The sequence below is a fragment of the Burkholderia sp. Bp8963 genome (assembly GCF_003854275.1).
Classification (GTDB): Bacteria; Pseudomonadota; Gammaproteobacteria; order Burkholderiales; family Burkholderiaceae; genus Burkholderia.
On the sequence record NZ_QTQP01000051.1, the window covers coordinates 1 to 51,803 of the forward strand.

40 protein-coding genes, 1 rRNA gene and 2 pseudogenes are annotated in these 51,803 nt (G+C 64.0%); 29 read left to right on the forward strand and 14 right to left on the reverse strand.

The genetic code is table 11. The features are described from left to right. From DID96_RS30100 to DID96_RS30110, 3 genes are all read right to left on the reverse strand, one after another. Nucleotides 1-261: helix-turn-helix domain-containing protein (locus DID96_RS30100; RefSeq protein WP_260464046.1), on the reverse strand; the 261-nt coding region annotated here is incomplete at its 3' end. 86 nt (nucleotides 262-347) lie between these two features. After that, nucleotides 348-500 carry a CHAT domain-containing protein gene (locus DID96_RS39625; RefSeq protein WP_124602875.1) on the reverse strand — a complete coding sequence of 51 codons (153 nt, stop codon included), beginning with the start codon at nucleotides 498-500 and terminating at the stop codon, nucleotides 348-350. Beyond that, nucleotides 454-1,326 (reverse strand): CHAT domain-containing protein, encoded by an 873-nt coding sequence (locus DID96_RS30110; protein WP_185732409.1) that lies wholly within the window; start codon nucleotides 1,324-1,326, stop codon nucleotides 454-456. Before DID96_RS30110 ends, DID96_RS39625 begins: the two co-directional genes overlap by 47 nt. A 332-nt stretch (nucleotides 1,327-1,658) precedes the next feature. Here DID96_RS30110 and DID96_RS30115 point away from each other — a divergent pair, with 332 nt between their 5' ends. The 3 genes from DID96_RS30115 to DID96_RS30125 all read left to right on the forward strand — a co-directional run bounded on the left by DID96_RS30115 (nucleotide 1,659) and on the right by DID96_RS30125 (nucleotide 4,225). After that, nucleotides 1,659-2,396 carry a hypothetical protein gene (locus DID96_RS30115; protein WP_124602877.1) on the forward strand — a complete coding sequence of 246 codons (738 nt, stop codon included), beginning with the start codon at nucleotides 1,659-1,661 and terminating at the stop codon, nucleotides 2,394-2,396. Nucleotides 2,397-2,806: 410 nt separating this feature from the next. Next, on the forward strand, nucleotides 2,807-3,136 hold the full coding sequence (locus tag DID96_RS30120) for a DUF4148 domain-containing protein (RefSeq protein WP_124602910.1): 330 nt from the start codon (nucleotides 2,807-2,809) through the stop codon (nucleotides 3,134-3,136). Between the two features lie 375 nt (nucleotides 3,137-3,511). Next, the gene (locus DID96_RS30125) at nucleotides 3,512-4,225 is read left to right on the forward strand and encodes a nitroreductase (protein ID WP_124602878.1); all 714 of its coding nucleotides are present in this window, start codon (nucleotides 3,512-3,514) and stop codon (nucleotides 4,223-4,225) included. Nucleotides 4,226-4,457: 232 nt separating this feature from the next. Here DID96_RS30125 and gcvA read toward each other — a convergent pair whose 3' ends face one another. Next, nucleotides 4,458-5,360: a transcriptional regulator GcvA gene (gcvA, locus tag DID96_RS30130; RefSeq protein WP_124602879.1), complete on the reverse strand. Its 903-nt coding sequence runs from the start codon at nucleotides 5,358-5,360 to the stop codon at nucleotides 4,458-4,460. Nucleotides 5,361-5,504: 144 nt separating this feature from the next. Between gcvA and DID96_RS30135 the strand changes: the two genes are divergently transcribed. Then, nucleotides 5,505-6,803 carry an adenylosuccinate synthase gene (locus tag DID96_RS30135; RefSeq protein WP_124602880.1) on the forward strand — a complete coding sequence of 433 codons (1,299 nt, stop codon included), beginning with the start codon at nucleotides 5,505-5,507 and terminating at the stop codon, nucleotides 6,801-6,803. A 434-nt stretch (nucleotides 6,804-7,237) separates the two neighbouring features. Further along, the gene (locus DID96_RS30140) at nucleotides 7,238-8,179 is read left to right on the forward strand and encodes a LysR family transcriptional regulator (protein WP_124602881.1); all 942 of its coding nucleotides are present in this window, start codon (nucleotides 7,238-7,240) and stop codon (nucleotides 8,177-8,179) included. 176 nt (nucleotides 8,180-8,355) lie between these two features. On the opposite strand, the gene DID96_RS30145 is transcribed toward DID96_RS30140, so the two are convergent. Then, nucleotides 8,356-9,072, reverse strand: a complete 717-nt coding sequence (locus DID96_RS30145) for a dienelactone hydrolase family protein (RefSeq protein WP_124602882.1) — start codon at nucleotides 9,070-9,072, stop codon at nucleotides 8,356-8,358. A 396-nt stretch (nucleotides 9,073-9,468) separates the two neighbouring features. Here DID96_RS30145 and DID96_RS30150 point away from each other — a divergent pair. Then, nucleotides 9,469-11,955: pseudogene (locus DID96_RS30150) on the forward strand (TonB-dependent siderophore receptor). Nucleotides 11,956-12,170: 215 nt separating this feature from the next. Here the strand turns inward: DID96_RS30150 and DID96_RS30155 are convergent. Further along, a complete protein-coding gene (locus tag DID96_RS30155; RefSeq protein ID WP_124602883.1) occupies nucleotides 12,171-12,479 on the reverse strand; it encodes a DUF4148 domain-containing protein in 309 nt (102 codons plus the stop codon). Nucleotides 12,480-13,039: 560 nt separating this feature from the next. Between DID96_RS30155 and DID96_RS30160 the strand changes: the two genes are divergently transcribed. The 6 genes from DID96_RS30160 (at nucleotide 13,040) to DID96_RS30185 (ending at nucleotide 20,803) form a co-directional block, all read left to right on the forward strand. Further along, nucleotides 13,040-13,495: an antitoxin Xre/MbcA/ParS toxin-binding domain-containing protein gene (locus tag DID96_RS30160; RefSeq protein ID WP_124602884.1), complete on the forward strand. Its 456-nt coding sequence runs from the start codon at nucleotides 13,040-13,042 to the stop codon at nucleotides 13,493-13,495. Further along, complete coding sequence (locus DID96_RS30165) at nucleotides 13,492-13,971, forward strand: RES family NAD+ phosphorylase (RefSeq protein WP_124602885.1); 480 nt, start codon at nucleotides 13,492-13,494, stop codon at nucleotides 13,969-13,971. Before DID96_RS30160 ends, DID96_RS30165 begins: the two co-directional genes overlap by 4 nt. 186 nt (nucleotides 13,972-14,157) lie before the next feature. Further along, complete coding sequence (locus DID96_RS30170; protein ID WP_124602886.1) at nucleotides 14,158-17,634, forward strand: adenylate/guanylate cyclase domain-containing protein; 3,477 nt, start codon at nucleotides 14,158-14,160, stop codon at nucleotides 17,632-17,634. 142 nt (nucleotides 17,635-17,776) lie between these two features. Next, nucleotides 17,777-18,826 carry a patatin-like phospholipase family protein gene (locus DID96_RS30175; protein ID WP_124602887.1) on the forward strand — a complete coding sequence of 350 codons (1,050 nt, stop codon included), beginning with the start codon at nucleotides 17,777-17,779 and terminating at the stop codon, nucleotides 18,824-18,826. Between the two features lie 106 nt (nucleotides 18,827-18,932). Next, complete coding sequence (locus DID96_RS30180; RefSeq protein WP_124602888.1) at nucleotides 18,933-19,544, forward strand: hypothetical protein; 612 nt, start codon at nucleotides 18,933-18,935, stop codon at nucleotides 19,542-19,544. 167 nt (nucleotides 19,545-19,711) lie between these two features. Further along, nucleotides 19,712-20,803 (forward strand): methyl-accepting chemotaxis protein, encoded by a 1,092-nt coding sequence (locus DID96_RS30185; RefSeq protein WP_311767772.1) that lies wholly within the window; start codon nucleotides 19,712-19,714, stop codon nucleotides 20,801-20,803. A gap of 48 nt (nucleotides 20,804-20,851) precedes the next feature. Here the strand turns inward: DID96_RS30185 and DID96_RS30190 are convergent, their stop codons facing one another. Next, nucleotides 20,852-21,790 (reverse strand): tyrosine-type recombinase/integrase, encoded by a 939-nt coding sequence (locus tag DID96_RS30190; RefSeq protein WP_124602890.1) that lies wholly within the window; start codon nucleotides 21,788-21,790, stop codon nucleotides 20,852-20,854. Nucleotides 21,791-22,309: 519 nt separating this feature from the next. On the opposite strand from DID96_RS30190, the gene DID96_RS30195 reads away from it, so the two are divergent. The 7 genes from DID96_RS30195 to DID96_RS30225 all read left to right on the forward strand — a co-directional run bounded on the left by DID96_RS30195 (nucleotide 22,310) and on the right by DID96_RS30225 (nucleotide 31,706). Further along, a complete protein-coding gene (locus DID96_RS30195) occupies nucleotides 22,310-23,359 on the forward strand; it encodes an ABC transporter substrate-binding protein (protein ID WP_260464050.1) in 1,050 nt (349 codons plus the stop codon). A 42-nt stretch (nucleotides 23,360-23,401) separates the two neighbouring features. Then, a complete protein-coding gene (locus DID96_RS30200) occupies nucleotides 23,402-24,295 on the forward strand; it encodes a branched-chain amino acid ABC transporter permease (protein ID WP_124602892.1) in 894 nt (297 codons plus the stop codon). Further along, a complete protein-coding gene (locus tag DID96_RS30205; RefSeq protein WP_185732410.1) occupies nucleotides 24,288-25,175 on the forward strand; it encodes a branched-chain amino acid ABC transporter permease in 888 nt (295 codons plus the stop codon). The genes DID96_RS30200 and DID96_RS30205 overlap by 8 nt, the downstream gene beginning before the upstream one ends. Then, entirely contained in the window at nucleotides 25,172-25,963 is a 792-nt protein-coding gene (locus DID96_RS30210; RefSeq protein ID WP_124602894.1) for an ABC transporter ATP-binding protein, read from the forward strand. Before DID96_RS30205 ends, DID96_RS30210 begins: the two co-directional genes overlap by 4 nt. Continuing rightward, complete coding sequence (locus DID96_RS30215) at nucleotides 25,960-26,679, forward strand: ABC transporter ATP-binding protein (RefSeq protein WP_124602895.1); 720 nt, start codon at nucleotides 25,960-25,962, stop codon at nucleotides 26,677-26,679. Before DID96_RS30210 ends, DID96_RS30215 begins: the two co-directional genes overlap by 4 nt. A 74-nt stretch (nucleotides 26,680-26,753) precedes the next feature. Next, nucleotides 26,754-28,073, forward strand: a complete 1,320-nt coding sequence (locus DID96_RS30220) for an FAD-binding oxidoreductase (RefSeq protein WP_124602896.1) — start codon at nucleotides 26,754-26,756, stop codon at nucleotides 28,071-28,073. 165 nt (nucleotides 28,074-28,238) lie between these two features. Next, nucleotides 28,239-31,706 (forward strand): indolepyruvate ferredoxin oxidoreductase family protein, encoded by a 3,468-nt coding sequence (locus DID96_RS30225; RefSeq protein ID WP_260464047.1) that lies wholly within the window; start codon nucleotides 28,239-28,241, stop codon nucleotides 31,704-31,706. 16 nt (nucleotides 31,707-31,722) lie between these two features. On the opposite strand, the pseudogene DID96_RS30230 reads toward DID96_RS30225, so the two are convergent. The 4 genes and pseudogenes from DID96_RS30230 to DID96_RS30245 all read right to left on the reverse strand — a co-directional run. Next, nucleotides 31,723-32,032, reverse strand: a pseudogene (locus DID96_RS30230) (ABC transporter permease subunit); the annotation flags it as partial. 91 nt (nucleotides 32,033-32,123) lie between these two features. After that, nucleotides 32,124-32,882: an ABC transporter substrate-binding protein gene (locus DID96_RS30235; RefSeq protein ID WP_124602897.1), complete on the reverse strand. Its 759-nt coding sequence runs from the start codon at nucleotides 32,880-32,882 to the stop codon at nucleotides 32,124-32,126. A gap of 123 nt (nucleotides 32,883-33,005) precedes the next feature. Beyond that, the gene (locus DID96_RS30240; protein ID WP_124602898.1) at nucleotides 33,006-33,779 is read right to left on the reverse strand and encodes an Asp/Glu racemase; all 774 of its coding nucleotides are present in this window, start codon (nucleotides 33,777-33,779) and stop codon (nucleotides 33,006-33,008) included. Nucleotides 33,780-33,916: 137 nt separating this feature from the next. Then, a complete protein-coding gene (locus DID96_RS30245) occupies nucleotides 33,917-34,264 on the reverse strand; it encodes a RidA family protein (protein ID WP_124602899.1) in 348 nt (115 codons plus the stop codon). 376 nt (nucleotides 34,265-34,640) lie between these two features. On the opposite strand from DID96_RS30245, the gene DID96_RS30250 reads away from it, so the two are divergent. Both DID96_RS30250 and DID96_RS30255 read left to right on the forward strand, forming a co-directional pair. Then, a complete protein-coding gene (locus tag DID96_RS30250) occupies nucleotides 34,641-35,882 on the forward strand; it encodes a D-amino acid dehydrogenase (RefSeq protein ID WP_124602900.1) in 1,242 nt (413 codons plus the stop codon). Between the two features lie 120 nt (nucleotides 35,883-36,002). Then, a complete protein-coding gene (locus tag DID96_RS30255) occupies nucleotides 36,003-37,385 on the forward strand; it encodes an aspartate aminotransferase family protein (RefSeq protein WP_124602901.1) in 1,383 nt (460 codons plus the stop codon). Nucleotides 37,386-37,439: 54 nt separating this feature from the next. Here DID96_RS30255 and DID96_RS30260 read toward each other — a convergent pair whose 3' ends face one another. Beyond that, a complete protein-coding gene (locus DID96_RS30260) occupies nucleotides 37,440-38,162 on the reverse strand; it encodes a GntR family transcriptional regulator (RefSeq protein WP_124602902.1) in 723 nt (240 codons plus the stop codon). Nucleotides 38,163-38,579: 417 nt separating this feature from the next. On the opposite strand from DID96_RS30260, the gene DID96_RS30265 reads away from it, so the two are divergent. Beyond that, nucleotides 38,580-40,565 carry a gamma-glutamyltransferase family protein gene (locus DID96_RS30265; RefSeq protein WP_124602903.1) on the forward strand — a complete coding sequence of 662 codons (1,986 nt, stop codon included), beginning with the start codon at nucleotides 38,580-38,582 and terminating at the stop codon, nucleotides 40,563-40,565. A gap of 1 nt (nucleotide 40,566) precedes the next feature. On the opposite strand, the gene DID96_RS30270 is transcribed toward DID96_RS30265, so the two are convergent. Then, on the reverse strand, nucleotides 40,567-41,223 hold the full coding sequence (locus DID96_RS30270; protein ID WP_124602912.1) for a glutathione S-transferase family protein: 657 nt from the start codon (nucleotides 41,221-41,223) through the stop codon (nucleotides 40,567-40,569). A 120-nt stretch (nucleotides 41,224-41,343) separates the two neighbouring features. Between DID96_RS30270 and DID96_RS30275 the strand changes: the two genes are divergently transcribed. From DID96_RS30275 to DID96_RS30295, 5 genes are all read left to right on the forward strand, one after another. Next, complete coding sequence (locus tag DID96_RS30275) at nucleotides 41,344-42,159, forward strand: helix-turn-helix domain-containing protein (protein ID WP_124602913.1); 816 nt, start codon at nucleotides 41,344-41,346, stop codon at nucleotides 42,157-42,159. A gap of 219 nt (nucleotides 42,160-42,378) precedes the next feature. Further along, nucleotides 42,379-43,638, forward strand: a complete 1,260-nt coding sequence (locus DID96_RS30280; RefSeq protein ID WP_124602904.1) for a DNA repair exonuclease — start codon at nucleotides 42,379-42,381, stop codon at nucleotides 43,636-43,638. A 3-nt stretch (nucleotides 43,639-43,641) separates the two neighbouring features. Then, complete coding sequence (locus DID96_RS30285) at nucleotides 43,642-47,112, forward strand: YhaN family protein (protein WP_124602905.1); 3,471 nt, start codon at nucleotides 43,642-43,644, stop codon at nucleotides 47,110-47,112. A 165-nt stretch (nucleotides 47,113-47,277) separates the two neighbouring features. After that, complete coding sequence (locus tag DID96_RS30290; RefSeq protein ID WP_124602906.1) at nucleotides 47,278-47,802, forward strand: HD domain-containing protein; 525 nt, start codon at nucleotides 47,278-47,280, stop codon at nucleotides 47,800-47,802. Nucleotides 47,803-47,861: 59 nt separating this feature from the next. Next, nucleotides 47,862-48,509, forward strand: coding sequence for a DUF429 domain-containing protein (locus DID96_RS30295; RefSeq protein WP_260464048.1), 648 nt, complete (start codon nucleotides 47,862-47,864; stop codon nucleotides 48,507-48,509). Nucleotides 48,510-48,884: 375 nt separating this feature from the next. On the opposite strand, the gene DID96_RS30300 is transcribed toward DID96_RS30295, so the two are convergent. Further along, complete coding sequence (locus DID96_RS30300) at nucleotides 48,885-49,322, reverse strand: ATPase (protein ID WP_124602908.1); 438 nt, start codon at nucleotides 49,320-49,322, stop codon at nucleotides 48,885-48,887. A gap of 318 nt (nucleotides 49,323-49,640) precedes the next feature. Here DID96_RS30300 and DID96_RS30305 point away from each other — a divergent pair, with 318 nt between their 5' ends. Then, nucleotides 49,641-50,792, forward strand: coding sequence for an IS110 family transposase (locus tag DID96_RS30305; protein ID WP_124602909.1), 1,152 nt, complete (start codon nucleotides 49,641-49,643; stop codon nucleotides 50,790-50,792). A gap of 942 nt (nucleotides 50,793-51,734) precedes the next feature. Next, nucleotides 51,735-51,803, forward strand: a 16S ribosomal RNA gene (locus DID96_RS30315); the annotation flags it as partial.

Below are 51,803 nucleotides of genomic sequence, written 5' to 3' on the forward strand. Positions count from 1 at the left end.
CAGTCGCGCTTCGTGTGTGATGCGTGGTGGACGGCCACTGCGCTCGCCTTCGCGAATACCTTGGGCACCTTGCCGGGCAATGCGCTTGCGCCACAGGCAGACCGTTTGCACCGAGACACCCAGCTCCTGCGCAATCACCGTATTGGAGTGGCCCTCGTGGGCCCACAACGCGATCCGCGCCCGCATCACGTCTCGCTGCGTGGCCGTCTTCCGCTCGATCAGCGATCGCAGTTCCTGTCGTTCTTTATTCGCCAGCTTCACTGGCGTTGCATGGCGGCCTCGGCTCATCCAGAGATGATGACCGAGCCCATTAATTATTCAATCTATTTACAGGATGTTGTACTAGATCAAGCGGAATGCAGGGGCGTGTCATCGCCCGCCAGAAGGAATCCGGCCCAGCCAGACGGCGGGATACCTGCGTCACGAAGCGCGATCTTCGCCTGTCGAAGCGCCTCACCTTTGGGCTCTCCCTTCGCCAGGACGCGATAGAATGCCGCCATCAGCGCGGTGGTGGCCTGACTCGGGACGGGCCACAGCCGATGTGACGGTACTTGCCGCGCCGGCCTCTTCCAGGGAGCGCCGCAGGCTGGAGACACCCTCGCCCAGGTCAATGTCGCCGTTGCCGGTATTGCAGCCTGAGAAGACCGCAAGCTGCGTCGCGCCAAGAGGAAGCGGTGCGATATCAGAGGCGAACATGAGGGAGGGGCGGGAAGTGCCCGACAGGACCAGGCCGGCTCTGCGTCCTGGCACGATGATGCCACTCATGTTGTCGAAGGCGGGGGTGGTGTGATCGGTCGCCCGGTCGAACTGCGTGTCGAAAAGTGCGGCATGGCTGGCGACATGCAGGATCGCCGGGGATGCACGCAGATCCAGCAACGCAGCTGGCGTGGCAGCGGCACCTTCAAACATGCCGACCCTGATATGCATTCCCTCGAGACTGGCTCGCACGGCGTCCGCTTCAAGCGCAGTATCGGCCAACTCCGGCACGGTTACGCTTCCTCTGGTCAGGCTTCCGCTCGAAAGCCGCCAGCCGGCTCCGTTGGGTTCCTGTCCCGCGGCCCCAACGGGAGACGTGTAGGCGAGGTTGGCGACTACGCAGGCGGGACTGGCGTTGCGCGGGTCGGCCTTGTCCTTCACGAGCTGGGTGAGTGTGGTCACGTAGCGCATGCTGCGGCGCTCGACGAGCGGGTGCCCGTCCGCGCCTGGCAACGCCTCAAAGGGCACCAGCGTCAGTGCGCCATCAGGATCGATGATCCAGCTGTGCATCAAGGCAACGTCAGGCGGAAGGTCGGCCAGCAGGCGATCTCTCAGGGCTTCGCCGTGCACGCGCCGCATCCGTGGCCGCAAGCAAAGCCCGGCGGAAACCGTAGGCCGCGCGGTCGATCTCGTCGAGCCTGCCGACGTCGCACAGATCCGTTCCGCTTTCGGTGATGCAATATCGGGCGTAGCGCTTTTCGATGACGCTCCCGTCGCCGGTTGTCCGCTGTAACACAGCCTGAAAGTATCAGGAAATCGTTCCTGACTTGCGCATATGCCTTGGAACATGCCCACGACGGCGCGCTAATTCTTACGTGAGGCAATACCGTGCCAACAGACACTGCCGTCGTGCAACTACAATAGCCGCGAACCCAGTTGACTCGCCCGTTCGGACAACAGTCATGACATATGCCAATCGCTGGATCAAGCGCGCAGTCATCGGAATCATCCTGTCCGCGGTGATGACTTCCGGTCTCGTCGCTTACGGCTATCTTGGCGTCACCGCCACTATTTGTACCGCATGCTTCGGAATGGAGCGCGCGGGACCCGGGCTCATCGTTGATCGGGAAATGCCCGCCAAGATACGAGACGCGTTATCAACAAATGCGATGGAGGCTGAAACTCGGGTCCGAGGGTTTTACGGCACGTTCGACCGCGCGCCGACTATCGTTGCCTGTTCTACGGATGAATGCGACAGACGCATGGGGGGACGTGGTGCTCTTGCGTCTACGTCCATAACACCGCTTGGGACGATTACTCGAGTTTCGCCTCGCGGCCAGACGCCTACAATTCTGGCGCACGAGTTCTCGCATGTAGAGTTACATCGGCGGATTGGCTGGTGGAAATTGGCCAATGGAGTCATGCCCGCCTGGTTCGACGAAGGCGTCGCCGTCATTGTCTCGGACGACAACCGGTACCTGAACGCTGGAACGACACCGGCCGAGCGTTGTGTGCGAGATAGCGAGAGTTCGCTCCCATCGAGTCCAGCCGAATGGGGGCCGCGCGCTGGCAAAGACCGGATGATCTACGCTGACGCTGCCTGTCGCGTTCTGCGATGGATGGAGACGCATGGTGGCCGGGACGGATTGCTGAAGGCAATCGATGCCGCATCGGACGGGGATACACTGGATCTGCAATGAAACGTCGCGCGTCGCGAGCACGTACCGTGCATTGAAACACTATCTTCAAGCGATGCCGAACGCATGCGCTCGGCCATCCTCGATCTTCAAGCAGCTTCGCGCACCGCGCGCCACGCGGTCGAACGTACGACACGTCATGCAACACGCGAGCAATGTCTCGCGCATATGGCACATGAGCCACTGTGTGTGAATACATGTGATGGATGGGCGCATTGGGACCGGGCGCATCGCGCACGCGCATGCATCGCGGACGACATCCGTAAATGCCCCGACGACCGATCTCGATGTCGCCACTCGCGCTGCAACACGGTTATGATTCAGAAGCCCCGATTGAGCCATGCTCGCATCGGGGGCAGGGGCGGTATCTCTACGTACGTCAAACCGTAACAAACAGAATAGAGAGTTCAGCGATGCGAATCCAATTCAGAAGGTTCACGCTTGTTGCTGCTGCCGCAGCTTTCCTGATCGGCGGGACGGCCTCGTCGTTCGCGCAGACGACGGCAAGCGAGCCTGCCACGCAGGACGCGAAGGCGGCTGCGAAGGCGGCGAAGAGTCAGGCGCGCAAGGAGGCACGCGCGCAGCACAAGGCCGAACGCAAGGCGGCGCGGGCAAAGAATACCGCCGAGCTGAAGAAACTCGAAGACGCCGGATACAAGCCGGCGGTCAATGACCCGAACTATCCACAGAATCTTCAGGATGCTGAGAAGAAGGCAGGCGCTGCGGCCGGCGCGAGCCAGTAAGTCATGCCAGGGCGATACGCGATTCGCATCGCGTATCGCCCGCTCCAATTCGTGATGTCCTGCACATCGCATCTCACCAGGACAGGTTGCCGAGCCGGCAGCCGCACGTCCTGACAAAACCTTCGTTATCCTTTGGATGTCTACAGCCTGTGTCGTTCCGGCATGATTTTCCCGGAACCCGCTGGCTGGGGTGCGCGAACGCCGTCCAGGTCTCCGCGTTTCACTGACGCGGGCCGAAGCATTCGCGGCATGTGTCGCGCGATTCATGCCGATTGGCACCCGCGTCTCGACATTGTCCCGCTCTCAATCTAACTTACGACTGTATGGTATATGTCGTTCTTCGCGTCATGCCGATCATGTCGAAAGGAGGAGACGATGCAACATCACATCGATCGCACGTATTCAGGTACGGAATCCGCATCCGATGCCGCGACACTCAATCGCCTGCTGTCCGCACGCCACACGTGTCGTGCGTACCGTCCGGATCCCGTGCCGGACGACGTGATCGCCGGCATCGTCGACATCGCGAAGCGCACGGCATCGTGGTGCAACGTGCAGCCGTGGCATCTGGTCGTCACGTCGGCCGACGCGACCGAGCGATTCCGCCGCGCGCTCGTCGAGCACGCGGAGACGCATCCGGAAATCGATTCCGATTTTCCGTTTCCCGACGAATATCGCGGTCCGTACGCCGAGCGCCGGCGCGAAGTGGGCTATGCGCTCTACAACGCGCTCGGTATCGAACGAAGCGACAAGGAAGGGCGCGCGCGGCAGAGCTTCGAGAACTTCAGGATGTTCGGCGCACCGCACGTGGCGATCCTGACGACGCCCGCGGAGCTCGGCACCTACGGCGCGATCGATTGTGGCGCGTTTGTCGGCGCGTTCTTGCTGGCGGCGCAGGCATACGGCGTTGCGACGGCGCCGCAAGGCGCGCTCGCGCAGCACGCGCGATTCATCCGGGCCTACTTCGGGATCGGAGACGAACGGCATCTGGTATGCGGGATCTCGTTCGGCTACTCGGATACCGGTCATCCGGCCAACGGTTTCAGGGCCACCCGCGTGACGAACGACGAAGTGATGCGGATCGTGTGAAGGTGACCGCAGCTTGCCGGTTCGCAATATCCGGCAAGCCGAAAGGGCGCTGTGCACACGCACGTGGGCTCCCCGTTGACGATCGCGCGCGATTCGGCCGTGCGCTTCAACACGAAGCGGGGCGAGATGTTCTGGCGGCCGGCGACATGGGCTGGATCTCCAGCTCGCTCGTGATGTCGCGCGCGCTGCACGTGGCCGCGCCGCTATCGACGACACGCAGCTCGAGCGTGCGTCATTCGTCGCGCGGCGCCGCCGCGTTCCCCGCCCGTTCCAGCCAGTCCTTGAATGCACGCACGGCACCGTCCTCCGCGCGCGCAGCGGCGACATAGGTGAAGTATCGCCACGGCGGCAACGCCGGTTCCTTGAACGGCTGCACGAGCCGGCCTTCGGCGACATCGTCGGCAACGAGCGCGATCGGCCCCATCGCAATGCCAAGCCCGTCGAGCGCCCCCTGCAGCGTCAGGTAGAAATGCTCGAGCGTCAGCGAATGCCGCGGCGTGAGCTGTGCCTGCCCGACCGCCGCCAGCCATTCCGGCCACATTCCGGGGTAGGTCGCCGCGTGCAGCAGCGTGAAATCGGCGAGGTCCGCCGGTTTGCGCAGCGTCTTCCCTTCGAGCAGCTTCGGCGAACACACCGGCAGGCGGACTTCGGAAAGAAATTCGTCGGCAACGTACCCATCTATGGTTTGCGGACCGCCGCGAATGATCAGGTCGACCTTGTCGCGCAGTTTTTCGATCGGTTCGTTCGACGTGGACAGCCGCACCTCGATGTTCGGATGGGCGACCTGGAACGACGACAGCCGCGGCACGAGCCAGCGCAGCGAAAACGTGGCCGGCGCGCTGACGCGCAGCACCTGCAGCGGACCGCGCTGAAGCTGCTGTGCGGTGGCGAGCGCGATGCGGTCGAACGCGGCGCCGATTTCGGCGAGATACGCGCGCCCGGCGTCGGTCAGCTCAACACGCCGGTTGTGGCGCTCGAACAGCGGCCGTCCGAGCCAGGCCTCGAGCTGCTGGACATGCCGGCTGACGGCACCGTGCGTCACGCACAGCTCGTCGGCGGCCAGCGTGAAGCTGCCGAGCCGCGCAGCAGCCTCGAACGCGCGCAGGGAATTCAACGGTGGAAGTTTCCGGCTCATCGCATGGTGTCCATTCGCGTCAAATAAACTCACGCGATGCCTCAGGTTTAATCGTTTGATCGCCGCGAGCGGCTCCGCCAATATGGCACACAAACGGCCAGACGGGCCGGAATGTGTCGAAATTTCTCACATGGAGAGCGGAGCATGCCGAATGTCGTGGTGGTGGGCGCCCAATGGGGCGACGAGGGCAAGGGGCGTCTGGTGGACTGGCTCGCCGGGCAGGCCGACATCGTCGCGCGTTACAACGGCGGCCACAATGCGGGCCACACGCTGGTCGTCGACGGGAAGACCTACAAGCTCGCGCTGCTGCCGAGCGGCCTCGTGCGCGGCAAGCGCGGCGTGATCGGCAATGGCGTCGCGCTCGATCCGGAGGCGCTGCTCGCCGAGATCGACCGCGTTGCGCAGCTCGGGCTGGCCGTGACGCCGGATAACCTGTCGATCGCCGAGAACGCGACGCTCGTGCTGCCGGTCCATCGGGCCATCGATGCGGCGCAGGAGAAGCTGCGTCGCGAGCCGATCGGCACCACGCTGCGCGGGATCGGCCCGGCCTACGAAGACAAGGTCGGCCGCCGCGGGCTGCGCGTCGGCGATCTGGCCGAGCCCGAGACGCTCGCGAACAAGCTCGATGCGCTGCTCGATCATCACAACGCGTGGTTCCGGGGCGTGGGGCTCGACGAATATTCCCGCGATGCGATGCTGTCGACGCTCGTCGAGCTCGCGCCACAGGTGCTGCCGTTCGTCCGTCCGGTGTGGGCCGACCTGAATGACGCGCATGACGCGGGCAGGAAGATCCTGTTCGAAGGGTCGCAGGCCGTGATGCTGGACATCGACTGGGGCACGTATCCGTACGTGACGTCGTCGGGCACCGTCGCATCGGCGGCCGCGGCTGGCACGGGGCTCGGCGCGTCGAAGCTCGGGCACGTGCTGGGCGTGACCAAGGCGTATGCGACGCGCGTCGGCGGCGGGCCGTTCCTGACCGAGCTCGACGACGCGATCGGCCTCCGGCTGCGGGAATGCGGCCGCGAGTTTGGCGTCAATACCGGCCGGCCGCGCCGCTGCGGGTGGCTCGACGGCGCGCAGCTTCGGCAGGCCGTGAAGGTGTCCGGGATCGATTCGCTGGCACTGACCAAGCTGGATGTGCTGGACGGATTCGACACGATCCGCCTCTGCGTCGGATACGAACTCGACGGGTTGCGCGTCGAGCATCTGCCCGCGAGCCTCGCTGCGCAATCCCGCGCGAAACCGGTTTACGAGCAGTTCGACGGCTGGACGGAAGCGGTCAAGGGCAAGCGGCAGCTCGGCGATCTGCCGGCGGCGGCGCGCCGCTTCGTCGAACGCGTCGAAGCGGTCGCGGGCGTGCCGGTCGCGCTGATCACGACCGGGCCGGAGCGCGACGACACGATCGTGCTGCGGGATCCGTTCGATGTGCCGGTGCGCGCGTAACGAGCGATTCTGTTTCCGGACTGGGCACGCGTTGCGTTCGCGAAGCGGGTGGAGGTGCGTGATGTGCGGCGCTGGCCAATCCTTAAGGACTCCGGTCGAGCAATGCCTGTGTTGCCCCGATGTGCGCTTCCGGATCGGCACGTCGCAGTGACGACGCGATGTGCCGCCGCCACGGCTGGCGGTTGGGCGCGCGTCGGGCATGCGGAACTGGACATGCCCTGGACGGTGCTGTACTGTTCCGCACCATTCGTACTGGAGCGGATGTCACCGGCGTGATCGGCGCGCATGCGGATTCGGCGGGCGCCGCAGCGGCGGTGACGGCATCTTGCGTTGCATCGCTCGCGCTGCGACGATACAGGAACGACCGGGGCTCGCGTGTCGCGATGCGCCGGGTCCGCACATTGCGAGGCGATCTCATTCCCGGGGACATGTCGATGGATACGCTACAGATGATGCGCATATTTGTCCGCGTCGCGGAGGAAGGCAGCTTCACGAGTGCCGCCCAGCGCCTGGACATCACGACAGCGTATGCGTCGCGCTCGGTCGCCCAGCTCGAGACGCACCTGCGTACGCGCCTGCTCAATCGCAGCACGCGCCGCATCGCGCTGACCGACGCGGGGCAGCGCTATCTCGACCGGTGCCAGCGGGTGCTCGCGTATATCGACGAGGCCGAAGCGGAAGCGGCGGACGCGCAGGCCAAGCCGTCGGGCCGGCTGCACGTGCACGCGACGACGAGCTTCGGGCAGGCCTACGTGGTGCCGGCGGTCGTGCGCTATCGGCAGCGCTATCCGGCGGTGGCGGTCGAACTGACGCTATCGCAGCACATTCCCGACATCATCGACGAAGGCTACGACGTGTCGCTGCAACTGAGCACGACCGAGCTGCCCGATTCGGGTCTCGTATCGCAGCGGCTCGGCGCCGTGCATAGCGTGCTGTGCGCGTCGCCCGCGTATCTGCGCGAACGCGGTACGCCGACGACGGTCAAGGAGCTCGAAGGGCACGCGTGCCTGCAGATCGTCACGCCCGTGTTCTCGCGCGAGCGATGGCATCTCGACGGGCCCAATGGCCGCGAGACGTTCGAGCTGCCGCAGCCCGATTTCCAGGTCAATATTGCAGATGCGCTCGGCGCCGCGCTGCGCGCGGGGCTCGGGATCGGCTCGCTGCCGATGTCGACCGCGTTGCCCGCGCTGAGCAGCGGTGCGCTGGTTCGCGTGCTGCCCGAGTACCGCTTGCAGCAGCTGACCGTCTACACGCTGTATGCGTCACGCCAGTACCTCGACGCAAAGATCCGGACGTTCGTGGATTTCCTGCGCGAATGCGTGCCGGAGATGCTGGCCGCCGACGAGGCAGCGCTGTGCGCGAAGCACCACGCATGAGTGGTCGTGCTGCGGAAGTCGATGTCATTCCGTTGTCCTGACGAAATTCTCCTTCGCTCCCGCCGCGGCTGATGATGCGGATTGGCCGGATCGCGCTCCGCCGGTCGCTTCCACAGCGCCGGCAGAGTGCGATCATGCGCGCGTTGGCGCGCTTATTTGCTCGCTCATTTGCTAGCTTACTTGCCCGTTTCGGTCCGCAGCGTGCGGCCCAGGAACGTGAGCGTGCGGTCCCACGCCCACTGCGACCACACCGGATCGAACTGCGTTGCCGCAATACGCGCGGGGCCGACAGCCGTTTCGTTCGCAAAGGCGTGATGCGCGAGGTAGCGGTGGAACTCGAAGCCGACGCTCGCATCGCCGAGCTTCTTCTCCAGCGCGTCGACCTGGTCGATCGTGAAGAACGCATCCTGCGTCGCCCAGTGGCCCATCAGCGGGGCCTTGATTTTCGACGGATCGATGTAGTCGAGCGGCGGGAGGCCGTACCACGTGACGCCGGCGTCCACGTCCGCGAACTGCAGCGACAGCAGCGTGAGCGCGCCACCCATGCAGAATCCCGTTACGGCGACGCGCGCGGCGCGCGTCTTCAGGTATTGCACTGCGCCGGGAATGTCCTGCGACGCAGCGTCGCCGAAGTCGAGCCCGGTCATCAGGTGATGCGCCTCGGCTTCCTCGACCGTCGATTTCCCGCGAAACAGGTCGGGTACGAGCGCGAAATACCCGCACCGCGCGAGGCGATCCGCGACGCCGCGGATCTGGTCATTCAGGCCCCACCATTCCTGGATGACGACGACCGCGGGTGCGCCCTCGGTCTTTTCCGGCGTGGCCAGGTAGCCCTGCAGTTCCTGGCCATCCGGGCGGCGAAACGTGATCATGGATCCGGGTGTTTGAGACATGAAACCGCTCCTTGTTGAGAATGCGCATGAATACAGCATCGAGTCGGGCCAGCGCGTGCGACGGCGATCGGGGCTTGCGCGGAGACCTCGATGATCCGCTCGCATCCGCTTCCGCAACCGCTTCGCCCGGGGCCCACCACGCCGGAATTCTATGCGCAAACGCGCTCGATCTGCGCGGGGGAGGCGTCGTGCTGCGAATCATTATCATTTTGGGCGTGATGCTCACTCATCTCGTAACAATGTGACAGGCTCGCACCGCGACTCCGCCCATTCCCCGTTGATCGCCGCATTCGTCAGGCAAATAGTTTTCGTCCGGACGTCAACAAAGCGGCGGGCTCATCCGGCAATCCTCGTAAGAGTCATCGATTCATTCCGATTCAAGCGAGGAGCGGGGGTATGGGGGTTACTGGGCGCCATCCGGGTGCCGGGCGCATCGTGTGCGTCGAGGTTGCATGCGGCTGTCTGTCGGGTCACGCATCGGGGCAGGGTGCGGAAGTGTTGTCGTTCGACATTCCGGCACAGCGTCTGGACCGCGCGTTGACTACTTTTGCGCGTCAGTCGAACGCGCAGTTGCTGTTTTCCACGTCGAGCGCCGAGCCGCGAACAAGCCATGCGGTAAAAGGCAAGATGTCCGCGTCGGCGGCGCTCGATCAATTGTTGAAGGGGTCGGGGCTGCATGCGCGGCCAACCGGCAAAAATATCTTCACGGTCGAGGGCGCCGCGCCCGCCTCGCCGGCATCGGCTGCCGCATCGCCGCGAGCCGATGCTGGCGCGAGTCGTGCCGCGGAACCCGTGGAACTGGCCGCAATCCAGGTATCGGGCGACCGAACTCACAGCGATCTCGTTCGGCCGACTCGGCAGATCACCGTGATCGGTCGCGAGGCGTTGCGTGACCTCGAAGCCGGGTCGAACAACCTCGCGACAGTGTTGAGCAAGGCCGTGCCCGGCATGGCCGATTCGAGCCATACGATCACCGACTATGGCCAGACCCTTCGTGGCCGGAACATTCTCGTATTGGTCGACGGCGTGCCGCTGAATACGAATCGCGATTCGGCGCGCAACCTGGCGAACGTCGATCCGAACAACATCGAGAAAGTCGAAGTTCTGCGCGGCAGCAGCGCGGTTTACGGTGCCGGCGCGACGGGCGGCATCGTGTCGATCACGACCCGGTAGCCCGGGGGCGAGCCGCGTGCAGAGACGACATTTTCGATGACGTCACCGCTGTCGCATCTGGGTAGCGGCGGTCTCGGCGGCACCATGCAGCAGTACTTCGCGGGCAGTCACGGGCCCGTCGAGTATGAGTTCAATGCAAGCGGACAACATATCGGCAGTTCGTACGACGCGCGCGGCCACCGCATTGCGCCGGAACCGAGCCAGGGCGACTTGTTCGATTCGAATGTGTATAACGTCGAAGGCTAGCTTGGATTCCGGATCGATGCGAATCAGCGCATCGTATTCTCTGCGAGCCACTATGACGCCAGGCAGGACACGCATTACGCGAGCGATCCGGCGGTCGCGAAACTGCCGGCGGGCACGGCGGTCGCGCGTGCAAAAGACGGGCTCGAGCTCGACGACCAGAATCGCATCCGCAACACGATGCTCAACCTGCGGTATGACAACAAGGATGTGTTCGGTAGCGAGGTCGCCGCTCAGTTCTACTACCGAAACTACTACACGCGTTTTGCACCGTTCGATGCGCGTGCAGTTGCGACACGCGGCAATAACATTGATCAGGTCATGCAGGACTCGACGGTGTTTGGCAGCCGCCTGACGATCACGACGCCGCTCGACCGAGCCGGACGCACGAAGCTTCAGTGGGGTGCCGACTTCAACCAGGAACGCAGCGATATGCCGGACGACGTCTTCTCCCCGGCAGCCTATGATGCGAGCGGCGGTCTCGTCTATCGCAAGATCGGCACGCTGACCTATCTTCCGCCGCTGACGACGCGCAGCATCGGCGGATTTGCACAGCTGCAGCACAAATTCGACGACAAGTGGTCGGCGGAAGCGGGGGTGCGCTACGAGCACGCGAGTGCAAGCTTCGACGATTTCGTGCCGCTGTCGCAGCTGCGGCTCGCGAAAAAATACACGGTGCCGGGCGGCTCGACCGGATACGGTGCGTGGCTGTTTAATGCCGGCGTTGCGTACGCGCCGGTGCGTGGCCAGGAATTCTATGCATCGTTCAGCCAGGGATTCCAGTTGCCGGATGTGGGTTTGCAACTGCGGAATGCCGCCGCTGGCTTCGACATCCATTCGTCGAGCCTCGAGCCGGTCAAGACCAACAACTATGAAATCGGCTGGCGCGGCAGCCTTGGCAACCACACCGACGGAACGCTCGCGCTCTTCTATACGACTTCCGAACTCGGTGACGTGCAGAGCTTCAACAACGGACTGATCCTGACGCGCACGGCCGAACGCATCGCCGGCATCGAGGCGACCGTTGACTACGTATCCGATGACGACAAGTGGGGCGCGGGTGGCACGATCACCTACCTGCAAGGCCGCGAGCGGCCACAGAACAGCGCGAACTTCCAGGACATGACCGGCTACCGCATCCCGCCGCTCAAGCTCACCGGCTACGTCGAGTACCGGCTGAACTCGCGCTGGAGCAATCGCCTGCAGGCAACGTTCTATGCGGCGCGCGACTACCGGCTGAACGACAAGATCAGTTTCGGGCGCATGGACGTCGGCAGCTACACGACGGTCGACCTGATCTCGCGGTACCAGATCACCAAAAAGGATCGCGTGACCGTCGGCGTCGAGAACCTGTTCAATCGATACTACCTGCCGCTCTATAGCCAGCTCATGCGCAACAGCAACAACACGAGCCGCCTGCCTGCCGCAGGCGCCGTGCTGACCGCCAGCTATACGCACCGTTGGTAAGCGCGGGCTTATTTGCGTGCGAATCGATGTACTGCACCGGGATCGGGTTGCCGCATATGAGCGGACGGGACCCCCAGTGATATGACCTGGATTGCGCGACTTTCGTGGCAATCAAGGGGAACGTGCGCTGCGGGCCTTTGCCGGCGAGCCCGGATTGGCCCGACAGCCTTTCCGGGCTTTGCTACAGGGAAGATCCTGCATCGATCGACGTCGATTTAGTGACCGAAGTAAACCGAATCGCGAGCGTCCTGCTTGACCGCAATGACGCGGCCCGCGCGAACGCCTGCAGCGGATTGCGCGCCGTAGCCGGTTTCGTCGGCATTCGACACGTGCGCCTGCGCAGCCTGGAGCGCGTGCGGGTAATAGGGGTCCGCTACTTCGGGCTTGTACCCGGCCTGCTCGAGCTGGACGAGTTCCGCACGCACCTGGGCTCGAGTCAGCTGCCCCTGATTCGATTGAGCGAACGCGCCATACGAGGCAGACAGTGCGGTGGCGGCGACGACAGCGTAGATGAACGATTTCATGATGACCTCCAGTTCTGTTGAATGAGCGCTTCACTCTTGATGTTCAGCGATTGATTGCATCGTAGCGATCGCGTTATCAGGCGGAAATACGCAATTCAGCGAAAAATTATTGCAACTGGGTAAACGATTCGGGGCGATCCGCGGAGATCATCGTGTTTTGTCTGATTATTTATGCGTCGGGACGCAATGACAAACGGCGTCCGGTCGAGAAGAATCCGAGGGTGGGTGCCACCGACGCGAGAAGAGGCGGCAGGCCGTCCGCCAAACTCTTCATGAGTTGACGAGTTGTTACGTGACAATCTGGTGACAGGGCGGAGCGACTTTATATACTGAAAGATCGCCTCCCCACCGCGACGGCGAATCTCCGATTCGCCAACCCCCATAACCGGCTGCCAGACGCCGGTTCGCACCGATCCTGCGACGCCTCGACAGCGTTGACGGCGAGCGACGACGCGATGCATCGGTACGAAATCCGCAGGAATCCGCACGAGACCAGAGCCAGACCCGCGCGGAGTTGGCAAAACGCCTATAATGACTGGGCAAATTGCCGAGGAAGAGTCATGAGCACCATTGCTTTTCGTCCGACGGGCATCGCGCACCCGCGTCAGGCCGAATTCACGATTCTCGAAGAGCTGCTGGCAGTCCGCGTCCGCTCGGGCGCCGATCTCGCCGAGCTGGCGAGCGCGCGCGTCGACGTCGACGTGATCGACCGGTTGTCCGAGCACGGTCTGAAGTCGGACGAACTGGCCTTCATCATCCCGCGGCGAACGCTGAGCCACCGCCGTCAGGCGCATGAGCGCCTGTCTCCCGAAGAGTCCGACAAGGCCATCCGTCTCGCGCGGATCGTCGCGCAGGCGTCGGCCACCTTCGGCGACCAGGACAAGGCCATGTCATGGCTGCGCAGCGCGCTCCAGCGCTTCGGCGGCCGTACCGCGCTCGACATGGCAAGCACCGAGCACGGCGCGCGGCTAGTCGAAGAGGCCCTCACGCAGATCGACGAGGGGTACTTCGCTTGACGACATTGTGGCGGATCAGCAATTACGCCGACCTGAAGGGCATCGGCGGATTGCGTGCCGGCGGACGCTGGCATTTCGCCGGGCAGCCCGTCGTCTATCTCGCCGAGCATCCGGCGCTCGCGCTGCTCGAGACGCTCGTCCACCTGGAAATCGGTTCGGTCACGCAGTTGCCTGACGGGTATCAACTGCTGCGTGTGGAGGTACCCGATTCGGTGGCCGTTGCCGAGATTGCCGAGTCCGACGCGCCCGCCGATTGGCGCTCGAATCCCGACTGGACGAAGGGCGCCGGCACCGAGTGGCTGCAGACGAAACCGAGCGCGTTGCTGCGGGTGCCGAGCGCGGTCGTGCCTTATGCGTACAACTACCTGCTGAATCCTCTCCATCCTGCCGCAGCCGACATTCGCATTGCGGAGGTCGTGCAGTCGCCGTACGACAACCGGATATTGCGGCTGATCCAGCCTGCGCCGCGCGAGTAGGTCCACGACGCGCGCGCCCAGGTTTCCGTCAGCATTCCGCCACCTCGAGGCGGCGCCGCGCGCGTAAGAAGCGGGCGCGAGTGCGACTTCTCGCACCGATGCGCGTTGTGTTCGACCCGCGCCTTGCCGCAAGCAGGTACAGCACTAGAATGATTAAAAGCTGGCACCGGGCAAGGGAAGGAGCGTATGCGCTGCGCACATTGCGGATTCGACAATCCCGCCGGGGCTCGCTTCTGCGAGGCGTGCGGCACGATGCTGACGCGCGTCTGTCCGCGCTGCGGCCATGAGTCGGGCCCGACCGCGAAATTCTGCAGCGAATGCGGCGCGCAACTGGGCGAATCGCGCGACGTGCCGCACCCGCACACACACCAGCATTCACGGCCAGTGTCCGGGCCGCCGCCGGCGCCCATCCATTACACGCCGCAGCATCTCGCCGAGCGCATCCTCGCCGAGCATGCGGCGATGGAAGCGCGGGGCGAAACCGCCGGCGAGCGCAAGACCGTCACCGCTTTGTTCGCGGACATGGCCGGCTCCACCGCGCTGATCCACGATCTGGACCCGGAAGAGGCGCACCGCCTGATCGAGCCCGTGGTCGCGCTGATGATGGAGGCTGTCCACTACTACGAGGGCTACGTGGCGAAGTCGCTCGGCGACGGCATCCTCGCGCTGTTCGGCGCGCCGATCGCCCACGAGGACCACCCGCAGCGTGCGCTGTTCGCGGCACTGCGGATGCAGGACGCGATGCGTCGCCACGGCGACCGGATTCGTCTGGAAAAAGGCATCCCGCTGCAGATCCGCGTTGGCGTGCACACCGGCGAAGTCGTCGTGCGCTCGATCCGCACGGACGACCTGCACACCGACTACGATCCGGTCGGTCATACGATCCACATCGCGTCGCGGATGGAAGGGATCGCGACGCCGTCATCGATCCTCGTCAGCGAGTCGACGCACAAGCTGGCGGAAGGCTACTTCGAGTTCAAGGCGCTCGGGGCGACGCAGGTCAAGGGCATTCCCGAGCCGCTGTCGGTGTACGAGGTGCTGGGCCTCGGCGCGTTGCGCACGCGGCTGCAACTGTCCGCGCATCGCGGCCTCGCGCGGTTCGTCGGCCGCGACGCCGAACTGGAGCACCTGCACGGTGCGCTGGACGACGTGAAGGCGGGCCACGGGCGGGTGGTCGCGGTGGTCGGCGAGGCCGGAGTCGGCAAGTCGCGGCTGTTCCATGAATTCAAGGCGCGTTCGCAGCGCGGCTGTCTCGTGCTCGAAACCTTCTCGGTGTCGCACGGCAAGGCGTTCGCCTATCTGCCGCTGATCGAGCTGCTGAAGAACTATTTCCAGATCACCGCGCAGGACGACGAACGACACTGCCGCGAGAAAGTGATGGGCAAGGCGCTGACGCTCGAGCGCGGTTTCGAGGAGCTCGTGCCATACCTGCTGTATCTGCTCGGTGCGAGCGAACCCGGCTCGGTGCTTGCGGAAATGGATCCGCAAATCCGCCGCGAGCGCACGTTCGACGCGATCATCCAGTTGCTGACGCGCGAGAGCCGCGACCAGCCGATCGAGCTGCTGTTCGAGGATCTGCAATGGCTCGATCGCGAGACCGAGGCGTTCCTCGCGTGCCTGATCGACCGCGTGCCGGGCACGCGGATCCTGCTGCTCGTGAACTACCGGCCCGAGTATCTGGCTATCCGGGACGGCGTCGGGCATTGTTCGCGATTGCGGCTCGAACCGCTGGGCCCGGCCGAGGCGCAGAGCCTGCTCACTGCGCTGCTCGGCGACGACGCAGGTCTCGTGCCGCTCAAGACGCGCATCCTCGACATGACGGAAGGCAATCCGTTCTTCATGGAGGAAGTGGTGCAGACGCTCGTCGAGGAGCAGTCGCTGCTCGGCGAACCGGGCCGCTACCGGATCGTGCGGACGCCGGCCGCGCTGCATATTCCGACGACCGTGCAAGGCGTGCTGGCCGCCCGCATCGACCGGCTCGCGGTCGACGAAAAAGAGCTGCTGCAGACGCTCGCGGTGATCGGCAAGGAGTTTCCGTTCAGCCTGATCCGTCGCATTTGCGACCCGCAGGTCGCGCAGACCGAAGACGACCTGCGCCAACTGCTCGCCCGGCTCAACGCGGCGGAGTTCATCTACGAGCGGCCCGCGTTTCCGGAAGTCGAATATTCGTTCAAGCACGCGCTGACGCAGGAAGTCGCCGGCCATTCGCTGCTCACCGAGCGGCGCAGCGCGCTGCACGAGCGCACCGCGCAGGCGATCGAGGCGCTGTTCCCGATGCGGATCGCCGATTACTGCAGCGAGCTCGCGCATCACTACCGGCTGAGCGGCAACGTGTCGAAGGCGGTCGAGTATCTGTACCGTACCGGGCAACAGGCGCTGCAGCATTCCGCGCAGCCCGACGCGGTGCGCCACCTCGGCACCGCGCTGGAATTGCTCGAACGCTTGCCCGATACGCCCGAGCGCGCGCATCAGGAGCTGACGCTGCGGCTCGCGCTGGGGCCCGCGTTGATGGCCGTACGCGGCTATGGCGCGCCGGACGTCGAGGCGAACTACACGCGTGCGCTCGCGCTGTGCGAGCAGGCCGGCGAGACGTCGCAGCTCTTTCCGGTACTGATCGGATTGAGGACGTATTACCACCTGCGCGCGGAATACCGCACGGCGCGCGAACTGGGCGACCGGCTGCTGCGCATGGCGCGGCACGCGCACAAGCCGGGGCTGCTCCTGGAGGCCCATCTCGCGCTGTCGGCCAGCCTGTTCTTCGAAGGCGACCTCGGCATGGCTCGCGCACATCAGGAACGCGCGCTTGCGCTGCTCGACACGCAGCCGCGTCCGGAGCCGGTCGTGACCGTCGCGATCGATCCGGGTATCCGCGGCCTGAGCTTCCTCGCGTGGACCCTGTGGCACCAGGGCTACGCGGATCAGGCGAACCAGCGCAGCCAGGCCGTGCTCGCGCGCGCCCGGCAGACGCCGAATGCCCCGACGCTCGCATTGACGCTCGCCTACGCCGCGCAGTTTCATCAGCTCCGGCGCGAGGTCGCGTTGACCCGCGAGCGCGCCGACGTGCTGATGACGCTCGCGACCGAGCAGGGTCTGCCGTTCTGGTTCGGGTGGGGCGCGGTGCTTCACGGTTGGGCGTTGGGCGAGGAGGGCCGCGTCGACGCCGGTATCGCGCAAATACGCGCGGGCATCGACGGGTATCGCGCGACGGGCGCCGCGATGAGCTGCTCGTATTTCCTCGCGCTGCTCGCGGACAGCTACCGGAAGGCCGGTGATACGGCTGCGGGGCTGTGCGCGATCGACGACGGGATCGCGATGGCAGACCGGTCCGGAGAGCGCTGTTACGAGGCCGAACTGCACCGGCTCAAGGCGGCGCTGCTGCTCGGCATGCAGGATGACGGCATCGCCGTCGGCGAACCGCGCCGCGCGGACGAGGCCGAAGGCTGCCTGCACAAGGCGATCGAAATCGCGCGCGAACAGGGCGCCCGTTCGTTCGAGCTGCGTGCGGTGCGGGACCTTGCCCGGTTGCGCCTGAGCCAGGGGGAAACCGCCGACGCAAGGAAGATGCTGTCCGACGTCTATGCCGGTTTTGCGGAGGGCTTCGATACGGCGGACCTGCAGGAAGTCAGCGCATTGCTCGAGTCATGGTCGGCCACCGGCGGGTGAACGAGCGGCGCCGCAACGTGCATCGACGTGTCGTCGGCATGCGTGTGAGCGCAGGCGAACGCCACGCTAACGAAGGAATGCCGTCTGTCGACGGCGCTCCTTTTCTCCCCGACATCAATGGCGGGGTTTCTCGGAGCATCCGATGACCACGAAGAACACCAACCACCCGGATGGCGAAGAACCGAAGCCTGTCGCGCTGGCGCTGCAGGGCGGCGGGATGCATGGCGCGTTCACATGGGGCGTGCTGGACCGCCTGCTCGAGGACGGCCGGCTCGCGATCGAAGGTGTGAGCGCCACCAGCGCGGGTGCAATGAATGCAACCGTGCTGGCTTACGGGCTGATGCTGGGCGGCGCGTCGGGCGCACGCGATGCGCTGCACGACTTCTGGCACGCGATCGCGGCGTCGGCCGAGCAATACAATCCGCTGCGCTGGACGCCCTGGCTCAAAGGGACGCACAGCTTCGGGCTCGATCATTCGCCGCTGTATGCGTTCGCCGACATGGTGCTGCGCCTCTTCTCGCCGTACCAGTTCAATCCGCACAACCTGAATCCGCTGCGCGAAGTGCTGGAGCGTCACGTCGACTTCGACGCGCTGCGCAAGCAATGCCCGATCCATCTCTACCTGAGCGCGACCAATGTCGAGACGGGGAAGATCCGGATCTTCACGGGCGAGGACGTGTGCGCGGAAGCCGTGCTGGCGTCGGCCTGCGTGCCGACCCTGTTCCAGGCGATCACGATCGACGGCCAGCACTACTGGGACGGCGGCTACATGGGCAATCCGGCGATTTACCCGCTGATCTACCACTGCAAGACGCAGGATGTCGTGATCGTCCACATCAATCCGCTCGTTCGACCCGGCGTGCCGAGAACGGCGTCCGACATCCTGAACCGCATCAACGAGATCAGCTTCAACTCGTCGTTGATGCGCGAGATGCGCGCGATCGCGTTCGTGACCGAGCTGATCCAGCAGGGCAAGGTCAAGCGCGACGAGATGAAGGAAATGCTGATCCATTCGATCCGGTCCGACGAGGAGATGTGCGCGCTCAGCGTGTCCAGCAAGTACAACGCGGACTGGGACTTCCTGTGCAGCCTGCGCGACAGCGGGCGGCGCGAGGCCGAAGCGTGGCTCGCGGAGAACTACCGGAACATCGGACAGCGGTCGAGCATCGACATTCGCAAGGAGTTCTTTTGAGCGCCGTCGCGGGACGGCGGTGCGCGCCCGGCGCCGCGACGGGCGCGCGTGGGAACGGGGCGACGCTGCGCGGCAGTGCAGGTCGGGACGACGGAAAGAGGCGACGATGAACCAGACGCAAGCGCGCTTCATCGCACTGTGGTCACGCAGCGGCGGCCGTGACGCCGAAGCCGTGTTTGCCGACCTCGTGCGCTGCTATGGCGAAGCGACGCGCCACTACCACACGCTGCGTCATATCCGCCGCTGTCTGCGCGACTTCGACTGGGCGCGCGGTGCGATCCCGCATCCCGATGCGGTGGAGCTCGCGTTGTGGTGTCACGACGTGATCTACCGGCCCGGCGCGCGCGACAACGAGGAGCGTAGCGCCGACTGGTTCGTGCAGCGGGCGGACGGGCAGATTGCAGCGGGCGCGCGCATTCACGACATGATCCTCGCGACCCGGCACCGGAGCGTGCCGACCGAAGCGGACGACCGCTTCGCCGTCGACATCGACCTCGCGGTGCTCGGTGCGCCCCGCAGCCGCTTTCACGAGGACGGCGTGCGGTTGCGGGCCGAGCGCCCGGATCTCGACGATCGCGCATACGACGCGCAGGTTCGCGCGATTCTCGGCGAGCTGCTTGCGCGTCCGCGCATCTATTACACCGATCTGTTCCATGACCGCTGCGAAGCGCGGGCGCGCCGCAATCTGTCGTGGCGGCTCAGCTTGCCGTCGCGTTGACGCACGCGTAGACCGCGCGGAGCCGGACGCGGCAGTCGGCAAACCGCGCAGGGCTTGCCACCATCGTGGTGCATCGCCGGTGCAACCAGTGTGCATGCACGGACGAACGGCGGGCAGTCGGCCACGATACGTGCGTTTTCACATGCTGGAGCAGGCCCGGAACTTGCATTCCTCTCGCGGCGAAACGCCACGCACATCACAACGACAGAGACCAACACATGGCCAATCCACAAGCAATCGTCGACCTGACCCACGCAGTGAAGAAGCTGGCCACCGGCAAGATCGGCGACATCAACGACATCAATCGCGAGACGACTTTCCTCGCGTTGAATGCCCTGATCGAGGCCGCCCGCGCAGGCGATGCCGGCAAAGGCTTCGCGGTGGTCGCGAACCAGGTGAAGCACGTATCGAAACGCATTGGCGACATCACCGACGGGCTCAACAAGGAACTCGCGGGGGCGCTGACACGCCTGACCGAACTCGGCGATAGCATGATCGAGCGGATGCGTTCGCACGAAGGTCAGCGCTGCGCCGATCTTGCGCTGAACATGATCGACATCATCGACCGCAATCTGTACGAGCGCTCGTGCGATGTTCGCTGGTGGGCGACCGATTCGGCGGTCGTCGACTGCGTGATGCACGAGAGCCCGGCGGCGAGTGCGCATGCATCGGCGCGGCTGTCGGTGATTCTCGACAGCTACACGGTCTACAAGGATCTGTGGGTCGTGAATGCCGACGGCATCGTGGTCGCGAGCGGGCGCGACGCGACCTGTCCGGTGCGGGGGCGCGACGTGCGCGACGCGCACTGGTTCACGGCCGCATTGAAGACGCGCTCCGGGGCCGACTACGTGGCGTCCGACATCGAGACGCTGCCATGGCTAAGTCATGCGCAGGTCGCGACGTATTCGACCGCCATCCGTGCGGGCGGACAGGCGCATGGCAGCGTGCTCGGCGCGCTCGTCATCTTCTTCGACTGGGCGCCCCAGGCGGCGGCAGTCGTCGGCGGCGTGCGGCTGAGCGACGACGAATGGGCGCGAACCCGCTGCATGATCGTCGACGCGTCGTCACGCGTGATCGCGAGTTCGGACGGCAAGGGGCTGCTGCAGGAGCAGTTTCGCCTGCACACCGACGGCAAGCCGGCGGGCTTCTATCGGATGCACAACGGCACGATGGTGTCGTTCGCGGCGACGCCCGGTTATGAGACGTACAAGGGGCTCGGCTGGTACGGCGTGATTTGCCAGCAGCCGCCGAACCGGTAGGCGCAGGCGCCGTGCTGCCACGCGTATCGTTTCCGAAGCGCACTGCAATCAACGCAAACGATCGGCATCGCGTGCGTCGATGTCCCGTGGAAGCGTTTGCTGAATGCGAACGACGGTCCGGGACGTGACGAGGCCGAGCATCGCGTTCACGTCCGCGTGGCTGCGGCCCGCGAGCAACTGGCGGCGCGCATACGTGTTGCGCAGCACACGCGGACTCATGTCCGGCGCGTCGAAGCCGATCGCGGTCAGCGCATCGCGAACGACGAGCAGCAGGAACATGTCGTTCATCGCCTGCCCGCTGCGCGGTGCCGGAAACAGCAGCGCTGACGCCGGCTCGCCGGCGCCCCGCGCGCGCCAGGCTTCGAGCGGCCTGCGTGCGAAGCGCTCGAGCGCGATCTGGCGTTCGGGCCGCGCGCCATGCTGCGGCACGTACAGCGTCGGATGACCGGCGTCGAGATCGAGCGCGCCGATCGTCGTCGTCCGGATTTCCCGGGACGTGATGCCGCTGCCGAGCAGCAGCGCGACGATCGCGTGATTCCTGCATTCGACCGGGCCGTCGCCGGATCGCGGCCGGACGTACGCCTGCAGCGCGTTGTCCGCATCGGGCGGCAGGCAGACCGGTTCCGGTTCGCCGTCCGGCCATGCGACGTAGCGTGCCATCCGTTCGGCCGGATTCGCTTCGCGCAGCCCGACGGACACCAGTTGCCTGCTGATGCGATCGATCAGCTTCGCGTAGCGTGCACGGGTCGAGCTGTCCGGCGCACAGGTGCGGTCGAGATCCGCGAGAAACCCTTCGACGTGCTCGGGGCCGAACGTCGCCGGCGTCACGCCGCGCGCGAGCAGATAGCGCAGGAAACGGTCGAACATCGCCACGTGCTGCACGATCGAGCGGGGCGCAAAGGGCCGCCGGTCCGCACCGGTCGCCTCCGTTTCCTGCCATGCGCGAAAGGCGCTGGCGGGGTCGCGAATCCACAGATCCTTGTCCATCGCGGTTTTATATACGGAATGCCGTGTGCACGGCAACAGGCGAATCGGCGACTTGGCGGGCCGCGGAAGGCAAGCGTCGGGCCGTATGTTGTGCGAGGTGCGTCGGAGCTGCGGCATCACGGTACAGGACCCATGCGAGATCGGGGAAAACTAGAATACAAAAGTGTCGACACTATGATAGCCTGAAAGCATCGATCCACTTCGCTCCTGCACGTCAAGCCTGACCGGATCACCCGATCGCCCGACTGCACGCTTGGCGCGACATGATGGTCTCGACCATGCTCGCCGGATAGATAACCGTGGTTTGCCGGCAGCAACCGCCTCCAGCAGACTGCTGCGCGGGACGGAAGCGATGCATGGCCGCGTCGATACCTGTCCAGGTCCCGAGAACTTTATTGACACAAATTTTTTTGCGCTAATGTGTCGACACTTGTGTAGTTTATAACTCTCCGATCAAGGGGTGCCATCATGAAGTTTGCGAAAGTGCTGTACAGCAGTGTTGCCGCGACTGTCTTGTTGATGTCGGCCGGCGCGTCGGTTGCTCAGACCGTATCCTTGGGCGCCGTACTCCCGCTCAGCGGCGCCAGCGCATCGGTTGGCGACGACCAGCGGCGAGGTATCGAACTCGCCGTCGAGCAGGTCAATGCCCGCAATGGCGTTCTCGGGCGGAAGCTGCAGGTCATGGTGGAAGATTCGGGTGGCGTCGCCGCGACCGCGCTTGGCGCCGCGCGCAAGCTGGTCTCCGTCAACAAGGTGCCAGTCGTGATCGGGGAGTTTTCGTCAGGAATCACCATTCCGGTCGCCGAGTATGTGGTCCAGCAGGGTGACGTGCACATCAACATCGGTTCGTCGAGCCCTCAGGTCCGGAAGATCGGCGAGGGGTCGTTCAGCGTAATCGGCCTGGATGATCTGTCGGCCCGCTTTGCCGCGACGGATGTGTTTTCTCAGAACCTCAAGGAAGTCGCCTTCATCGCACCCAACAACTCGTACGGGCAGGGTGTCGCATCCGAATTCAGGACGCGCTTCGAGGCCCTTGGCGGCAAGGTGTCGTCGCTCGTGCTGTATAGCGAAGGACAGTCGACGTATCGCCGTGAGCTTCAGCAGATAGGCCGGTCCCGGCCGCAAGCTTACGTCTACAGCGCTTACGGACAGGAAGCGGCGACCATCAACCGCGAGGCCTATGAACTCGGGCTCAACAAGACGAAGTGGTACGGCATCTACCTGACGATGTGTACCAGCGATACGGTGCCGCAAGCCGCAAAGGGGCAGGAGGGGCTCGAGGTCGCGTCGATCGGCCAGGGCGGAAAATCGTACGAAGACGCATACCGTCAAAAGTACAAGGAAGCCCCGAAGTCGTCGTTCGGCAGCTATGCCTATGACGGCGTCATGGTCACGGTTGCCGCGATCAACAAGGCCGGGTCGGCCGATCCCGCGAAAATTCGCGCGGCCATGCATGCACTCGGTTCCTATAGCGGCGCGACCGGCACGATCTCGTTCGACGCGGGTGGCCAGCGTCAGGACCAGCCCTACGACAAGGTCAAGTTCGACACGAAGGTCGTTGCCCGATAAGCCCTGCCGCGCTTCTGCGCGGCAGGCTCCAGGAGAACTGCCATGCTGCAATTTCTCGTCGACGTGCTGATCCGGACGTCCGACATCATGCTCGTAGCGGTCGGTCTGAGCGTCGTCTATTCGCTCGTCAGGTTTCCCAATGTCGCTCACGTCCAGTACGCGATGCTGGGCGCCTTTGCGACGCTGGGTTTCACAAAGGTCGGCCTCCCTTTCACGCTCGCCCTGGTCGGCTCCTGCATCGGCACCGGGCTGCTTGCGGTGGCGCTGAATGCGCTGGTGTTCAAACGGCTGCTTCGCTCGGGCAGTTCGATCGCGATGATCGGCTCGCTCGCGATTTCGATGATCCTGATCGCGTCGATTCTGGGTGTGGCGGGCTCTCGGCCGTGGCGGTATGCGTCGACCCTGTCGAGCCCGTTGCAGGTCGGCTCCACGACGATCTCGGTCGACCAGATCACGTCGATTGCGTGCGGGGCCGGCTGCGTTGTGCTGCTCGCGATCCTGCTGTTCCGGACAGGTGTAGGCAGATCGATGCGTGCGATGTCGTCGAATCCCGCTCTGGCCGCGGCAACCGGTGTCGATGGCGCCCGCGTGGTCAACGGAATCACGTTCTTGAGCGGCGTGCTGGCTGCGCTGGGCGGGACGATGCTGGGTCTGACAGAGACGGTGCACGTCGGCCTTGGGAGCAATCTGCTCCTGCCCGTATTCGCCGCGGCGATACTCGGCGGGCTCGGCAATCCGCTAGGAGCGGCGGCTGGCGCACTCTTGATCTCGATCGCCGAAACGCTCGTGACGAACCTGGATTTCGGCTGGATGTTCGGCACGTCGGATGTGTATGTCCCCGTCACGTACATCAGTGCTGCATCGTTCCTCATCCTGCTCGTCGCGCTGCTGCTCAAGCCGTATGGCATTTTCGACCGGGAGGTCCGCCGTGTATAGCTTCGTTCTGCATGTCGCTACCCTGAGCTGCATATACGCACTTCTCGCGCTCGGCTTGAACCTCCAGGCCGGTTTCGCGGGCTTGCTCAACTTCGGATTCGTCGCGTTTGCAGGCGTGGGAGCATACGCTTCGGCAATCATGTCGTCGCTTGGATATCCGGCGCCGGTTGGACTCGTGCTTGGTGTCGCAGTTGCCATGGCCGTCGGATTCGTGATGGCCAACCTGGGCCGCAATCTTGCGTCGGATTATTGGGCAATCGCAACACTTGCGGTGGCCGAATTGATCCGGACGGTTGCATTGAACGAAAACTGGCTGACCGGGGGCGCGCAGGGGATCAGCGGCGTACGCCCCATCATCCCGACGCGTTCCGGAGCGGAAAACGATCTTGCGTTCCTCCTGCTTGCACTCGTATTGACCGTGATCGCCTGCTTCGCATGTCATCGCCTGTCGCGCGGACGATTCGGGCGGGCAATCCGGCTGATGCGCGAGGAGCCTGAATTGGCGACGAGCCTCGGATATCGGCTGGTTCCGCTCAAGGTCAAGGCGACGATGACCAGCGCCGCCGTTGCGTCGATCGGGGGTTCTCTGCTGGCTCATTACATGAGCTTCGTGGGGCCGGACTATATGCTCGCGTCCGAGACGTTCGTCGTCTGGACCATGGTCATGATCGGAGGGCTCGGAAACAACCTCGGTGTCGTGCTTGGCGCGTTCGTTGTGGAAGCAATCTACGGCGCCGTGCCGTTTGTGAAAGATCACCTCGACATCAGTAGCGATATCGCCGGTGCAGTGAGGCTTGGCACGATTGGATGCGTGCTTCTGGCATGCCTGCTGCTGCGTCCTGGTGGCATTGTTCCTGAACGAATCCGGAGCCCGCAATGAGCACGATCCTCCGTTTGCATGATGTCAACAAGTCGTTCGGGGGCAATCACGTGCTCACCGGTCTGAGTCTTCAAGTACGAACCGGCGAGATCGTCGGCCTGCTGGGGCCGAACGGATGTGGCAAGAGCACGGTACTCAATGCGATTACCGGTTATTGTGCGATCGAACGAGGCGTGATTGAAATCAATGGCGCGGCCGTCAACGGACTGCCTCCCGACAAGATCGCCAGGAAAGGCGTCCGTCGCACGTTTCAGCTTCCGTCGATGCCCACCCGGATGACGGTGAAGGAGACCGTCATGGCCGCATCGATTCGTCGTCACGGATTGATGAGTACGCTGGCTGGATTCGGTGCGACTCGAAGGATCGAATGCGAGACGCGAGATCGCGCAGTGCGCCTTCTGGACGAACTGCTCCTGACCAAAGTGGCCCATTTGCCTGCAGCATCGATTTCGGGTGGACAGAAGAAGCTGCTCGGCATTGCCTGTGCGCTGATGGAGCAGCCGGCACTGCTTCTGCTGGACGAGCCAATGGCCGGCGTACATCCGAACTTGCGGGCGGAACTGGTCACGACGCTCAAGCGGATCAACGGGCAGGGCATTACGTTGGTCATCATCGAGCACGACATGCACTTCATTGCGCAAACCTGCAGCCGGTGCGTCGTGCTGGACAAAGGGAAGACGGTTGCGGATTGTCTGCCCACGGAGCTGGAAAGCCACGAGGGCGTCGTCGAGGCCTATCTCGGCAAGAGGAGCCCCTTGAACCGTCACGCAGCGGGAGCCGCAGCATGATCTCGGTCAGACACGTAGTGGCGGGATACTCGCGTGACGTCGACATACTCCGCGGCATCTCGATTGGCGCGAAGCAGCCAGAGATCGTGACCATCCTTGGCCCGAACGGTTGCGGGAAGTCCACGCTCCTGAAGACCATCGCAGGGTACCTGCTGCCGAGACAGGGATCGATCTCGCTGGACGATATCGACATCGGACAAGTGCCGGTGTTCAGGAAGATTCGTCAACATGAGATCGGATTCGTGCCGCAAACCGAGAACGTGTTCGGCGCGCTGTCTGTCTGGGAAAACCTCGCGCTCGGCGGCCAGTTCATGTCCGAGCAGGATCGAACGGACAGGCTCGACCAGCTGTACGCCATGTATCCCGTTCTCAGACGAAAATCGGCTGCGCGTGCATCGAGTCTGTCGGGCGGCGAGCGACAACTTCTGTCACTGGCCCGTGCGCTAATGCCCCGCCCGCGATTTCTGCTGCTTGACGAGCCTTCCGCCGGGCTCTCGCCGAAGATGCTGTCGGAAGTGTTCGACGCGATTGTCGAACTACGCGATACAGAGCATGTCGGGGTGCTGATGGTGGAGCAGAACGCGACGGAAGCGCTTCGCATCTCGGATCGCGCCTATGTCCTGTCGATGGGGCAAGTAGCGCTCGAAGGCAATGCCGCCGATCTGTTGGCGAGCGACGAGATGCGAAAGCTCTACCTGGGCGGGCGCACCCATTGAAGCGGTACTTGCATGGCCGTTGCGCGGAAACAGGCAATAGCGGCCTCCGATTCGCTCGATTCCCGGACCTTATCATGCGTGATGCAAATCGCGATCCCGGTCGCCTCCCGCCGTCGTTATGGGCGGCGACATCGGCGCCGGCCCTGCCGACAACGCGGCTCCCGGCCGGCACGACCTTCGTGGATCTGCTCGTGATCGGAGCTGGCTTCACGGGTGTCAGCGCCGCGCTGCACGCAGCGCAACGCGGCGCACGAGTGGTCGTACTCGAGGCGGCCGAGACAGGCTGGGGGGCTTCCGGCCGCAACAACGGACAGGTGATTCCGGCGATGACGCGCGCCGATCCTGATGCGATCGTCGCGGAATACGGTTCGGACAAGGGAGAATCGCTCGTCTCGATCATCGGCACGTCTGCGGATGCCGTGTTCGATCTCGTGCGGCGACACCGAATCGACTGCGCCGCCGTGCAGTCGGGCTGGATCCAGCCCGCGCATCGCGAGAGTCGCATCAAGCTCGTGCAGGCACGCGTCGACCAATGGAAGCGGCGTGGAATCGACGTCGAGATGCTCGACCGGGATCGCACTGCTGAGCTGACCGGATCGTCGTTCTGGTGCGGTGGCTGGCAGAACCCGACCGGTGGGCACCTGAATCCGCTGGCGTTGGTTCGCGGGCTGGCGCAAGCCGCGCACGCCGCCGGCGCCAGCCTCCATTCACAGACGCCCGTGTCGTCCCTGGTTCGGGAGGGGAGCCATTGGGTGGCAGCGCATGGCGGTGCCCGCGTGCATGCGCGCAGCGTGTTGATCGCCACCCACAGCTACACAGGGCGAACGACGCGCGCTCCATGGCCCGGTATCAGTCACGCGCTTCTCCCGATGAGGTCGTACCAGATCGCGACACAGCCGTTGCCCGATGCGCTGCGTGCCACCATTTTGCCTTTCGACCATGCGATGTCTGATACGCAGTCCGATCTTCATTTCGCGCGCTTCGACCGGGACGGTCGGCTCGTCAGCGGCGGAGCGCTCGTCGTGCCGACTGGATATGAACGTCGACTGCCAGTGCGGATCGGTGCCCGGCTGCGGCGCATGTATCCACAGCTGAACGATTTTCCACTTCGCTTCGAGCATTTATGGCATGGCGATTTCGCGATTACGCCGGACCGGATGCCGCGCTTCGTGCGGCTCGACGACGGTCTCTATACCTGGTTCGGCTGCAACGGGCGTGGCGTCGCATTATCGACGGTTGCGGGGCGTGAGCTTGCCGAAGTCGCGTTGACCGGGGATGAGAATCGATCACCGCTGCCGTTCTCGACGCTCCGGACAATTTCCGCGCATGCATTCGTCAAGCGGCTTGCAATCGGCGCGATGCTCTATTACCGATGGCGCGACCGGCGAGATTAGGTAGGTCCGGCTGCCATTCCGCCGAATGGCAGAGGTGTCGTGGGAATCAGCGAGCCTGCCGGTGACGCTCGCGAGGCAGCAGAACCTTCGCAGGAGAGATGGATGGATTATTCAATGACCCGAGTACCGCTTTCGGTCGAATCGACGTTGCCGCGCGGCGTGGCAATGCGTAAAGTTTCCCTCGACGACAAGTACGTGCTCGACACTGGCCGGATTTTTCTCACCGGCGTCCAGGCGCTCGTCCGACTCCCGCTGATGCAGCGTCGCCGCGACGAGGCGAGCGGACTCCACACCGCGGGCTACATCTCCGGCTATCGCGGATCGCCTCTTGGCACGTATGACGCGGAACTCGGCAAGGCGAAGCAATTGCTTGCCGGCGCCAACGTGCTGTTCGTGCCTGGCGTGAACGAGGATCTGGCCGCGACCGCCGTTTGGGGGACGCAGCAGGCCGAGGTCGGCGGTGAAGGCAAATACGACGGCGTGTTTGCGGTCTGGTACGGTAAAGGCCCGGGCGTTGACAGGAGCGGCGATGCGTTTCGGCACGCGAACCTGGCCGGCAGTTCGAAGCACGGCGGCGTTCTCGTCTTGATGGGCGACGACCACACCTGTGAATCGTCGACGACCTGCCACCAGTCCGAGTTCGCACTGGTCGACGCATCGATCCCGATCCTCAGCCCGAGCGGCGTGCAGGAGATTCTCGACTACGGTCTGTACGGCTGGGCGTTGTCGCGCTTTTCGGGATGCTGGGTCGGTCTGAAGTGCGTGAAGGACACGGCAGATGCTTCTGCTGCCATTGAAGTGGATCCGGCGCGCGTGAAGGTGGTCCTGCCCGATGATGTGGCGATGCCGCCAGGCGGATTGAACCTGCGGCAACCGGATACACCGCAGGAGCAGGAATATCGGCTGCACAACTACAAGCTGGATGCGGTGCGCGCTTTCGTCCGCGCGAACCGGCTCGACAAGATGGTGCTTGGCAATGCGAATCGTCGCATCGGCATTGTCACCCATGGCAAGAGCCATCTCGACGTGCTTCAGGCCATCGACGACCTGAACGTCACTGACGCAGAACTGGAGTCGATGGGCGTCGCAATCTACAAGGTCGCATGTACCTGGCCGCTCGAACCGCAAGGGCTGCGCGAATTCGCCAGCGGGCTGGATCTGCTGGTGGTGGTGGAGGAAAAGCGCAGCCTGCTCGAGTCGCAGATCAAGGACATCCTCTATCACGTGCCGAACGCGCCCGTGGTGATCGGCAAGCTCGACGAGCAGGGAAAAAAGCTGTTTCCGGTGGAGATGTCGCTCAACTCGGTGCAGATCGCCATCGCGCTCGGGCAGCGCATCGCGCATCTCGACCGCGGCAGCAGGCTCGCCGAGCGTGTGACGTTTCTGACCGAGTTGAGCGAGGTCGCATTTGCTCCCGAGGCGATGCAGCGCAGCTTCTATTTCTGCAGCGGATGTCCGCACAATTCCTCGACGGTGATCCCGCCGGGCAGCAAGGCGTATGCGGGCATCGGCTGCAGCTGGATGGCGCAAACGATGGACCGCAATACGCTTGGCTATACGCAGATGGGCGCGGAAGGCATGGCCTGGGTGGGCGAGGCGCCGTTTTCCAGGCGAGCGCACATGTTCCAGAACATGGGCGACGGCACGTACTTCCACTCGGGGCTACTTGCCGTTCGGGCCGCGCTTGCCGCAAAGACGAACATCACCTTCAAGATTCTCTATAACGACGCGGTTGCAATGACGGGTGGGCAGCGTCACGACGGTCAGTTGAGTCCGATGACGATCACCACTCAGGTGCATGCCGAAGGCGTTCGCCGCATCGCGGTCGTCGCCGACGATCCGTCGAAGTATCCGGCAGACGCCGGATGGGCGCCCGGCGTGACCATTCATCACCGATCGGAACTGCAGAAGGTTCAGGACGTGTTGCGTGGCGTCCCGGGCGTGAGCGTGCTCGTCTACGATCAGACTTGTGCGGCCGAAAAGCGCCGGCGCCGCAAGCGCAAGCAGTTCCCGGATCCCGCAAAGCATCTGGTGATCAACGATCTCGTGTGCGAAGGGTGCGGCGATTGCGGCGTGAAATCAAATTGTGTGTCGCTGGTGCCGCTCGAGACCGAGTTCGGGCGCAAGCGAGAGATCGATCAGTCCGCGTGCAACAAGGATTACTCGTGCAACAACGGCTTTTGTCCGAGTTTTGTCACCGTGCATGGCGGAAATCCGAGGAAATCGGCCACGATCCGACCTGACGCGGCGCTTTTTCCGGCACTGACCGAGCCGGAACTGCCGTCGCTTGAAACGGGCGTATTTTCGATGATCGTCACCGGTGTCGGCGGCACCGGCGTCGTGACGATCGGCGCGATTCTCGGCATGGCCGCGCATCTCGAAGGCAAGGGGTGCGGCATCCTCGATATGGCCGGCCTTGCGCAGAAAGGCGGCTCGGTGTGGTCCCATCTGCGATTCGGCAAGAACCCGGCCGCGATCAAGGCGATCCGAATCGCTGCCGGCGGCGCCGATGTCGTTCTCGGGTGCGACATGGTCGTGGCCGCCAGCCGCAAGACGCTCGCGACAACCCGCAAGGGCGCGACTCGCATGCTGGTCAATACGCACGAGGTCATGACGGGCGAATTCACACGCCATCCGGATCTCGCGTTCCCGGCTTCAGACCTGCGCAGCGCCATTGTCGACGCTGTCGGCGAGCATCACGCCGAGTTCGTCGACTCGACGAAGTATGCGCTCAGCCTGTTCGGCGACACGATTGCCGGGAACATGTTCATGCTGGGTTACGCGTATCAGCGCGGCCTGATCCCGATCGGAGCCGATGCGATCCATGCCGCGATCGAACTCAACGGGGCGGCGGTCGCATTGAACCAGGAGGCGTTTCTGTGGGGACGTCGAACCGCGTTGTCGCCGAGTGCGGCGCAGAAGGCGCTTATCGCGGCGAAGCCGCTGCGGGAGTCGCTGCGCATTTCCGTGACCGTCGACGAGATGATCGAGCGGCGCGCCGTGTTTCTCACCGCCTACCAGAACGCCGCTTATGCGCAACGCTATCGTTCACTGGTGGCGAGGATCCGCGAATGGGAGCGCCGCATCTCGCACAACGAGGATGCGGTCACCCGAGCAGTCGCGAGTGCCTACTTCAGGCTGCTTGCCTACAAGGACGAATACGAAGTAGCGCGACTGCATTCGTCGCCCGAGTTCGTCGAGAGCCTGCGGCAGCGGTTCGACGGCGATTTCCGGATCGCATTCAACCTCGCGCCACCGCTGCTGTCGGGCAAGGACGAACTGACCGGCGAGCCGCGAAAGAAGGAGTATGGCGCGTGGATTCTTCCGGTTTTCAGGACGCTCGCGAAGCTGAAATTCCTTCGTGGAACGCCTTTCGATGTATTCGGCCACACGGCGGAACGCAAGATGGAGCGCGGCCTGATCGCACGCTATGAGCAGACCGTCGACGCGATCATTCGTCACGGGAACGCCCGGAAACTGCAGGCGGCGCTGCGTGCCGCGTCGATTGCGGAAAAGATCCGTGGATACGGACATGTGAAGGAGCGGAACTTCGAAGCGGTGGACGCCGAATGGCGCGCCGCCGTGGAGCAGCTTTCACATCCGGTGATCATCGAGTTGAAGCAGGTCGCGTAAGCGTGGCAGCGCGCGAAATGGAGCCGAGCGTGATGACGTCGGCGACGAACGGGTCGACGTCGATCTGATCGATGCCGAATGCCTCGGTCAGGCCGTTCAACCAGATCCGGATGCCGTAAAACAGCAGCATCAGCACGAGATCGGGCACCGCACGAATCAGTGTCGTGTACATCGTGCGCGACGCGCGAGATGACGCGATTCGACGAGAGCTTCGCTGCGGCGCCGATGAGACCGCGCATGAACGCAGCCGCAAGGGACAGTACGGCGAGCTTGACGGTTTCCCAAGTGCCCGCGACGAGCAGCGGACCGAAGCCATTGAAGAGGATGGAGGGTTATCCTCGATGACAGGCCGCGAGCCGCGCAGGCGCGGCTCGCTTCCCTGTGTTGACGCGCGAAATGGCGAAATGACGAACGGGCTTAGCTGCCGTACAGGTCGAAATCGAAGTACTTCGACTCGATCTTCCTGTAGGTGCCGTCCTTGATCATGTCGGCGATCGACTTGTCGATCCTTGCCTTGAGGTCGCCGTCGTCCTTGCGCATGCCGATGGCGGCAGCACCCGTTTGGCGCTCCGGGCCGGCAAACGCGAAGCCCGCGCCGCGCGGCGTCTTCAGGAAACCGAGCGCGGCCTGCACTTCGTCCTGCAGCGTGGCGTCCAGACGGCCCGATTGCAGGTCCATATAGACCTGGTCCTGGTTCTGATATGACACCACGTTGACACCCTTCGGCGCCCAGTTTTCCTTCGCGTAGGTTTCCTGGATCGTGCCTTGCTGGACCCCTACCGATTTGCCCTTGAGCGATTCGACGGTCGGCGCCAGGTGCGTGTCCTTCTTTGCGACGAGACGTGTCGGCGTGTTGTAGAGCTTCTGCGAGAACGCGAGCTGTTCGGCCCGCTGGGGCGTGATCGTCATCGAAGACAGCACAGCGTCGAACTTCTTCGCCTTCAGCGCCGGGATCATGCTGTCGAAGTCCTGCTCGACCCATACGCACTTCGCGTTCAGGCGGCGGCAGATTTCGTTGCCGAGATCGATGTCGAAGCCGATGACCTTGCCATCGGGTGCCTTCGATTCGAATGGCGCATAGGTGGGATCCACACCGAAACGGATCGTCGACCACTCCTTGGCGCAGGCGCCGCCGGCGGCGAAGGCGAGTGCGACAATCAAAGCGAGTTTCTTCATGCAGTCTCCATACGTGAATGTTCCGGCGCGACATTTCGGGCGCTGTCGGCTATTCGCCATGACAACGGGGACCAGCTTCAATCAGGCATGCTTGTTCGATCGGTTTCGCACCTGACGGCGGAGTCAGACCGCAAACAGTCGACCGAGCTTCGGGAGTTTGTCCTTGACACCACCGAGTCGAAGCGCGTGCCAGGCCATCGCGTGATTGCTCGATGTCACTGGCTTGCCGAGTGCGCTCTCGATCTCGGTCACATGATCCGCAAGCCGGAGCGAGGTGCATGAGACAAACACCGCGTCGACATCGTCGTGTCGGCCGATCTTGAGAATGGCGTTTCGCACTGAATCGGCGTCGATCCGGGCCACCTCGTTATCGTCGGAATGCTCGAACGAGCCCATGCGTACCACGTCGATTCCCCTGCCGCCCAGGTATTCACGGAGCGATTCATTGATCGTACGCACATACGGAGTCAGCAGAGCGATACGGCTTGCGCCAAGTGCGTTCATCGCGACGCGCGCGGCCGTGATTGGCGTCGTGCATTCCACTTCCGGGCGCGCTTCCCTGATCCGTTCAATGACCCTTTCTTCTCCGAGAACCATGGAGGCTGACGTACAGCCGAAGGCGACCACGTCGAGACGCTCGCCCGGTCGGATCACTGCGACGCCGGGTGCGATGAGCGTGTCCATCGTTCTGAGCGTTTCCGGCGTGATTTCAGCAGAATTGGCAATGCGGCTCTCGTAGAAGCCGACACCATCGAGCGCCAGGAGCTTGCGCCATTCGTACTCGATCGTATGGTCGGTCGCCAGCACGACCAATCCGATCGCCGCACGACGTGAGATTCCGCCATCGAGCGAGAAATCGAGCCGCTCATACCGCTCAACAGATTCCAGGGTGTCCATTTGGTAGGAGTCCATTCAAAATTGTTCGATCCGCCACGTCTTCGTTGCATCCCCGGTACACCGGGCACCTCGCCGCGTTGCGCAAGACTGTCGTCATGCGCTGGCGACCGATATGGCGGCCGCCAGCGCGAGCGCGGTCACAACGCGGCAATGACCCCTATCTCGACGGTGTATTGCGGGAACGCGAGCTTCGACTCGACACATGCGCGTGCCGGAGCCTCACCCACCGGGACCCACGCGTCCCAGATTTCATTCATCTCGTTGAACGTGGTGTAGTCGGCGAGCCAGATGTTGGCCGACAGGATCCTGGCCTTGTCGGAGCCGACCTGCTCGAGCAGACGATCGATCTTCGTGAGAATCTGTGCGGTCTGGCCCTTCACATCCTGAGTCGGATCGTCGGCGACCTGTCCGGCAAGAAAAACCAACTCGCCATGCACGACCGCCTGGCTCATGCGCTTGCCGCTTTCGTAACGCTTGATCTGCATTGCTTCTCCTTGAAAAGTAACGACATCCACCGTCATAGGCTACTTCATGGTGCACATAACTGTCGACACATTTATCGACAGTTAGGGAAATTCTTGCTCGTTCGGGATGAACCGCTCTTGTGCGGAGCCGCGTTTTTCTTGCGAGGCGTTGTTACCCTCATTGATTTTGTTTTTTTATAGATATACAGTACTGTCGACACTTTGGATGACGGAACGACGTTTGTCGAAGGCCGAGACAACGGTCAAGTCGCGTTGCGGCCGAAAACTGCGACGCCATCGAGCCGTTGCCTCGCATCAGCATCCGCGTGACGGGGGCAATCCCGCCGGGTGCGACGTTGTGTCACCCACGTCAAATACGCTTCAGGCTGAGGACATCATGAGAGTTATTGTGCTGGGCGGCGGGGTAGTCGGAGTCACGACCGCGTACCAACTTCAAAGGGACGGCCATGAAGTTGTGCTGATCGACCGCCAGACTGTCGTGGCTGGCGAGACGAGTTGGGGGAATGCCGGGATGATCGCGCCGGGCCATTCCTTTGTCTGGTCGTCGCCGAAGGCGCCGATGACGCTACTGAAATCGCTGGTCCTGAAGGATCAGGCGTTGCGTTTCAGGTTCTCCGCCGATCCGCGCCTCTACACCTGGTCCTGGCGCTTCCTGATGGAATGCACGTCGGAAAAGGCGCGTCGCAACACGCTGCTCAAGCATCGGCTTGCCGCATACTCGCAGGCCGTCCTTCAGCAGGTGATCACCGATGATCCGCTTGACTACGACAGGAACGATCGGGGAATCCTCTATTTCCACCGGAGCCAGGAAGCACTGGACCGAGGCGTGATGCAGATGAAACTGCTCGAATCGGACGGACAAGTCATCAAGGTGCTGTCCCGCGATGACGTGATTGCGCTCGATCCCGCGCTTTCATCAGCGAAGGAAGGAATCGTCGGCGCGATTTATTGCCCGACTGACGAAACGGGCGATCCTGCGAAATTCGCGCGCGCGCTGGCTGAGAAGGTCGGTTCGAGAGGTGGGCAGATCCGGACAGGCACCGCGATTCTCGGCCTCGAAACGTCCGGTAGCGAAATCGTAGGGGTCCATACCGATAATGGCTTCGTGAAAGGTGATGCTTACGTGGTCGCGCTCGGCAGCTACAGCCCCGTTCTCGCCCGACAGATCGGGATTCATCTGCCGATTTATCCCGTGAAAGGTTACTCGCTCACCATTCCGATCGAGGGGCACGCGTCGCCGCCCAGCGTCGCAGCGGTGGACGAGCACAATCTTGTCGCCATCTCGCGATTCGGCGATCGGATTCGGGTCACCGCGACGGCGGAATTCGCCGGCTATGACACGAGTCACAAGCCGTCCGATTTCGCATTCATGAAGCGCGTGACGCAGGCGCTCTATCCCGACGGAGCGAACTACGATCGCGCGGAGATGTGGGCTGGCCTGCGGCCGATGACACCGAGCAACCTGCCATGCTTCGGCCGCCGACGGTATCGGAACCTGTTCCTGAATACCGGTCACGGCCATATCGGGTGGACGATGTCACACGGATCGGCCAGGATTACGGCCGACCTGATTGCCGGGCGCAAACCGGCCATTCCGATGGAAGGCCTCGTGGCGTGACAGCCGCGGCAGGCGATAGCGGACGCGCACAGGCGCATCGCCGAAAATGTCGCAGCGATCTCGAGAGCGCCTGGTGATCCGGAAACTATTTCAATTCGTGTTGAGCGATGGAGACGGGACATGCAACGAGCTGATATGCACAGCAGCGACATCAAACACTACATTCACCCGTATACCAACCTGAGTTCGCATCAGTCGGTCGGCCCGATGGTCATCGAGCGCGGCGAAGGCGTATATGTCCATGACGACAAGGGCAATCGCTATCTTGAAGCCCTGAGTGGACTCTGGTGCGCGGCACTTGGCTTCAGCGAAACCCGCCTGGCGGATGCCGCCGATCGGCAGATGCGCCGGCTTCCGTTTTATCACGCGTTCGGTCACAAGTCGTCGGAGCCGTCCATCAAGCTCGCCGAGAAACTGATATCGATGGCGCCGGTGCCGATGTCGAAGGTGTTCTTTGCGAATTCGGGATCGGAGGCCAACGACACCGCGATCAAGCTGGTCTGGTATTACAACAACGCACTGGGCAGGCCGAAGAAGAAAAAGATCATTGCCCGTTCGCGGAGCTATCACGGCGTGACGATCGCGACAGGAAGCCTGACCGGATCTCTGACCAATCATCAGGACTTCGACCTTCCGATCGACAGGATTTTGCACACGGATTGCCCCGACTTTTACCGGTACGGAATGCCGGGCGAGACCGAGGAAGACTTTGCGACCCGGTGTGTGGGGTCCCTCGAGCAGTTGATCCAGGCGGAGGGGCCGGATACGATCGCTGCCTTCTTCGCAGAGCCGATCATGGCTTCAGCCGGGATGATTCTTCCGCCGGCCACGTATGTCGAAAAGCTCCAGGCGCTGTTGAAAAGGCATGACATCCTGTTGATCGCCGACGAGGTCATTTGCGGATTCGCACGCACGGGCAAGATGTTCGGCACGGAATCGTTCGGAATGTCGCCCGACATCATTACGCTCGCCAAACAGCTCTCGGCCGGGTACGCACCGATTTCCGCGGTAATGGTTTCTGATCGAATCGATCGTGCGATGGTCGACGAAAGCGAGAAAATCGGCACTTTTGCGCATGGATTCACCTGCAGCGGGCATCCGGTCTGCGCAGCCGTGGCGCTCGAAGCGTTGCGCATCTACGTGGATGACGACATGGTCGGGCGGGTGCAGGAAATCGCGCCGCATTTTCAGGCGCGCGTCGCGGCACTTGGCGAGCACCCCCTTGTCGGTACGACACGCGGACACGGATTGATCGCGGCGCTCGAACTCGTCGCCGACAAAGGCACGCGGGCGTCGTTCGCGCAATCCGCGGGTGTCGCGTCTTACGTGGGCGAGCGTGCGCGTGTACATGGAATGATCACGCGGGCATCAGGCGACATCGTGAATTTTTGTCCACCGCTGATCATCACGCACGACCAGATCGATGAAATGTTCGACGCGGCAACGAGAGCGCTTGATGACACGGCGCAGTGGCTCGCCGCCAGACGTGCCAGCGCTGCATGATCGGACGCCCGCCGACGCCCGCTGGTCGTTGCGCCCGATGCAACCGAACCGCTTCTACTGCGAATAGAGCTTCACGACCCCGGCGTCGACGACCTTCGTGATCTCTTCCATGCGGCAAGTAATATGCGTCTCCGTCAACTCGCGGCAACGCTGCGCGTCGCGTGCTTCGATCGCATCGAGAATCTCGAGATGTTCGGCGAATGCATCGTGCCCGCGCTGTTCGAGATCGACCCAGCGAATGAAGTGGATGCGTGCGTTGATCCCGTAGAGTGCCCGCACCATCTCGTTGTTGCCGGACAAGGCCACGAGTCGGACGTGAAACTCCTCGTCCCGGGTGACCAGCTCGGCCGCGGGCGCGTGGGCCTTGTTCTTCATCACGTCCTTCCAGAACTTGCGCAACGCCCGGATGTCCTTGGCATCGGCGCGCTCAACGGCAAGTTGTACGGCAGATGCCTCGATGCTGCGACGAAACTCGAACAGATCGAAGATATCCTGCCGGTTCAGCTCCCGGACGAAGAACCCGCGATTGGGGACAAAATGCAGCAGGTTCTCGGCGACGAGCCGATTGAGTGCCTCCCGAAGCGGGGTTCGACTCACCTGGAATTTTTCGGCGAGTTCGAGTTCATTGATTCTTTCACCTGGCCGGATCGTGTAGAGGACGGCCATGGCTTTCAATTGTTCGTACAGGTCGTTGACCGTGAGCCCGGCTCGCTTGGGTGCGCTGGTCTCACGTACGCGCGGTCGCGATTCCCGTAGCAATGACGAGTAGCCTGCCATTTCCAGATATCCTTCGGGCGCCTGCCGCGCCGATCATTCAATGTTTCGCCGCGACTCCTGATGCATGCGCGTCGTGGTGGTTGCTATGTTCGCTATGTTCGCGTCGGCCTGCGCGTTGCGCTGGCGACATGTCGCCGGATGAGGTGTTTGCCTGAAAACCGTAAAGACCGCACGGTGAATCGGGCTCACAAGTGTCGGCATGTCTGTATTCTACAGTACGGTTTTGGTGTGGCGCCCCTTGCATTTTCCAGACCACAGTGCGCAGCGATACAGGCGAAACAACGCGAGTTCGCGATTGCGAACAAAAAGCGGTTCGTGGGAATATCGACCGAATTGCCTGCCGGTGGAGAGCGAAGCAGGCAAATCCCCGGGCCACGCTACGACCGATCGAAGCGCATGAATTCAATGAACAATTCAATGAATCAGCACCCGATATTCCCGTATGCAGCCGTGCTGGTCACCGCCACCCTGATGGCGGCATGCGGGGGCAACGTCGAAACCGAACTGGGCAACGCGAAGCAGCCCGCGCACGACGTGAGCTGTCTCGCGGTCGACAACAGCGGCTCGACGGTCGTGGTGGGCTCCAGCCAGCCGGGCGATCCGTCGCTGCCTGAACCGTCGTCGGGTTATCGCACCGGGTTGAAACCCGTCTATGCGAAGACGTACATGGTGGTGACCTCGAACGCGTATGCGAGCGCGGCCGGCTGCGCGGTGCTGAAGAAGGGCGGCACCGCGGCCGATGCGGCGGTCGCCGTGCAGGCCGTGCTGGGTCTCACGGTGCCCGAGGCGACCGGCCTCGGGGCCGGCGGCGTGCTGCTCTACTACGACGGGCGAAAAAAAGCGGTCCAGGCGTACGACGGCCGCGAGACGGCGCCGGCTGCGGCCACCGGGAACTACCTGCGCTATGTGGACGACTGGAGCGATCATTCTGCCCCGCAACCGAACGCACGCGCGAGCGGCCGGTCCATCGGCACAATCGGCGTCCCGCGGCTGATCGAGTTACTGCAGCGGGATCACGGCAAACTGGCATGGAAGGATCTGTTCGGCGATGCGATCTCGCTCGCAACGAACGGCTTTCCTATCGGCGGCCGCCTCGCCGATGCAATCGCCACGAATGCCGCGGATCTGAAGCGCGACCCCGAGGCCGCCGCGTACTTCCTCAACGCGGACGGATCGCCGAAGACGCTCGGCACGTTGCTGAAGAATCCCGCGTACGCGCAGACGCTGACGCTGATCGCGCAAACAGGCGCGAACGCGCTGTACACGGGGCAGATCGCACAGGACATCGTCGCGAAGATCGCGGCGACGAAGGGTGCCGACGGCTCGACGATCACGCCGGGCAAGACGACGCTCGCCGACCTCGGCGCGTACCGGGCCAAGCGCCGCGAGCCGGTCTGCACGACTTACCGGACCTACTGGGTGTGCGGAATGCCGCCGCCGTCGTCGGGCGGCATCGCAGTCGCGTCCGCGCTCGGCATTCTCGAGAATTTCGACCTCGAGTCGATGAAGCCGACGGCGATCGACGGCGAGGGCGGCAAGCCGACGGTCGCCGCCGTGCATCTGGTGACGGAGGCCGAACGGCTCGCGTATGCGGATCGCGACAAGTACGTCGCGGATGCCGACTTCGTGCCGCCGCCCGGCGGCACCTGGGACACGCTGCTCAACAAGCCGTATCTGAAGGCGCGTGCGCGGCTGATCGACCTGAACCGGAGCATGGGCACCGCGCAGCCCGGCAATCTCGGCGCGGTGCCGCTCGGCGTCGATACCACGCTGATCGAGCACGGCACGAACCAGTTCACGATCGTCGACGGCGACGGCAATGTGCTCAGCGCGACGACGACCGTCGAGTCGAGCATGGGTTCGTTCCACATGACGCACGGCTTCCTGCTGAACAACCAGCTGACGGATTTCTCCGTGAATCCGACCGACAACGCCGGCAATCCGGTCGCGAACCGCCTGCAGCCCGGCAAGCGGCCGCGAAGCTCGATGGCGCCGACGATGGTGTTCCGGATCGCCGCGGACGGATCGAAAGGCGATTTCGTGACGGCGACGGGCTCGCCGGGTGGCGGCGCGATTCCGCAATACGTCATGAAGACGCTCGTCGGCACGCTGGACTGGGGGCTCGACGCGCAGCAGTCCGCCGGGCTGCTCGACTTCGGCGCAGGCAACAGCCCGACGACCACGATCGGCGGCGAGCATCCGAACGTCAATACCGCGAACAACGGCGCGAACGACCCGCTGATCTCGGGGCTGGTCGCGCTCGGCCACAAGGTGTCGACGGCGGCGCAACCGAGCGGCGTGAACACGGTGAGGCGCGTGCAGGTCAACCAGCAGCCGGTGCTGCAGGGCGGCACGGATCCGCGCCGGGAAGGCGTCGTGCTCGGCGATACGTTCAAGCCTTGATTCAGGATGGTGCGGCGGCTGGCCTAGCCTTGTCATGCTGCGCCGCCAGCGCTGCATCCGCCGCCTGGGCGCGCTGGATGGCCGGGCGGGCCAGGATGCGGTCGATATAGGCGCGCACCACGGGCGTCTCGGGTACCAGCTTGAACATCGTGGTCCAGTTCAGCGCCGCACCCCACAGCACGTCCGCCGCCGTAAAGCGCTCGCCCAGCAGGTAGGGCCCCTTGTCCAGTTGCGCGCAGATCGTATTGATGACGGTGTCGAAGTCGCCGTAGGGCGAGGCGGAGTACGCGGCGGGCGGGCGGTTCATCGAGCGGTCGACAACGGCCGGCTCGAAGCACGAACCGTAGAACACCATCCAGCGCAGGTACGACCCGCGCAGCGAATCGCCGACCGCCGGCGCCAGGCCGGCTTCCGGATACAGCTCCGCGGCATACAGATGGACGGCGGCCTGCTCGGTGATGACGGCATCGCCGTGGCGCAGCGCGGGCACCTTGCCCATCGGGTTGATGCCCAGGTAATCGGGCTTGCGGTGTTCGCCGCTGCGCAGGTCGAATGCGTGCAGTTCGTAGTTGGCGTTCAGCTCTTCGAGCAGCATGCGGGCGCTGGCCGATCGGCTGCGCGGCGCGTGGTAGAGGATCAGGTGGCGGTCTTGTGGCACCGTTGGCTCCGGCGTGTGGTCGGGAACAAAATCGCCAATGTAGTGCGGCCGCGCGCAGTCGTCTTGGAAAAACCCGCTGCCGCGGTGCATCATCGCGGCATCGCATCCGACGCCTTCAACATGACCGACTTGCGTAACGTTACCGACACACCCAAGGGCGTGGTCGCCCCACAGGCCTTCCACCAGCGCATCCGCCTGAATCGCTACCACCCGTGTCCCGCACTGGCCGGTGTGCTGGATCACCACTGGATTGTCGAATGGGACTTGCGCGGCCAGCCGGCCCATGTGCAGCGCACGCTGCCGTATCCATGCGTGAACCTGGTGTTTGACCGGCGGCAGACGGGCGTCTTCGGTGTGGTGTCGGGCGCGTTCGAGACCACGCTGACCGACGCGGGTCGCGTGCTCGGCCTGCGCTTTCGGCCCGGCGCCTTTCGCGCGTTCTTCGGCAAGCCGGTGCATTTGCTGACCGACAAGGTGCTGCCGGTGTCCACGCTGCTCGACTGCAGTGACGCCGAAGCCGACGACATCGTGCTCGGCGCACAAGACGATGCCGGCATGGTGTCGGCCGCAGAGTCGCTGCTGCTGCGTGTGCTGCCGCGGCCCGATCCGCAGGTCGAGCGCATCCACGCGATCCTGCAGATGTTGCAGCAGGACATCGGCCTCACGCAGGTGCGCGACCTGGCCGAACGCGCTGGCCTGCGCGAGCGCACGCTGCAGCAGCTCTTTGCCGATTACGTGGGGGTGACGCCCAAGTGGGTAATCTGTCGCTACCGCCTGCATGAAGCTGCCGACAAGCTCGCCGGCGGCGAGCCGATCGACTTGGCGGAACTGGCCCACGCGCTCGGCTATTTCGACCAGGCGCATTTCACGCGCGACTTCCGCAAGCTGGTGGGCAAGGCACCGGCCGAGTACCGGCGCGATGCCAATCAGGCCTGATGCCGCGATTCCGGGGCCGCAGGCGCGTCGGCCGTATCGCGCGCAGAGTGGCAATGGCCACTACAATCGCCGGTTACGGAGATGCCGCCCGATTGGTCCGATTGGTCCGATCGGCCCGACTGCGCGCGTGCTCGTCGCACCGGCGCCGCGACAACGGTCGAACGCGGCCGTCCGTCGGCATCTTCTGCGCCTGACCCGATACGTACCTGAGGAATCTTCGTGAAGTTCATCCACGCGGCAGACATTCACCTCGACAGCCCGCTGCATGGCCTGAGTGCCTATCCCGACGCGCCGGCCGCGCAGTTGCGCAACGCGTCCCGCGAGGCGCTGCGGCAGCTCGTCGACCGCGCGCTCGAGGAAGAGGTGGCCTTTCTCGTGATCGCCGGCGACCTGTATGACGGCGACTGGAAGGATCACAACACTGGCATCTTCTTCAGCCAGCAGATGGGGCGTCTGCGCAAGGCGGGCATCCGCGCGTTCGTGCTGTGGGGCAACCACGATGCCGAGAGCGAGATGACGAAGAAGCTGACGCTGCCGGACAACGTGACGGTCTTCAGTCACCGCAAGCCGGAAGTCCACGTCCTGCCCGAATTCAACGTCGCGCTGCACGGACAGAGCTTCAAGGACAAGGCGGTCGTCGACAACCTCGTGCTCGGCTATCCGGAGCCGGTGCCCGGCCACTACAACATCGGCGTGCTGCATACCGCGCTGGAAGGCTACACGGCCCATGCGAGCTACGCGCCGTGCACGCGCGCGGAGCTGCACGCGAAAGGCTACGACTACTGGGCGCTCGGGCACGTGCACGAGTTCCAGCAATGGGCGGAGCGGTCGACGATCGTGTTTCCGGGGAACCTGCAGGGCCGGCATATCCGCGAGACGGGGCGCCGCGGCGCCGTGATCGTCAGCGTCGAGAACGGGCACACGCATGTCGAGCGCCTGTATCTCGACGTGCTGCGCTGGGAGGCGGTGTCGGTCGATGCGTCAGACTGCGTGTCGATCGCGGACCTGTCGCGCAAGATCGGCCAGTCGCTCGAAGCGCTGCTGTCGGTCGACGGTCACGTGCCGCGCGCGGTGCGCGTGACGGTGACCGGGCAGACCCCCGCGCATGGTCTCTTCTTCGGACGCGCGACGCAGCTGCGCGCGGAAGTGCTGAACCAGATCGGCATCATCGGCAACGAGCGGCTCTGGCTCGAGAAGGTCAAGCTCGCGACATCCGCTGCGCACGCCGCAGACGCCACGGACGGCGCGAGCGAGCAGCTCGAAGCGCTGGAAGACCTGAAGCAGATCCTCGCGGCGGCGGCGCAGGATCCGGAGTTCATCGCGCTGCTCGAGCGCGACCTGCGGCCGTTCGTCGGCAAGGTGCGCAGCGAGGTGAAGGAGGACGCGCCGCTGCTTGCGCTCGCGAGGGCCGGCGAGCTGACGGCGCTGGTGCAGCAGGTCGGCCCCGCGCTGCTCGCGCGTCTGGCCAGGGGGGAGTGAGCGATGCGCATCAAGCAACTCGATTTGATCAAGTACGGCAAGTTCACCGACGAGACGCTGCGGTTTCCGCGGGCGATGAACGATTTCCACGTGATCGTCGGCCCGAACGAGGCCGGCAAGTCCACGATCCGCACGGCCGTATCGGAGCTGCTGTTCGGCATGAAGCTGCAGACGCCGCTCGATTTCCTGCACAGCACGCCGGAACTGCGAATCGGCGGCGTGCTGGAAAGCGGGGCGGGCGAGCTCGCGTTTCATCGGGCGCGCGGCCGCAGTCCGCTGCGCACGCCCGCCGACGAGCGCCTGCCGGACGATTATCTGGCGGCCGTTCTCGACGGCGCGGGCAAGGAGTTCTTCGAGCAGATGTTCGGGCTCGATCACGGGCGGCTCGTCGAAGGCGGCCGGAGCATTCTCGACGCGTCCGACAAGCTCGGCCAGGTGCTGTTCGAGTCGGCGGCAGGCGTCGGCAGCCTCGGGCCCGTGCGCGAGGAACTCGACGCGCGGTCGGGCGAGCTCTGGGCGCCGCGGCGCAGCGGCAGCGCGTTTGCGCTGGCCGAGTCGGCTTTCAATGACGCCGTGAGCGAACTGAAGGCGGTGCAGGTCCGCACGCGCGACTGGGTCGAGCGCAAGGAGGCGTGCGAAGCGGTCGAGCAGGAAATCGAGCGCTTGCGCACCGCACAGCGCGGGCTCGAGTCGCTGCGCTCGAAGCTCGAGCGCGTGCGGCGGCTCGCGCCGTATCTGAAGGAGCTGACGATCAAGGAGGGCGCGCTTGCCGAGCTCGGCGACGTCGTCGACATGCCGCCGACGGCCTATGCCGATCTGCTGAAGGCACAGGGCGATCTCGCGGCGGAGCAGAAGGTGCTGGAGGAGCGGCGTGCGGACCTGGCCGCCAAGCGGCAGTCGCGCGACGCGATCGAGGCGGACACCGACGCGCTGGCACTCGCGGGCGACATCGATGCGCTCGACAAGCTGCGCAGCGCATGCGCGAACCATCGACAAGACTTGCTGTTGCGCGACGCGGAGGCCGCGCGTCATCTGTCCGCCGCGTTCGGCGCGGCTGCCCAGCTCGGCTGGCCGGCGGACGAAGCGATGCTGCGCGCCGCATTGCCGAAGGCGCTGTCGCTGAAGACGGTCACCAACCTGCTGCGCGACCACGGCGCGTTGCATCAGGCTTTGATCGGCGCGCGCGACGCGCTCGACGAAAAGACGCGCGAGCGCGGACAGCTGAAGGATCAGCTCGACGGACTGTCGACTGTCGAGGTGCCGGACGCGCTTCGCACCGCGCTTGCCGACGCGCAGGGTTTCAGGAACAGCGGACAGCGGGAGCAGGCGCTCGATCGCGAAGTCGCGGCTGCTGCACGTGCACTGGAGTATGCGCTCGACGAGCTCGGGCAATGGCGCCGGCCGGTGGACGCGCTGCGCACGCTCGATCTGCCGTCCACGTCCAGGCTCGCTGCGTTGCTGAAGGAGGACAGCGAGCAGGCGAGCATGGTTGCCACGGCGCGCGAAGCGTCGGAGAGTGCGCGTGAAGAGCTCGAGCGGCTCGAACTGCAGGAGCGGCATTTCACCGAGAGCAACAAGGTCGTGACGACCGCGGACGTGCTGGCGGCGCGGGCGCGGCGCGACGATGCGTGGGGCGACGTCAAGCGCGGGACGGTCGGTGTGGAGGCCGGCGCGCCGGCTGTCGACGATGCGATCCGCCTTGCGGACGAACTCGTCGATTCCCGGCTCGGCACCACGCAGGCGGCGGCGACGTTGCAGTCGCTGCGTCAGCAGGTCGAGTCGTCGCGGGCGAACCTGATGCGAAGGCAGGCTGCACTGAGCGAGCGCGAGCGGGAGCTGACCGGCTGCCGCGACGCGTGGACGCAACTCGCAGCAGCGGCCGGCGTGCCGGGCATGCCGCTTGCCGACATGAGCGACTGGCTGGCAAAGCGCGACGCGGCGATGACCGCGCAGGCGACGCTCGCCCGTCTGCAACACGAGTTCGACGAGACGTGTGCGGCACGCGCCGGGGCTCAGGCGGCGCTGCTCGCGGCGTTGCAAGCGGTCTCGCGCGGAAGCGAATCGGAGGGGCTCGCGGCGCTTGTCGTCGCGGCCGAGTCGTTCGTGCAGTCGGCGGAGAAATCGATCGCGCAGAAGGGCAGTCTCGAGGATCAGGTGCGGCAGGCCGAACGCGGGTGCGCCGGTGCGCAACTGAAGGTCGACCACGCGCAGACGGCCTACGACGCATGGCATGCGCAATGGCGGGACGCGTTGGCTGACGCAAAACTCACGTCGAGTGCCGTGACGCTCGCTGCGGCGGAAGGCGCAGTCGAACTGGCGAACACGGTCGCGGCGGAACTCGCCGAAGCGGACGCGCCGCGCAATCGGATCGCCGCGATGCGTGCCGATCTCTCTGCGCTGGAATCCGGCGCGCGCCGGCTCGCCGAAGCGCTCGATCCCGCGCGGCTGACTGACGACGACTGGCTCGAGGTTGCGCGCAGGCTGACGGTGCGCCTGTCGGCCGCGAAGGAAACCGCGAAAGCGATCGAACGGGCCGACGACGCAATCCGGCACGCGGAGGGCAAGGTAGCGGACGCGGTCGCCACCGTCGCGGGCGCGGACGCGCGGATCCAGCCGCTCTTGCAACTGGCCGGCGTGGACACGATCGATGCGGCATTGCCGCTTGCCGAGCGCTCCGATCGGCGGCGCGAGCTGCTGAAGGCGATCGGCGCGGCACAGGAGGCGCTGGTCCGCGACGGCGATGGTCTTTCGCAGCAGGCGATCGCGGCCGAGATCGCGGAGCAGGAGATCGCCGAGGTGCCGGCCCGCCTCGAGTCGGTAAAGCAGGAACTCGGCGACCTCGGCAAACGGCTGAACGAATTCGCGCAGCAGCAGGTGGTGGCCGAGCAGGCGTTCGGCGCGATCAACGGTCAGGCGAACGCGGCCGTGGCCGAGGCGAAGCGGCAGGAAGCGCTGGCATCGATGGGCGACGCGGCCGAACAGTATCTGGAGGCGGCGACCGCGAGCCGGCTGCTGAAGTGGGCGACGGATCGCTACCGCGACCAGAAGCAGGGGCCGATGCTCAAGCGCGCGGGAGAAATCTTTGCGGGGCTGACGCTCGGCGAGTTCGCGCGGCTCACGGTCGATACCGAAAGAACGCCGCCCGCACTCTATGCGCGGCGCACGAAAGGCACGGCGGTCGAGGTGACCGGGATGAGCGAGGGCACGCGCGACCAGTTGTTCCTCGCGTTGCGTATCGCTGCGCTCGAACTGCAGCTCGCGAACCGGACCGCGCTGCCGTTCGTCGCCGACGACCTGTTCATCAATTTCGATGACGCGCGTGCGAAGGCGGGGCTCGAGGCGTTGCGGGATTTGTCCACGCGGACGCAGGTGCTGTTCCTCACGCACCACGATCATCTGCTGCCGCTGGTGAAGGAGGTGTTCGGCGAACCGGTCAACGTGGTGGCGCTGCAGCGGGAGCCGGCCGTCGCTTAGGTTCGGGCATCCGGGCGTCCGGGCATCCCGGTCGCACGGTCGCACGGTCGCACGGTCGCGGCGGCGCGGATGGGCGGGCCGTCATCGTGGCGTGCGCGGCATCTGCGAGAATGGGCTGGCGCGCGACCGGCCGGGCCGGCGGGTCCGGCCACTCAGGGGGTAATCATGAACAAGCTGGTAGCAGCCATTGCGTTTGCGGCGGACAAGCATCGCAATCAACGGCGGAAGGACGACGAGGCGTCCCCGTACATCAATCATCCGATCGCGCTGGCCAACGTGCTCGCGAACGAGGCCGGCATCGAGGACGAGCGCGTGATCGTCGCCGCCGTGCTGCACGACACGGTCGAGGACACGGAGACGACCGAGCAGGAGTTGCTGCGCCTGTTCGGCAAGGATGTTGCGGACATCGTGATGGAGGTGACGGACAACAAGTCGTTGCCGAAGGACGAGCGCAAGCGCCTGCAGATCGAGCATGCCGTGCAGATCAGCCGTCGTGCGAAGCTCGTGAAGCTGGCCGACAAGATCTGCAACCTGCGTGACATCGCGAACCATCCGCCCGCGGATTGGCCGCTCGACCGGAAGCAGGCGTACTTCGACTGGGCCAAGGCGGTCGTCGATCGGATGCGTGGCGTTCATCCGGGGCTCGAGGGCATTTTCGATGCCGCATACGACGCGCGGCCGTCGGAGTGAGCATGCCGGCGAAGCGGGCGGCGTCCGGCACTGCGCGTGCGCAGGCTGCGGCGCCCGCAATGCACGCTGTCGCCGGCGTCGATGTCGGCGGAAACAGGAAGCAATGCGATCTCGTGATCCTGCGCGGCACGTCGATCCTGTATCGCGCCGAGCGGGTTGCGCCGGAGGCATTGCTCCACTTGTGTCTCGACCATGATGTCGTGGCGGTCGGTGTCGATTCGCCGAGCCGGTGGTGGGCCGGCGACGGTCATCGGCCGGCCGAACGCGCGCTGGTGAGCGAGCGGATTTCGTTGTTCTCGACGCCGACGCGGGAACGGGCGCTCGCGAATACGACAGGGTTCTATGACTGGATGTTTACCGGCGAACGGGTCTATCGGGCGCTGTCTGACGCGTATCCGCTTCTGAGTGTGCCGCGCTATGCGGGTGGACGCGTGTGCTTCGAGACCTATCCGCATGCGATTACGTGTGCGCTGCTCGGCAAGGACGTTGCGTCCGCGAAGCAGAAGCGCGTTCAGCGCAAGCAATTGCTGGCCAGTCTGGGCGTCGATGTCAGGACGCTGACCACCGTCGATGCAAGAGACGCTGCGCTTTGCGCGTTGACTGCGCAATGCGTGCTGGACGGCCGCGCGTCCGCTTATGGGGATGCGGAGGGGGGATTCATCCGCGTGCCGATGGTGAGCGCCAGTGACGATCGTGTTGCACCGTAGCTCGATCGGGGCAGATGCAGTCACTTCGATTCGGTCGACACACGTCCGTGGAACGGCGGCGAATGCTGGCGGGACAGCAAAGCCGGTCGCATTCCGCGTCGGCATGCTGCGTGCGTTACGGGCGCGTCGTTGAATCGGATCGTCGCATGCGCGATGCTCAAGGTGAGCCTTTACGGGAGGCGCGTGGATATACGCGCGGCGAATGTATGTCGAGCATACGCGCGGTCGCATCAGACAGGTTCGAGCTGACGCAGTGGTATTTGCCCGTTGAAGTGACTGGCGCCAGGATGGCGGAGCCGTATCGTCGGCGTGGTGGGTCGGTGGCGCGTCCGGAGTGGCGTTCGTTCACAGCCGGACGGCGGCACGACCGAGGCTTCAATCGTCGAGAAGGGATCGGGGGACGTCTGCGGGATCGGGATCCTGCGCTTGCTCGTAATGTGCCGCTGCGTCGTCGATCATGACCACGGCCACGTCGATCAGTTCGTCCAGGCGCTGCAGCAACGCGTCGTGCCATTCCGCGTCTTCATCGCGTTCCGGCGTCTTGTCGAGTTGCTCGATGATCGATTCGGCCGTCTGCAGGAACGGGATCGCCTGCTGATAGTTCTCGATGGACACCAGGGCTGCGTTTCGCGCACCGACCAGCCATTCCCGGTAGTCGTCTGCCTGGGCGGATTGGCCGCCGATGCGAGGCAACACATCTGAAATGCGTTGCAGCAGCGGTGGGACCTGTTCCTCCAGCATCGTGGCGTGTTCGCGTAGTGCCGCATATTCGGCGCGGAGGTTTGCTTCGTCGGATTGGGCGGTGCTGTCCATCTTGGGTCGTTGTGCGTGATGCAATCGCCGCATGATACTCGACAGCGCGTTCCGTTCTCGTCCCATGGACGGGTTCCTATATGTATTGAATGGGTGCCGGAACGGGGACTGTCATGTACTGCCTGCCGCAAGCACGGACGTGAATACGATGGCCGCGCCGGAGAAATGCACGTTGGTGTCGTGGGATCGTGGCGATACGGTGGTCGTTTGAAGCCACACCCTAGCGTAGCACCCTGTATAGATCCTATGTACAGCAAGGGGCGACGAAGCCATATCGGTAAAATCAGCGTGTCGTGAAGTTCCTCACCGGAGGGCGTCATGTGTACACAGGAAATGCAAGGCAACGCAACGGACGTGGTACTGGCCGTATCGCTTGAACTGGCGGCGGCAAAGTGGAAAGTCGCGCTGCATGACGGGCATCGAGAAAGCCCGTCGATTCACACGGTGGCACAAACCGACCCGGCCGTCCGTCTGCAGGCCGTGCTTACGCTGATTGCCACCCAAAAGCAGACTTGGGCATTGCCCGACAACACGCGTATCGTCGTGAGCTACGAAGCCGGTCAGGACGCATTCTGGATCTTCCGGGCTCTGCAGGCTCGCGGCATCGAATGTTACGTCGTCGATCCCGCGAGCATTCCGGTCCAACGCCAAAAACGGCGCGCAAAGACCGACCGGCTTGACGTGACGAAGCTCGTCATCAACCTGCGGGCCTGGCTGGGCGGCGAACGCGACCGCATGCACGCGGTGCACGTACCCTCTGCCCAAGACGAAGCTTCGCGTCACCTGATGCGTGATCGCGGCCAACTGCAGAAAGAAGTGCTGCAACACCGCGACCGCATGCGCAAGCTGCTGGCCACGGTCGGCTGCTGGGAGAATGTCAACAGCCGTAACTTCCCCACCCGCGTCGCATGCCGTGAAGTGCGCTGTCACGATGGTGCCCCGCTGCCCGACGAGCTCCACGAACGCCTGCTGCGCGAGTGCGAGCGGCTGGCGCTGGTCGAGAAGCAGGCGGCCACCCTGGAAAAGGCCTACCACCTCAACCTTCCCGAACGTGCGCGCGAGCGTATTGATCACCTCACACACCTGCGCGGCATCGGTCCGGTTAGCGGCTCGAGACTTGCACTCGAGCTCTTCTGGAGGCGCTTCGCCAACCGCCGTCAGGTGGGCGCCTGTACCGGCCTGGTCCCGCAGCCCTACGACAGCGGCCAAACCCAGATCGATCAGGGGATCAGCAAACAAGGGAACCGGCGCGTGCGCGCGTTACTGATTGAAACGGCATGGACATGGATACGGTATCAGCCCGCCAGCCTGCTCACTCGCTGGTTCAACGAGCGCACGAAGGGCACAGGCCCCAACCGACGCGCTCGACGTATTGCGATCGTCGCGGTGGCACGCCGCCTGGTCATCGCGCTATGGCGCTATCTCGAAGAAGGTGTGATTCCCGAAGGTGCTGAACTCAAAATGCGATAAGGATCCCTATCAAACAAGCCAGTGCAGCAACGGATCAAATGAAACAGATTCTTGCGGTCTGAACGGAATATGCCCGAGCAGTTGCCGGGTTGCTCGACAGCAACCGAACGATATAGATGGGGCATACTCCTGGTGAACCTTCCAGCGTAACGCGCATAGGATGCGGCCGGCTGCCCGCCGGCGGATAGAAGGCGGTGAGACGTGAATGTCTCACGTGCGCAACGCGCTTCAGACACGTGAGAGATAGTTTCGTCCCCAAATGCGCCTGCAGGACGAGGCCTAAGATGACAGGAAATGTACTGATGGCATCAAAAGCCCGGAAGCCAAAAAAGCCTTGACTATTTTCTCCTCATAGAAGGCAACTAGAGGGACGCGCGCAGACGCCATTTGCAAAATGCCGTGACATTTACCGCAACTGCTTAAAAACCCCCGTGCGCGGCAGCGCACGGGGGTTTTTAAATTTGGATTATTTATGGGGCTTTAAAATTTATTTCACAAACCCCTTGCACAGGCGGGGGCAGATGCCTACAATCACGCCTCTTTCGCGCTGACGGCAACGCGGCGCGGGAGAGGGGAAGCGAAGTTGCTTGGGTGTCTGGTTTCAGGCGCTTGGGCGGCCAAGGAAGATGAACCCCGCAGTCGCAACGACGTAGTAAAGAAAGTTGTTGACGAGCTGCGAAACAGCGTTCATAATCTCATTTCTCTGCTGCTGAAAACGCAGCGCTGCTGAGAAAGCGGTCCTTCTCGCAGAAATGCTCTTTAAAAATTAACAGCCGATAAGTGTGGGCGCTTGATGACGGCGAGCCCGGTCCTCGGATCGGGATAGCAAAAGTATCAAGAGTCTCACACTAAAGTAAGTCAGGTTTATGAAGCAATTCATATGACCTGTCAGCTTTGAGTGAGCGACCGGTTTCTAACGAAACCGAAAACAGTAACAGGTTTGAACTGAAGAGTTTGATCCTGGCTCAGATTGAACGCTGGCGGCATGCCTTACACATGCAAGTCGAACGG

Bases quoted from the DNA above. Each gene is read 5' to 3' on its own strand.
- gcvA (WP_124602879.1), bottom strand. From the start codon at position 5,360: ATGAGCCGGAAACTTCCACCGTTGAATTCCCTGCGCGCGTTCGAGGCT.
- DID96_RS30240 (WP_124602898.1), bottom strand. From the start codon at position 33,779: ATGGACACCCTGGAATCTGTTGAGCGGTATGAGCGGCTCGATTTCTCG.
- DID96_RS30260 (WP_124602902.1), bottom strand. From the start codon at position 38,162: ATGGCAGGCTACTCGTCATTGCTACGGGAATCGCGACCGCGCGTACGT.
- DID96_RS30285 (WP_124602905.1), top strand. From the start codon at position 43,642: ATGCGCATCAAGCAACTCGATTTGATCAAGTACGGCAAGTTCACCGAC.
- DID96_RS30255 (WP_124602901.1), top strand. From the start codon at position 36,003: ATGCAACGAGCTGATATGCACAGCAGCGACATCAAACACTACATTCAC.
- DID96_RS30295 (WP_260464048.1), top strand. From the start codon at position 47,862: ATGCACGCTGTCGCCGGCGTCGATGTCGGCGGAAACAGGAAGCAATGC.
- DID96_RS30250 (WP_124602900.1), top strand. From the start codon at position 34,641: ATGAGAGTTATTGTGCTGGGCGGCGGGGTAGTCGGAGTCACGACCGCG.
- DID96_RS30175 (WP_124602887.1), top strand. From the start codon at position 17,777: ATGACCACGAAGAACACCAACCACCCGGATGGCGAAGAACCGAAGCCT.
- DID96_RS30200 (WP_124602892.1), top strand. From the start codon at position 23,402: ATGCTGCAATTTCTCGTCGACGTGCTGATCCGGACGTCCGACATCATG.
- DID96_RS30135 (WP_124602880.1), top strand. From the start codon at position 5,505: ATGCCGAATGTCGTGGTGGTGGGCGCCCAATGGGGCGACGAGGGCAAG.
- DID96_RS30265 (WP_124602903.1), top strand. From the start codon at position 38,580: ATGAATCAGCACCCGATATTCCCGTATGCAGCCGTGCTGGTCACCGCC.
- DID96_RS30275 (WP_124602913.1), top strand. From the start codon at position 41,344: ATGACCGACTTGCGTAACGTTACCGACACACCCAAGGGCGTGGTCGCC.
- DID96_RS39625 (WP_124602875.1), bottom strand. From the start codon at position 500: ATGGCGGCATTCTATCGCGTCCTGGCGAAGGGAGAGCCCAAAGGTGAG.
- DID96_RS30140 (WP_124602881.1), top strand. From the start codon at position 7,238: ATGGATACGCTACAGATGATGCGCATATTTGTCCGCGTCGCGGAGGAA.
- DID96_RS30290 (WP_124602906.1), top strand. From the start codon at position 47,278: ATGAACAAGCTGGTAGCAGCCATTGCGTTTGCGGCGGACAAGCATCGC.
- DID96_RS30120 (WP_124602910.1), top strand. From the start codon at position 2,807: ATGCGAATCCAATTCAGAAGGTTCACGCTTGTTGCTGCTGCCGCAGCT.
- DID96_RS30155 (WP_124602883.1), bottom strand. From the start codon at position 12,479: ATGAAATCGTTCATCTACGCTGTCGTCGCCGCCACCGCACTGTCTGCC.
- DID96_RS30305 (WP_124602909.1), top strand. From the start codon at position 49,641: ATGTGTACACAGGAAATGCAAGGCAACGCAACGGACGTGGTACTGGCC.
- DID96_RS30115 (WP_124602877.1), top strand. From the start codon at position 1,659: ATGACATATGCCAATCGCTGGATCAAGCGCGCAGTCATCGGAATCATC.
- DID96_RS30180 (WP_124602888.1), top strand. From the start codon at position 18,933: ATGAACCAGACGCAAGCGCGCTTCATCGCACTGTGGTCACGCAGCGGC.
- DID96_RS30125 (WP_124602878.1), top strand. From the start codon at position 3,512: ATGCAACATCACATCGATCGCACGTATTCAGGTACGGAATCCGCATCC.
- DID96_RS30235 (WP_124602897.1), bottom strand. From the start codon at position 32,882: ATGAAGAAACTCGCTTTGATTGTCGCACTCGCCTTCGCCGCCGGCGGC.
- DID96_RS30195 (WP_260464050.1), top strand. From the start codon at position 22,310: ATGTCGGCCGGCGCGTCGGTTGCTCAGACCGTATCCTTGGGCGCCGTA.
- DID96_RS30190 (WP_124602890.1), bottom strand. From the start codon at position 21,790: ATGGACAAGGATCTGTGGATTCGCGACCCCGCCAGCGCCTTTCGCGCA.
- DID96_RS30300 (WP_124602908.1), bottom strand. From the start codon at position 49,322: ATGGACAGCACCGCCCAATCCGACGAAGCAAACCTCCGCGCCGAATAT.
- DID96_RS30145 (WP_124602882.1), bottom strand. From the start codon at position 9,072: ATGTCTCAAACACCCGGATCCATGATCACGTTTCGCCGCCCGGATGGC.
- DID96_RS30225 (WP_260464047.1), top strand. From the start codon at position 28,239: ATGCGTAAAGTTTCCCTCGACGACAAGTACGTGCTCGACACTGGCCGG.
- DID96_RS30215 (WP_124602895.1), top strand. From the start codon at position 25,960: ATGATCTCGGTCAGACACGTAGTGGCGGGATACTCGCGTGACGTCGAC.
- DID96_RS30170 (WP_124602886.1), top strand. From the start codon at position 14,158: ATGCGCTGCGCACATTGCGGATTCGACAATCCCGCCGGGGCTCGCTTC.
- DID96_RS30245 (WP_124602899.1), bottom strand. From the start codon at position 34,264: ATGCAGATCAAGCGTTACGAAAGCGGCAAGCGCATGAGCCAGGCGGTC.
- DID96_RS30220 (WP_124602896.1), top strand. From the start codon at position 26,754: ATGCGTGATGCAAATCGCGATCCCGGTCGCCTCCCGCCGTCGTTATGG.
- DID96_RS30160 (WP_124602884.1), top strand. From the start codon at position 13,040: ATGAGCACCATTGCTTTTCGTCCGACGGGCATCGCGCACCCGCGTCAG.
- DID96_RS30210 (WP_124602894.1), top strand. From the start codon at position 25,172: ATGAGCACGATCCTCCGTTTGCATGATGTCAACAAGTCGTTCGGGGGC.